Source organism: Paraglaciecola hydrolytica, from assembly GCF_001565895.1.
GTDB classification, from domain to species: domain Bacteria; phylum Pseudomonadota; class Gammaproteobacteria; order Enterobacterales; family Alteromonadaceae; genus Paraglaciecola; species Paraglaciecola hydrolytica.
The window spans coordinates 846,051-903,721 of sequence record NZ_LSNE01000003.1; the positions used below are offsets into that span (position 1 = coordinate 846,051).

The 57,671-nt window shown below is 42.5% G+C and carries 49 protein-coding genes (2 of these 49 cut by a window edge); 22 read left to right on the forward strand and 27 right to left on the reverse strand.

From position 1 onward, the window contains the following. Positions 1–759 carry the 3' portion of a Tex family protein gene (locus tag AX660_RS06215; RefSeq protein ID WP_068374055.1) on the forward strand. The gene continues 1,572 nt to the left of window position 1, outside the view, so the window shows 759 of its 2,331 coding nt (coding positions 1,573–2,331); its start codon lies beyond the left edge, outside the window; its stop codon occupies positions 757–759. A 343-nt stretch (positions 760–1,102) separates the two neighbouring features. Here AX660_RS06215 and AX660_RS06220 read toward each other — a convergent pair whose 3' ends face one another. The 3 genes from AX660_RS06220 to bioH form a co-directional block, all read right to left on the reverse strand. Continuing rightward, positions 1,103–2,083 (reverse strand): putative metalloprotease CJM1_0395 family protein, encoded by a 981-nt coding sequence (locus AX660_RS06220; RefSeq protein ID WP_068374057.1) that lies wholly within the window; start codon positions 2,081–2,083, stop codon positions 1,103–1,105. An 18-nt stretch (positions 2,084–2,101) separates the two neighbouring features. After that, positions 2,102–2,434, reverse strand: a complete 333-nt coding sequence (locus tag AX660_RS06225) for a hypothetical protein (RefSeq protein ID WP_235594667.1) — start codon at positions 2,432–2,434, stop codon at positions 2,102–2,104. A 119-nt stretch (positions 2,435–2,553) separates the two neighbouring features. Continuing rightward, positions 2,554–3,321 carry a pimeloyl-ACP methyl ester esterase BioH gene (gene bioH / locus AX660_RS06230; RefSeq protein ID WP_068374062.1) on the reverse strand — a complete coding sequence of 256 codons (768 nt, stop codon included), beginning with the start codon at positions 3,319–3,321 and terminating at the stop codon, positions 2,554–2,556. 192 nt (positions 3,322–3,513) lie between these two features. Between bioH and AX660_RS06235 the strand changes: the two genes are divergently transcribed. Continuing rightward, the gene (locus tag AX660_RS06235) at positions 3,514–4,071 is read left to right on the forward strand and encodes a ComF family protein (protein ID WP_235594668.1); all 558 of its coding nucleotides are present in this window, start codon (positions 3,514–3,516) and stop codon (positions 4,069–4,071) included. On the opposite strand, the gene AX660_RS06240 is transcribed toward AX660_RS06235, so the two are convergent. Then, positions 4,068–6,626, reverse strand: a complete 2,559-nt coding sequence (locus AX660_RS06240; RefSeq protein WP_068374066.1) for a M14 metallopeptidase family protein — start codon at positions 6,624–6,626, stop codon at positions 4,068–4,070. The two genes, AX660_RS06235 and AX660_RS06240, sit on opposite strands and share 4 nt — an antisense overlap. A 155-nt stretch (positions 6,627–6,781) precedes the next feature. On the opposite strand from AX660_RS06240, the gene nfuA reads away from it, so the two are divergent. Beyond that, positions 6,782–7,360, forward strand: coding sequence for a Fe-S biogenesis protein NfuA (gene nfuA / locus AX660_RS06245; protein ID WP_068374068.1), 579 nt, complete (start codon positions 6,782–6,784; stop codon positions 7,358–7,360). A 15-nt stretch (positions 7,361–7,375) separates the two neighbouring features. After that, positions 7,376–7,636 carry a hypothetical protein gene (locus AX660_RS06250; RefSeq protein WP_068374069.1) on the forward strand — a complete coding sequence of 87 codons (261 nt, stop codon included), beginning with the start codon at positions 7,376–7,378 and terminating at the stop codon, positions 7,634–7,636. Here the strand turns inward: AX660_RS06250 and AX660_RS06255 are convergent. Then, a complete protein-coding gene (locus AX660_RS06255) occupies positions 7,602–8,927 on the reverse strand; it encodes an MATE family efflux transporter (protein ID WP_068374070.1) in 1,326 nt (441 codons plus the stop codon). The genes AX660_RS06250 and AX660_RS06255 overlap by 35 nt on opposite strands. 34 nt (positions 8,928–8,961) lie before the next feature. Here AX660_RS06255 and AX660_RS06260 point away from each other — a divergent pair, with 34 nt between their 5' ends. Continuing rightward, a complete protein-coding gene (locus AX660_RS06260; RefSeq protein WP_068374072.1) occupies positions 8,962–10,017 on the forward strand; it encodes a polysaccharide deacetylase family protein in 1,056 nt (351 codons plus the stop codon). Here the strand turns inward: AX660_RS06260 and AX660_RS06265 are convergent. From AX660_RS06265 to AX660_RS06290, 6 genes are read right to left on the reverse strand one after another with little or no spacing between them, the layout of a single operon-like run. After that, entirely contained in the window at positions 10,009–10,626 is a 618-nt protein-coding gene (locus AX660_RS06265; protein ID WP_068374073.1) for a GNAT family N-acetyltransferase, read from the reverse strand. The genes AX660_RS06260 and AX660_RS06265 overlap by 9 nt on opposite strands. A 10-nt stretch (positions 10,627–10,636) precedes the next feature. Further along, positions 10,637–11,272: an SCO family protein gene (locus tag AX660_RS06270; RefSeq protein WP_068374074.1), complete on the reverse strand. Its 636-nt coding sequence runs from the start codon at positions 11,270–11,272 to the stop codon at positions 10,637–10,639. Between the two features lie 2 nt (positions 11,273–11,274). Beyond that, positions 11,275–12,186 carry a heme o synthase gene (gene cyoE, locus AX660_RS06275; RefSeq protein ID WP_068374080.1) on the reverse strand — a complete coding sequence of 304 codons (912 nt, stop codon included), beginning with the start codon at positions 12,184–12,186 and terminating at the stop codon, positions 11,275–11,277. A 9-nt stretch (positions 12,187–12,195) separates the two neighbouring features. Continuing rightward, on the reverse strand, positions 12,196–13,173 hold the full coding sequence (locus AX660_RS06280) for a COX15/CtaA family protein (RefSeq protein ID WP_068374081.1): 978 nt from the start codon (positions 13,171–13,173) through the stop codon (positions 12,196–12,198). Between the two features lie 11 nt (positions 13,174–13,184). Then, complete coding sequence (locus tag AX660_RS06285; protein ID WP_068374082.1) at positions 13,185–13,751, reverse strand: hypothetical protein; 567 nt, start codon at positions 13,749–13,751, stop codon at positions 13,185–13,187. Continuing rightward, positions 13,748–14,464 carry an SURF1 family protein gene (locus AX660_RS06290; RefSeq protein WP_235594669.1) on the reverse strand — a complete coding sequence of 239 codons (717 nt, stop codon included), beginning with the start codon at positions 14,462–14,464 and terminating at the stop codon, positions 13,748–13,750. The genes AX660_RS06285 and AX660_RS06290 overlap by 4 nt, the downstream gene beginning before the upstream one ends. Before the next feature lie 56 nt (positions 14,465–14,520). On the opposite strand from AX660_RS06290, the gene AX660_RS06295 reads away from it, so the two are divergent. After that, a complete protein-coding gene (locus AX660_RS06295) occupies positions 14,521–14,733 on the forward strand; it encodes a DUF2909 domain-containing protein (protein WP_068374084.1) in 213 nt (70 codons plus the stop codon). Positions 14,734–14,777: 44 nt separating this feature from the next. Here the strand turns inward: AX660_RS06295 and AX660_RS06300 are convergent, their stop codons facing one another. The 5 genes from AX660_RS06300 to lexA form a co-directional block, all read right to left on the reverse strand. Beyond that, complete coding sequence (locus AX660_RS06300) at positions 14,778–15,659, reverse strand: cytochrome c oxidase subunit 3 (protein ID WP_068374086.1); 882 nt, start codon at positions 15,657–15,659, stop codon at positions 14,778–14,780. A 12-nt stretch (positions 15,660–15,671) separates the two neighbouring features. Beyond that, positions 15,672–16,220 (reverse strand): cytochrome c oxidase assembly protein, encoded by a 549-nt coding sequence (locus AX660_RS06305; RefSeq protein ID WP_201027421.1) that lies wholly within the window; start codon positions 16,218–16,220, stop codon positions 15,672–15,674. A 31-nt stretch (positions 16,221–16,251) separates the two neighbouring features. Then, a complete protein-coding gene (ctaD, locus tag AX660_RS06310; protein ID WP_106404030.1) occupies positions 16,252–17,862 on the reverse strand; it encodes a cytochrome c oxidase subunit I in 1,611 nt (536 codons plus the stop codon). A gap of 12 nt (positions 17,863–17,874) precedes the next feature. Beyond that, complete coding sequence (gene coxB / locus AX660_RS06315) at positions 17,875–19,020, reverse strand: cytochrome c oxidase subunit II (protein WP_068374089.1); 1,146 nt, start codon at positions 19,018–19,020, stop codon at positions 17,875–17,877. Between the two features lie 553 nt (positions 19,021–19,573). Next, positions 19,574–20,197 carry a transcriptional repressor LexA gene (gene lexA / locus AX660_RS06320; RefSeq protein ID WP_068374095.1) on the reverse strand — a complete coding sequence of 208 codons (624 nt, stop codon included), beginning with the start codon at positions 20,195–20,197 and terminating at the stop codon, positions 19,574–19,576. Positions 20,198–20,791: 594 nt separating this feature from the next. On the opposite strand from lexA, the gene AX660_RS06325 reads away from it, so the two are divergent. Both AX660_RS06325 and AX660_RS06330 read left to right on the forward strand, forming a co-directional pair. Then, entirely contained in the window at positions 20,792–23,764 is a 2,973-nt protein-coding gene (locus AX660_RS06325) for a TonB-dependent receptor (RefSeq protein WP_068374098.1), read from the forward strand. A 192-nt stretch (positions 23,765–23,956) separates the two neighbouring features. Next, complete coding sequence (locus AX660_RS06330) at positions 23,957–24,937, forward strand: leucine-rich repeat domain-containing protein (RefSeq protein ID WP_068374101.1); 981 nt, start codon at positions 23,957–23,959, stop codon at positions 24,935–24,937. A gap of 221 nt (positions 24,938–25,158) precedes the next feature. Here the strand turns inward: AX660_RS06330 and AX660_RS06335 are convergent, their stop codons facing one another. Further along, positions 25,159–26,163 (reverse strand): LacI family DNA-binding transcriptional regulator, encoded by a 1,005-nt coding sequence (locus AX660_RS06335; protein WP_068374102.1) that lies wholly within the window; start codon positions 26,161–26,163, stop codon positions 25,159–25,161. A gap of 122 nt (positions 26,164–26,285) precedes the next feature. On the opposite strand from AX660_RS06335, the gene manD reads away from it, so the two are divergent. From manD to AX660_RS06375, 8 genes are all read left to right on the forward strand, one after another. Next, on the forward strand, positions 26,286–27,503 hold the full coding sequence (manD, locus tag AX660_RS06340; protein WP_068374103.1) for a D-mannonate dehydratase ManD: 1,218 nt from the start codon (positions 26,286–26,288) through the stop codon (positions 27,501–27,503). A 71-nt stretch (positions 27,504–27,574) separates the two neighbouring features. Continuing rightward, positions 27,575–28,717, forward strand: a complete 1,143-nt coding sequence (locus AX660_RS06345) for a Gfo/Idh/MocA family protein (protein ID WP_068374104.1) — start codon at positions 27,575–27,577, stop codon at positions 28,715–28,717. A gap of 8 nt (positions 28,718–28,725) precedes the next feature. Next, positions 28,726–30,489: a sodium:solute symporter family transporter gene (locus tag AX660_RS06350; protein ID WP_068374111.1), complete on the forward strand. Its 1,764-nt coding sequence runs from the start codon at positions 28,726–28,728 to the stop codon at positions 30,487–30,489. Positions 30,490–30,535: 46 nt separating this feature from the next. Next, positions 30,536–31,369 carry a hypothetical protein gene (locus tag AX660_RS06355; RefSeq protein WP_068374114.1) on the forward strand — a complete coding sequence of 278 codons (834 nt, stop codon included), beginning with the start codon at positions 30,536–30,538 and terminating at the stop codon, positions 31,367–31,369. A 146-nt stretch (positions 31,370–31,515) separates the two neighbouring features. Further along, a complete protein-coding gene (locus tag AX660_RS06360; RefSeq protein WP_068375285.1) occupies positions 31,516–33,441 on the forward strand; it encodes a sialate O-acetylesterase in 1,926 nt (641 codons plus the stop codon). Positions 33,442–33,602: 161 nt separating this feature from the next. After that, on the forward strand, positions 33,603–36,038 hold the full coding sequence (gene plsB / locus AX660_RS06365) for a glycerol-3-phosphate 1-O-acyltransferase PlsB (RefSeq protein WP_068374117.1): 2,436 nt from the start codon (positions 33,603–33,605) through the stop codon (positions 36,036–36,038). 10 nt (positions 36,039–36,048) lie between these two features. Then, positions 36,049–37,494: a molybdate ABC transporter ATP-binding protein ModF gene (modF, locus tag AX660_RS06370; protein ID WP_068374119.1), complete on the forward strand. Its 1,446-nt coding sequence runs from the start codon at positions 36,049–36,051 to the stop codon at positions 37,492–37,494. A gap of 18 nt (positions 37,495–37,512) precedes the next feature. Then, positions 37,513–39,201 (forward strand): RluA family pseudouridine synthase, encoded by a 1,689-nt coding sequence (locus tag AX660_RS06375; RefSeq protein WP_068374122.1) that lies wholly within the window; start codon positions 37,513–37,515, stop codon positions 39,199–39,201. An 88-nt stretch (positions 39,202–39,289) separates the two neighbouring features. On the opposite strand, the gene AX660_RS06380 is transcribed toward AX660_RS06375, so the two are convergent. Next, the gene (locus AX660_RS06380) at positions 39,290–40,753 is read right to left on the reverse strand and encodes an alpha/beta fold hydrolase (protein ID WP_068374125.1); all 1,464 of its coding nucleotides are present in this window, start codon (positions 40,751–40,753) and stop codon (positions 39,290–39,292) included. Between AX660_RS06380 and AX660_RS06385 the strand changes: the two genes are divergently transcribed. The 3 genes from AX660_RS06385 to AX660_RS06395 all read left to right on the forward strand — a co-directional run bounded on the left by AX660_RS06385 (position 40,725) and on the right by AX660_RS06395 (position 46,342). Then, positions 40,725–42,437 (forward strand): LytR/AlgR family response regulator transcription factor, encoded by a 1,713-nt coding sequence (locus tag AX660_RS06385; protein WP_068374126.1) that lies wholly within the window; start codon positions 40,725–40,727, stop codon positions 42,435–42,437. The genes AX660_RS06380 and AX660_RS06385 overlap by 29 nt on opposite strands. Before the next feature lie 67 nt (positions 42,438–42,504). Continuing rightward, entirely contained in the window at positions 42,505–44,373 is a 1,869-nt protein-coding gene (locus tag AX660_RS06390; RefSeq protein ID WP_068374129.1) for a hypothetical protein, read from the forward strand. A 46-nt stretch (positions 44,374–44,419) separates the two neighbouring features. Then, on the forward strand, positions 44,420–46,342 hold the full coding sequence (locus AX660_RS06395; RefSeq protein WP_068374132.1) for a putative bifunctional diguanylate cyclase/phosphodiesterase: 1,923 nt from the start codon (positions 44,420–44,422) through the stop codon (positions 46,340–46,342). Positions 46,343–46,405: 63 nt separating this feature from the next. Here the strand turns inward: AX660_RS06395 and AX660_RS06400 are convergent, their stop codons facing one another. The 5 genes from AX660_RS06400 to AX660_RS23440 all read right to left on the reverse strand — a co-directional run bounded on the left by AX660_RS06400 (position 46,406) and on the right by AX660_RS23440 (position 51,221). Then, complete coding sequence (locus AX660_RS06400; protein WP_082768758.1) at positions 46,406–47,245, reverse strand: family 43 glycosylhydrolase; 840 nt, start codon at positions 47,243–47,245, stop codon at positions 46,406–46,408. Positions 47,246–47,292: 47 nt separating this feature from the next. Further along, positions 47,293–47,727: a hypothetical protein gene (locus tag AX660_RS06405; protein WP_068374137.1), complete on the reverse strand. Its 435-nt coding sequence runs from the start codon at positions 47,725–47,727 to the stop codon at positions 47,293–47,295. A 68-nt stretch (positions 47,728–47,795) separates the two neighbouring features. After that, a complete protein-coding gene (locus AX660_RS06410; protein ID WP_201027409.1) occupies positions 47,796–49,073 on the reverse strand; it encodes a glycoside hydrolase family 5 protein in 1,278 nt (425 codons plus the stop codon). Positions 49,074–49,284: 211 nt separating this feature from the next. Then, the gene (locus AX660_RS06415) at positions 49,285–50,430 is read right to left on the reverse strand and encodes an AraC family transcriptional regulator (protein ID WP_068374139.1); all 1,146 of its coding nucleotides are present in this window, start codon (positions 50,428–50,430) and stop codon (positions 49,285–49,287) included. A 119-nt stretch (positions 50,431–50,549) separates the two neighbouring features. Continuing rightward, the gene (locus AX660_RS23440) at positions 50,550–51,221 is read right to left on the reverse strand and encodes a hypothetical protein (RefSeq protein ID WP_201027410.1); all 672 of its coding nucleotides are present in this window, start codon (positions 51,219–51,221) and stop codon (positions 50,550–50,552) included. A gap of 340 nt (positions 51,222–51,561) precedes the next feature. Here AX660_RS23440 and AX660_RS06425 point away from each other — a divergent pair, with 340 nt between their 5' ends. The 3 genes from AX660_RS06425 (at position 51,562) to AX660_RS06435 (ending at position 54,000) form a co-directional block, all read left to right on the forward strand. Continuing rightward, positions 51,562–52,542, forward strand: coding sequence for an HPP family protein (locus AX660_RS06425; RefSeq protein WP_068374142.1), 981 nt, complete (start codon positions 51,562–51,564; stop codon positions 52,540–52,542). Positions 52,543–52,611: 69 nt separating this feature from the next. Beyond that, a complete protein-coding gene (locus tag AX660_RS06430; protein ID WP_068375294.1) occupies positions 52,612–53,229 on the forward strand; it encodes a YigZ family protein in 618 nt (205 codons plus the stop codon). A gap of 81 nt (positions 53,230–53,310) precedes the next feature. Next, the gene (locus tag AX660_RS06435) at positions 53,311–54,000 is read left to right on the forward strand and encodes a VIT1/CCC1 transporter family protein (RefSeq protein WP_068374145.1); all 690 of its coding nucleotides are present in this window, start codon (positions 53,311–53,313) and stop codon (positions 53,998–54,000) included. A gap of 128 nt (positions 54,001–54,128) precedes the next feature. On the opposite strand, the gene AX660_RS06440 is transcribed toward AX660_RS06435, so the two are convergent. From AX660_RS06440 to AX660_RS06455, 4 genes are all read right to left on the reverse strand, one after another. Further along, positions 54,129–55,112, reverse strand: a complete 984-nt coding sequence (locus AX660_RS06440) for a GGDEF domain-containing protein (protein WP_068374148.1) — start codon at positions 55,110–55,112, stop codon at positions 54,129–54,131. 32 nt (positions 55,113–55,144) lie between these two features. Next, positions 55,145–55,327 carry a hypothetical protein gene (locus AX660_RS06445; RefSeq protein WP_131811762.1) on the reverse strand — a complete coding sequence of 61 codons (183 nt, stop codon included), beginning with the start codon at positions 55,325–55,327 and terminating at the stop codon, positions 55,145–55,147. Between the two features lie 329 nt (positions 55,328–55,656). Beyond that, positions 55,657–55,998: a DP-EP family protein gene (locus AX660_RS06450; RefSeq protein ID WP_068374153.1), complete on the reverse strand. Its 342-nt coding sequence runs from the start codon at positions 55,996–55,998 to the stop codon at positions 55,657–55,659. 13 nt (positions 55,999–56,011) lie between these two features. Next, a protein-coding gene (locus tag AX660_RS06455) for an nSTAND1 domain-containing NTPase (RefSeq protein ID WP_068374156.1) crosses the window boundary here: on the reverse strand, positions 56,012–57,671 show its 3' portion. It continues 1,631 nt past the right edge of the window; 1,660 of the gene's 3,291 nt are visible here — the last part of the coding sequence; the start codon falls outside the window, past its right edge; its stop codon occupies positions 56,012–56,014.

Below are 57,671 nucleotides of genomic sequence, written 5' to 3' on the forward strand. Positions count from 1 at the left end.
AACGGAGCTTTTAAAAGCCGTAAAAACCTACTCGAAGTGGAACGTTTGGGGCCTAAGGCTTATGAACAAGCCGCCGGGTTTTTACGTATTATGAATGGCCTTGATCCGCTTGATGCCTCTGCTGTGCATCCCGAGGCCTATCCTGTAGTACAAACTATAGTTAAACAAACGGCCGTTGCCGTGAATGACATAGTCGGTAATACCGAATTACTGAAAGCCCTTAAACCACAAGACTTTGTGACTACTCAGTTTGGTTTACCCACAGTGACCGACATTATCAATGAGCTGACTAAACCCGGGCGCGATCCTCGCCCTGAGTTTAAAACCGCTAACTTCAATGAAAATGTGCACTCCCTAAGTGATCTAAAGCCCGGCATGATCCTAGAAGGTGTAGTGAGCAATGTGGCTAATTTTGGCGCTTTTGTTGATGTAGGTGTGCATCAAGATGGTTTGGTACATATTAGTGCTATGACTGACAAATTTATCGCTGACCCCCGTGAAGTGGTAAAAGCCGGAGATATCGTTAAAGTCAAAGTGATGGAAATTGATGTGGCGCGCAAACGTGTGTCGTTTACTATGCGTATGAACGATACTCCAAGTCAGCCTTCCACAACTAAAGATCAAAGCAAAGCACCGGCTAAAAAAGATTTTCAAGCCCAAAAATCACCTAAAAAAGAGTTTTCACAGCAGAATAATCAATCTAACCCTTTGATGGGTAACGCTTTTGCGGATGCTTTTGCGAAAGCCAAAAAACGTTGATGTCTAATACCAATTCCATTAAATAAATAGGCACTTAGAACGCGTCCAGCGGTTAAGGAACAAGGCGTCGCTATGCAGGAATGGCCTTACCCTTTCAAATAGCGAGAACGCAGTGCCATATCCGCTGGGGTGTTCCCTTTGGGCGAGTTTTAAAAGCACATACTCAGCGTTGCTCGAACTCGAAAGAGCGCCACTATTACTTCATTCAAGCGCCTTGATTATGTGCTTTTAAATTCTCGCTGAGTGTACATTTATTTAATGGAGTTGGTATAAAGCACTCAAGTAAAATCAAAAACGCCCACATCAGTGGGCGTTGTTTTGTTTATGCAGTGAGAAATTGAATTTAGGCAGTTTGCTTAAAACCCTCAGTATGTGGGGCAGTCACTTGTTGATAGTAGTTTTCAATGACTGCCAAACGCCTAACAATATTTTGGTCACGATTGGCATTAAACAATTCTATTTGCTCTTTTAATAATACTTCGTCTGTTTGACTATCAGCAATTTCCAGTGTGCTTTTTTCTAAAGTACGAGTAGGAATACTGACCTCAATATTATCGGTTATTTCTGACAATGAGGGGATTTCAGCACGTGTTGATGACGGGTCTTGACTAGGCTCGGCTAAACTTGGGGGTAAGGCTCGCTCAAAAGCCTCTCCGGCTTTGTCAGCTGCGGTCTGAGCAATCTCATTTCGCGCTTCTACTGACTTTTGACTGGCTTCAGCGGCTACCCGTAAATCTTGCGGTGAAGGTTCGGCTGGCGCCAAGGCTGCGGCCTTGACCTGCTGCATTTTTCGGATTGTCTCTTCAGGTGTTGAGCCCTCTGAAATATCAATAGATACTTCACCATCCGTTGCATATTGACGCCCGTCTGGACCCGCAGTTAACTCAAATTGTGGCGCTGATGCGTATTGACCACCTAGTGATGCATGTGCTTTTTCGTGGGTCCGTACTTCCAGATCCCGTTGTTTTAGCTCGTTTAATTGTTTTTCATTAGCTTGTTGCTGTTGATCTTGCTGGCGACCTTCAGCATCTTCACGGCCAGCACTTTGTTCACTTCCGTTATCTTTTTGTGCCGTTTGCCCATCAGCTAACTGACTTTGATTAGGCTGAGCTTGAGGGCGTTCATAGGTAAGTGGTGGTGGTGCTTGTCCCGGTGTTTTAGCCCGATCAAATTCAGAGCCAAGACCTTTTTCTGCCGCGCTTTTTTCACCCTGAGTAGGCGCTGGTACCGTTTCTTTAACGGTATTTTCACGACGCGCGGCCTCATTATTAACAACGCCGTTGTTAAAGGTGATAGCACTTGGAATGGGTGGGATAATATTCATCGTTTAATGACTTTGCACTTAGGCCAAAATATCGAGAATAGTGCCAATGGTACCATTAGCAGTGTCAATCACTTTGGTTGAAGCTTGGGCGTTAATGCTGTTGACCGACAATCCCACTAGTTCAGTAGTTATGCTCCCACTAGCGGCTTGGGGTAAGGTTTGCTTAATCGCATTGAGTTGAGTAGTCACTGCGTTAGCGAGAAATTCTTGGGGGCTTTGTGATGATCTAGAAGCGACTGACAAACTGGCGATATTGTTAGTATGTTGGCTAATATTATCCGAGGCACGCGACAAACCGAGCTGACCGCTCACAATCGCAGAATTGAGATTATTATTCACATTTATCGACATATCAGCCCCCCAGCCTCAAGTGTCTAATTATTAACCATTTTTGTGTTTTTTTAAAGTCCTTATGATTTTTGTTAGCTATAAACCCAAATCATTCTTCAACTCAATGACACAAGGTGTAGTTAATTCCACACTATATTGGTTAAGACCTCGATAAAACGTTGAGGTTCCGAAATAAAAGGCGCATGGGATGAATTGTCAAAAACAGTAATGTTAGCCTTGTGATGTAAAGCGCTTAAATTTTCTTGTAGTTTAAGCGGTACCAAACTGTCTAACCTGCCCAAGATAAAATCCACTGGGCATTGAATATTCGCAAACTCAGAACGTAAGTCGCTATCTTCAAGTAACTGCAATCCCGCACTTAAGGCCAGTGGGTTAGCCGCTGGATAATGATCCATCTGCTCTTTTATCACTTTAATATCTTGTTTTGCTGTTGGGCTACCCATTGCCTGTATCGCCATAAAACGATTTACAGTCGCTGCTAAATTGAGTTCAAGCTGGGCATTAAAATTACTCAGTACATTTGACTGCACACCTGGCCAATTGCCATCAGCAATGAATCTTGGGCTACTCGACACTAACACTAAGTGCTTAATTTTTTGCGCGGCTATTAGTGCAATTTTTTGAGCGAGCAAGCCACCTAAAGACCAACCCAATAGAATACACGGATTGGGCAAAATTTCACTGATAAGCTCAGCAACGGCCTCTAAAGTATAGGGAGCGGGCAGTTTTTGATGATTTAGCCCAAAGCCTGGTAAATCAATGGTTGTGACGGTGAAAGAGGTGTTTAGTTGTGTAATACAACTTTGCCATACACCACTGTTTAAACCCCAGCCATGTAATAATACGAGCTGAGGTCCTTGACCCGAGGTGGTGGAAATTAAGTTCAAATTAAAATTTCTTCTATGCTTAAAATAACAGTACTACCAGCTTAAACTCTCTCACATAGGGATATGAAAGGCATGATGAGCCATATAATACAGGATTGTTTGATCTGTCGGCAGACAAGTCGCGAATTAATTTGTCGCTACTGCAAACAAGACTTAAGGTTTTTGGTTTGCCCTACTGGGGACAAAAACTTGATGTTATGGCCGCGAGTTGGCAAGGGTTTAGAAAAAGTAGATTTCACTCAGCTGTATGCACTTGCGGATTATCAGTGGCCGCTTGCTCGATTACTCACTGGCCTTAAGTTTTCAGCTAAATTGCCCCACGCCAAAGCCCTCGCCCAGTTGTTTGTTGAGCACAACTTAGCACCAGACGTTGAACGCCCTCAGGCACTTATTCCTATTCCGTTGCATAACAATCGTTATTTATGGCGTAAATACAATCAAAGTTATGAAATTTGTCGGCACCTGAGCCTACTAACTAAGATACCTAGTGAACATAAAATTTTACGCAGAATACAAGCAACAAAAGCCCAGACCGCGCTAAGTGCCAACCAACGAAAAGTTAATATGCGCGGTGCTTTTAGCATTGCGCCAAGTGCATTAACGCAACTAGGGCAATATCAGCATATTGCCCTGTTTGATGATGTTATTACTACTGGCGCTACCACCAATGCTGCGTTTTTATGTTTGAAAAAAGCCCATCCACAATTGCGTGTTGATATTTGGAGTATCTGTATTACGTTAAAGTATTAACCACCAGCATTAATAAAAGCAGCCATAAAAATAGCGTTATCCATCAAGCGACTTGTTCCTTGCCATACCCCGCGAAAATTCACATCGGTATTGAAGGCAATAATTTTGCCTTTGCCTTTCGTATGGGCAATAACGGTCGCACTGTTGCCAATCAATTCTTGTAATTCAGCAGCGGTGTAACCTGCTATCAGTGGCTTTGCGGTATAACTCGCGACGGTGATAAATGGTTTTTCAGGTTTAAGCATAATCTGATTGTTGTTACGAAATACCGCTAAATCTGACTTATGAAAACCAAAGGCTAAGGGATGACTCAAATCAAGTTGGGTGGCAAATACGGCACCGGCTATGCGCTGTTTGGCTTTAAAGGCTTCCATATCACTGTATTGCAGCCCCTTGATTTCAAAGGCCAGCGCAATGTCTTTATCGGACTTAAACTGAGTTTTGAGCCACTTATTATCGGCAAACCATTTAATGGCCGACTGCTGGCCAATTAACACACCACCTTGTTTGAGCCATTTTTCAATACTCTCTACCGTTTTGGTGGCGACACTTTTATAGTTACCTTCTACCCATATTATATGACTGTAATTCTCCAGCTTTACACTCGATAAACTATCCAAATCTACAATAGTAAGTGGCATTTCTAATTCTTTATCAAAATGATGCCACACTTCTCCTGCTTCATACTGCGAAGTGCCTTCACCACCCACCAACAATACTTTAGGTAGCTCAATATTCACCATTTGGTTGCTTCCCAAATCTATACCCTGACGGGTCAAGCCTGAGGTAAGTGAATGTATGGCTATAGGTAGATCGCGACTTTGCTGATGTAATATTTCGAGCAGTTTGGTCGGCTGCTTAAGGGCTGTAGGTATCATCACGCTACCTGCGCCAAAGCTAGTACTACCTTGAGTTGTTTGGGCTACCAAGGCATCGCCGGCAAGCTGCACTTTTACACCAGCTCGTAACAAGCGGCTGAGTAAAGTGGGTGCTTTTGAGTCATCCCATGTAAATGCATAAGCGTAGGCATTTTCAATTAGTTGAGGTTTTACATCTGCACGACTTGTTGAGGATTGTTTTTCTGGGGCGACTTTACGCCATAACTTTTTTTCTACTGGCGCATAATCAAGATTAAAAGCCAGCGGCAGGTTCCAGTTAGATACGTCGTAAAAGGTATTGTCATCAAAACTTTGACGAGTCGAAAACAAGGACTTAATTAAACGATAACGTTCTTGCTCCAAGGGTACAAAAATACTGTTGCTTGCTACAAAGTTTTTATCATCAACCTTAATATCTTTTGCTGGTGCAAAAAACTCAATTTTATGAGCCTGCAAAATTGCCTGAAAACGAGCAAACCGAGAGTCGTCCAATGCCTCTTGCACTAGGTAGCCACTTAAGTCATCTTTTTTAACTAACTGTTCGGTTTGTTGGGCAAACTCTTGTTGATAGTTAAGTAAGGCGGATTTATTGGCTAAAGCACCGGCAAAGGTTGAAAGCGAAGTAGTAACTTGATTTTGAATCGTTTGTTGAAAGCTTAACAAACCATTGGCGGTATCGCGCAAATGACCACGACTACTGGCTTGTTCAAAGAGAATACCTATGCTGCCAAAGGCGTCTGGATAGGTAGAACCTTTACCATAATAAAAGTCATCGTATCCTTCTTGAGTGAAATATAGCTGCTTAGTGTCATCTAAGGCTTTGGCATGAAAATCCCCAAGTGCCGCGGTTAATTCAACATTTTTAAGTGGCGTCCAAGGATTTTTACGTTCAGGCACACCTGGTTGAAAAAAGAATGTTGAGTCAGAACCCATTTCATGAAAATCAGTTAATACATGGGGTCGCCATTTTTGGTATTGGGCAATACGTGCACGGGATTCTGGATGCGTTAACAATAACCAATCGCGGTTTAGATCAAACCAATAATGATTCGTACGTCCTGATGGCCACGCTTCTTGATGTTCTCTGTTCATCGGATCGGCCACTAAAGTCTGGCCTTTGTGCATGTTGGCCCATTGAGCAAAACGCGACAAACCATCGGGATTAATGCTGGGATCAAGCAATACGATATTGTCTTTTAATAAGGCGTCGATTTGTGCGTTTTGGCCTGCCGCCAAATAATAAGCAACTAATAGAGCCGCGTTGCTACCTGATGATTCGTTACCATGCACACTGTAACCCATCCACAGCACCAAGGGATCGTTGTCATTAGCAGGTTTACCAAGGTTTGCTACATGCTGTGCCTGCAACTCTGACAACTTATTTTGATTAGCTGGCGAGGTAAAAGCTAACAATAATAAAGGGCGGTTTTCATGACTGCGGCCGGTTTCTAGCAAACTCACACGATCCGACTGTGCAGCGAGAGTACGCATATAATTTACAATTTGATCATGACGAACATGCCAATCACCCACTTCAGCCCCCAAAGATTGGGTAGGACTAGTAATAGTGGGATTATATTGGGTATTGGCAGGTAAGTAGTCGTTATCGGTCACTGCGAACAGTGTTTGGCTGGTTAAGAGCAAACTAAGGGCAAAAGTAAAAAATAATCGTGACATATCAGCGCGTCCAAAAATCAAATAAACAATGAGCTAAACGCCAAGACTCGCATGTTTTAAACCAAATTAACATAAGGAAAAACCATTACTTGAGTGTTTTAGTCAAGTAATATTTGTTATGCTATAGCCATAGAGTAAAGCTAGTAGGGTTAAACATGATTTCTATTTCTGAAGCCGCGCAAGCGCATTTTTGTAAGTTGCTCGATAAACAAGAAGATGGCACAAATATTCGGGTTTTTGTGGTCAACCCCGGTACGCCAAGTGCAGAGTGTGGCGTGTCTTATTGTCCACCCGATGCAGTTGAGGCCAGCGATACCACCCTTGAGTTTAACGGTTTTGATGCCGTAGTCGATTTAGAAAGCGCGCCCTTTTTAGAAGGCGCTGAAATTGACTTCACTACCGATCAAATGGGTTCGCAATTGACCCTTAAAGCACCGAATGCCAAAGCTCGTAAAGTAGAAGAAGATGCGCCGCTAATTGAGCGTATTAACTATATGATTGAATCAGAGGTTAACCCGCAGTTAGCCAGTCATGGTGGTAAAGTCTCTTTAGTTGAAATTACCCCAGACAAAATTGCCTTGTTGCAGTTTGGTGGCGGCTGTAATGGTTGTTCAATGGTCGACGTTACCCTTAAAGACGGTATCGAAAAACAAATGTTAGCTAAGTTTTCTGGTGAATTGGTTGGTGTTAAAGATGCTACCGAACACAAAGCGGGCGAACATTCTTATTATTAGTAATGTGTAGTACACATGAAGTGGCTGCAAAATTTTGCTAATCAGACTGATAAACGCTGGGCCGAATTTAAGTTCGGCCTTGGCATTTTTGTTATTGGCGCTTTACTGATTTTAGCTGGCGCACGTTGGTGGATGTATCTGCAAATTCCCGCTGTTATATTGTTATTGATTGGCGGCGGGTATGCAGCCAAAGGCTATTTTGGGATCTTGCTATATCGTCTAACGAGTAACTTTCAGAAAGCTAAACCACCTGCCGAGTTTGATAAAGATAAATAAAATAGCCGCCTAAGCTCAGCCCTCGAGCGAATAAAAAGGCCAATAATGCAATCCACAAGCCTTGATTACCCATATCGTTAAATAGCCACCACAAAGGCAAATAGGCCAACAAGGCACTCGCTAACATGGAGTTTTGCATGGCTTTGGCGCGTGTCAGTCCAACAAATACGCCGTCTAATAAAAAACACCAATGAGCAACTAGGGGCAGCACAGCGACAATGGCTAAATAGTCAGTAGTTGCCTTTTGTAAGTTTTGGTGGCTAGTTAGCAGAGCTACTATGCCATCGCCAAAAAACCAAAACACCGCGCTATAAGTGATGGCCAGTCCTGTTGACCACACTAAACTTTGCATCACCACCGCAGCCAAAGCCACAGGATTTTTTTTGCCTTTTTGTTCACCTACTAAGGCTTCTGCGCTAAAGGCAATGCCATCCAAACCTAGAGCGATTAGACTGAAAAACTGTAGGAGTATGGCGTTTACAGCCGCGCTGGTTTGACCAAAACGCATACCCTGAAACACCAAAAACGCCAGACACAATTGCAAAGTAATATTACGTACAAAAGAGTGGCCATTAAGCCCTAATAAACCGCGCATTTGGCTCAGAGTAAACCACGCAACTTGGATGTTAAGCGCTGGCAGCCTGCGCCCAACCGCCCATAAACTCAGACCACAAATAGTATATTCAGCAACTACGGTAGCTAAGGCAACACCACTCACATCCAGTTTAAAATACACTACTAATATGATACTTAAAATTGCATTTAAGACATTGCCGATGATCTGGATCCACATAACCTGTTTGGCTTGTTGCTGACCTATCAGCCAGCCGACTAATACCAGATTAGCTAAGGCGGCCGGTGCGCCCCAAATTCGGCTGGCAAAGTAGTCTTGAATGACCTGAGCAACTTCTAACTGGGCATTGGCTAAAAACAAAACTGCCTCTAACCACCATCCTTGTGTCAGGAGTAAAAAACAACTTAATACTAGACTCAAAAGTAATCCTTGAGCTAAACATTGTGCTGCTTTGTCACTATCACCTTGACCTAAAGCTTGGGCGCTAAGGCCAGTACTGGTCATACGTAAAAAGCCGCAAAGCCAATATAACTGGGTGATAAATAAACCTGCTACTGATGCGCCCGCCAAATAATGAGCAGAATCTAAATGACCGAGCACGGCGGTATCCACTAAACCCATGAGTGGCGTGGTGAGATTGCTGAGGATCATCGGCGCGGCGATAAAAAGAATGGGCCGATGTAAACTTGGCTTTAAAAATTTTGATAAGCTATGCACAGACTGAAGTACCTACAAATAAACGGACAGTTAAATGCCAAGAAGCTTAGCAAAAATAGTTTTTACCCTGATTTTGGCTGGTTGTGCTCACTTAAGCTGGGCAAAAGATAACGCAGTGATCTTACTTTATCATCATGTTTCTGAGCAAACCCCTGCGGTAACCTCGGTTTCACCTAAGGTATTTCGTGAGCATTTAAGCTATTTGGCCAAACATCATAACGTGCTACCACTGAAAACAATCGTTGAAGCTATTGTCCAACATAAGCCGTTACCAGACAAAACAGTCGCCATTACCTTTGATGATGGTTACGATAATATCTTCGAAAACGCCCATCCTCTGCTCAAAGAATTTGGCTTTCCTTACACTGTGTTTGTTAACCCTCCTTTAATTGATTCTGTGGCTTATCAATTGACGTGGCAACAAATCAAGACCATGGCCAGCGAAGGAGCTAGTTTTGCCAATCACGGCAATTATCACGATCATTTATTGGGCAGAAAAGAGCAAGAATCAGAACAACTGTGGTTAAAGCGGGTAGTCTCAGAGGTTGAAGAGGCGGAGCATACTCTCAAACAACAGTTAGGTTACAGTTTAAAATATTTTGCTTATCCCTATGGCGAGTTTAATGTCGTATTAAAAAATGCCCTACGGGAACGAGGTTATGTAGGCTTTGCCCAAATATCCGGAGCCGTAGCGAGCTACAGTGATATGGGAGCTTTGCCGCGCTTTCCTGCCGCGGGGATTTACAGTAATTTAACTAGCCTAAGTACTAAACTTAATACCTTGGCCATGCCAGTCAGTGAATTGTCACCACAAAATCCAATATTGAGTTTACCAACTAGGCCATTCGATTTCGAATTTAGCGTGGAGACCAGCGATATCAACTTGCGCCAACTTAGCTGTTTTGTAGCAGATAAACAGGTAACAACAACTATTCAAAATAATAGAGTCACCGTGCCTTTTACACCTGTTTCTAAAGCGGGAAGGCAGCGAATTAACTGCACCAGTCCAAGCATTGACGACAAAGGCCGCTATTATTGGTTTTCACAGCCTTGGTTTCTTCCAACTACCGATGGGCAGTGGTTAGACTAAGGATTTGCTCATATGCAGATGACGAGAGAAACCCAAATTCTGCATCTCAGCAGTCAGTGCTGAGGTGCTGAGAATACTAAAGCCTCGTTGTAGGTAAAACTGAATGGCGTTGTGATTGTCTTGTGAAACATCAAGGCTTAACTGTGACTTACCGTTTTGTAAGGCAAGCTCAGTCATAAAGTTAAGTAGTTGGCTAGCGACTCCCTGCTTTTGATATTCTAGATTTACACTCAGATGTCCAATACACCACTCATGAGGCTGTGGCCCAGGAATAATCTGTTGCGTGATCTGACTGCGAGCGAGCACTTCGAGACTTAGTTCGACTCCAAAATACGCGACTACACTGTGCAATGTAGCCTGATGAAAGTGAGTTTTAAGCTCAGAGTGCCAGCCACATACCGCCGCTAAAATTTTATCATCTTCAATGGCTACATAATGATTAGCAAAGCCATATTGACCATCTTTATGTTGCAAAGCACTGAGCAGAAAGTCTCGCGGGTTATATGGCTTGGAGGTGCCAAAAACAGATTCGAGGATTTGTGGACCGGAAGCATAGATCAGCTCGGCCAATTGGGATGCATCTTGTTGGCAAGCTGGTCTGATGTTCATTTAGTGTCTGTTAATTAGCACTCAGAATTTTTAGATCGGCGAGGATCTGCTGAGCATCACTTAAAGCGATTTTACCGGGTACCATTTGTGCTTTAAAGCGCCCAATTACTTGAGCTTGTGGATTGACCAAGATTACCGATGAACTGTGATCCACCAAATAATCCGGATTGTCGGTACTTTCACTCATGGAGTACATCATGCCCATGGCGCGTACTAGCGGAAACAATTCTTTGTGTTCACCGGTCACACCTGCAAACTCAGGCTCAAAAAAGTTTACATATTCATTTAAGCGTTCGGGTGTATCACGCTGGGGATCAACCGATATAAACACCACTTGTATCGGATATTTACTAGGTAAGGCTTTAAGCTGTGGATAGATGGATTTGAGCTCAGCTAAGGTGGTGGGACATACATCAGGGCAAAAGGTATAACCTACAAAAACTAAACTCCACTGCCCTAACAATTGCTCAGTGGTAAAAGCTTGTTGGTGATTATCCACCAACTGAAAATCAGGTAGTGCTCTAGGTTGAGGATATAAACTTATATAACTTGGCTCGTCACTTTTGGGTGGAGAGAGAGTTAACGCCGCTACAATACCAATGATTAAGGCAACTAAAGCTACGAGTCCAGCTTGGAATTTAGTCATGTTTAAAATCTAAAATAATGATCAAGTAACAACACCACAAACAGCACCATTAAATGAATAATTGAAAATTTAAATGTTTGCATGGCCGTATCTTCAGTACTGGCAAATTTTAGTTTCCAGGCGTAGTACAAAAAACCAATGTTAAGCAGCGTTGAGCCAACTAGATAAATCAAACCTGCCATACCGATTAAATACGGCAATAAACACACTACCAATAACAATATGGTGTAGAGCAAAATCGAGGTTTTAGTAAAGTCTATACCATGAGTAACGGGTAACATGGGCACTTGAGCGCGCGCATAATCTTTTTCACGGTGGATTGCCAACGCCCAAAAGTGAGGAGGTGTCCAAACAAATATAATCAACACTAATAACAAAGCTTGTGCGTTAATTTCGCCCGTCACGCTGGTCCAACCCAGCAATGGTGGTGCTGCGCCAGCTAAACCACCTATGACGATATTTTGTGGTGTGGCACGTTTGAGATACATAGTATAAATCACGGCGTAACCGACTAAACTTGCCAAGGTTAGTAAGGCTGTCAGGCGATTAACCCATAGCTCTAAAATGATGTAACCCAAAACACTTAGTAGAGCTGCAAAAATTAAGGCTTTTTGTGGGGTGATTTTACCCTTCGGCACTGGGCGATTAAAGGTACGCGCCATTTGACTGTCGATGCGCCTATCAACTACATGATTAATCACGGCAGCAGCAGATGATAAAAAACCAATACCGGTTAAACCAGCCACTAGTATCTGCCAACTTATCCAAGTGTCACTAGCCAAACACATGCCCACCAAAGCCGTGAGTAACAATAACATCACTACTTTGGGTTTAGTCATTTCATAGTAGTCTTGGCAGACAGCAATGAGCTTAGCGGAATTTTTTTGTTGCCCAGTGGCTACGGCCTTATTCACCAATTTCTCCTAAGTTTTACGGTACAGTGTGTAACTTAAGGTTATCAACACTAATAATAAACAAGCAGCAACAAAGTTATGCATTACCGCAACTGCAATGGGCAAACTAAATACCACATTACTCACCCCTAATATAATCTGCGCACCGAGTACCAACATCATCAGCACACACAGGCGTTTGATTAAATTAGCTGTGGCGGCTTTGTATAAACCTAAGGCTAACCAACTTAGGTAGATAAAGGTTACGAGTGCCCCGAGGCGATGCAGAATGTGCATGGTCATACGCTGGGCATAATCATGAGTACCATATTCGTAAGTTTCAGCGGCGGTAACACTAAATGCCCCTATAAAATCTAAATTTTCGTACCAAGAACCTTCACAAATGGGCAGTTCCGTGCACGCTAGCGAAGCATAGTTTGCTGATGTCCAGCCACCAAGTGCGATCTGACAGGTCAGAATAAGCAGACCCAATAAAGCATATTTACCATAAATACGCATACGGTGATCACCACCAGGTATGCGGTAGGGTGTTAAACGTAAATAAAGTAAAAACAAACAACTCAGTACGCTAAATCCGCCAAGCAAATGCCCCATTACCACAACGGGTAACAGGTTGAGGGTAACTGTCCACATGCCCAAAGCACCTTGAAAGCATACTAGGCAAACCAGAAAAAATGGCAGTTTAAGAGGGCGGTGATAGCTACGCTGGATAAAGCTTAATAGAAAAATAAAAACAATAACTAAACCCAAAGTACTGGCAAAGTAGCGATGGATCATCTCATTCCAAGCTTTGTGCTCTTCAAAAGGCCTATCGGGAAAATGTTGTTGCGAGGTTTCTATGTGTTTAGTGGTATCGGCAAAACTTAAATGGCCATAACAGCCAGGCCAATCAGGACAACCCAAACCAGCGTCGGTCAACCTAGTATAAGCACCTAATATGATGACGATCATAGCCAGTAAAATACTTAACAGTACTAGCTTTTTCATGCCTGATTCCCCTAGCCAATACGCGATAATTTAAGCACTTTTCGCATATCAGATAAAATATCTCGACTATGGAGTACTGCTTGTTGTTGGTCATGCTGCGTTGGATAACGCAAAATGATGTTATTTAATGTATCAGCGATGAAAATACCATTTGTTGTAACTTGTTTAAACACTTGATTAACACTTTGTTGATCAGAAGCAAGTACACTGAGATGTTTGTTGCTCGCCATTGCTGTGATGGCTGTTGCATCACTGTCTGGCAAGACGATGACAAGGGCTTCGACTCTGTCTTGTTCTTTACCTAGGGCGCTGTGTAATTGCGTTAAGCTATAAATGGCATTTTCGCAGCTTGCGTCACATTGGGCTGGCAAAACGTAAAGCATGCGCCATTTTTTTGTATGATCTTCGGCCAACAAGTTTGTCATATCTAAGGCGGGTTGTAACAATTCACCATTGTTAGTCGCGGCTTGCGTAAACCAATTATATTCTAAGGCGAATTTGGCTAAAATTACCGGCAGGGTAAACACCGCGATGAAAATCAAAATCAGGCCTTTATTGCTTTTTTTAGTTGTGGTCATTCAAGCTCTCTCTTCAATTTTTTGCGTTGAGCAATAATAAAAATAATCAGCGCTGCAGCGCCTAATAAAAACCATTGTATTGCATACGCCAGATGTTTTTCTGGTGGCATCACTACGGCTTGCCACTTGCGGATATAAGCAGAATCTTGCTCTTCATCCAGTAAAATAACAAAGGGTAACAGGGGCTCGGCGTAGTGTTTTGCCATAATAGTTAAATCTGCCTGCTGTAATACTTTGGGCCATTGTTGATCAAAAACAGCGGTTTCGGTAATCAAACTATTATGTTTTGGTAAAGCGTACATACCACGAAAATCTTGCGGCTCAGCGGGCAGATTAATAATAGGTAATTCACTGCGCAGTGCTGGTGCAGGCAACCAACCTAGATTTATGACAAGTTTACCTTGAATGGTATCGACCAGAGCCAACACCTCATAACCAACACGGCCTTGTTGGATCCTATTATCCAATAGAAAATAACGCTGTACGTCGATTGTGCCTTTAAAGCTCACCGACATATCAAGGGCACTTACACCTAAATTGCTGGCCTGGTCCAAGCTTAGTTCGCTTGATTGAGCAGCATGTTGCAAACCGTCTAGACGTTGTATTTTTTCATCAGCGCGCTGTAGTTGCCAAAAGCCCAAGGCAAACATAATGACAACTGCGACAAAAGTCACTAAGGTAGCCGCAATGGGCAAACGTGACCAAAACCTCACGATACTAGCTCAACTCGCAAAAATAGTAGGTCGTCGAAAATCTCGGAGTAATCAAGATGTTATTAGTAAAAATACTGATTGGTGGGTTAATCGTGTTCATGGTGTTTAACTTATTTAAAGCGATGATGGTAATGCTAAAAGATGATCCCAATCGTCCTCCTATGAGCCAATATATCGGTCGACGGGTAATTGTTTCAGCCATCATTATAGGCTTGATAGTACTTGCCATGGCGACTGGCCTAATTACGCCTAATCCACGACCTTATTAACAAAAAAGAGGAAAGGCTAAGCCTTTCCTCTTGCTGTGCTGACCTTACAGTATGTAAACAAAGAAAAACAGGATAACCCACACTACATCAACAAAATGCCAGTACCAACTGCCAGCTTGAAAAGCAAAATGGTTTTCTGGGGTGAAATGTCCTTTAAGTACTCTGAACAACATAATCAACAAAATAAGCGTACCCAGTGTCACGTGGAATCCATGGAAACCAGTTAACATAAAAAAGGTATTGCCATAAATGCCTGATTGTAGGGTCAGACCCATCTCGGTATAAGCATGCACATATTCTTCAACTTGGAAAAACAAAAATACTGCACCTAGTAATACCGTTAAGGCTAACCAACCTTTTAAGGCCTTACGTTTGTTGGCTTCAAGCGCCACGTGAGCCATATGACAGGTCACCGAAGACACTAAAAGAATCACGGTATTTAATAATGGTAAACCATACCAACCCATAGCTTCAGTTTTTCCGCCTGCGGGAGTTTCAATTAAAGGCCATATTGCTTGAAAGGTAGGCCACAGGACTTCATTGGTCATTTGGTTGTTGGATGAACCACCTAACCATGGAACTGATATCACCCGAGCGTAAAATAGTGCACCAAAAAACGCCGCAAAAAACATCACTTCAGAAAAAATAAACCAAGCCATACCTTGACGATAAGAGCGCCCCAACTGAGCGCTATACATACCAGACATGGATTCATGGATTTGATTTCTGAACCAACCAAATAGCATAATTACCAAAGTGACAAGCCCAAGCAGCAAGATCATGCCGCCATAACCTTCTTTACCACGGGTAATTTCAACCACAAAATTGCCCGCGCCAAATGCAATTAAAAATAATGCACAGGCGCCCATAAACGGCCAGGGGCTTTGCGCGGGAACATAGTATTTTTCATATTCTTTTTGTGACATTTAGTTCTCCTTTTACCCGCGGTTGAGTGCAACTTGCTGCTCTGCAGAAGTGACATCATAGAGGGTATATTGCACGGTAAAATACGTAATATCTTTGGGTAATTGCGGGTCAACATAAAAGCGCATTGGCATGGTGACATGTTCACCAGCTTGCAAAATTTGTTGTTCAAAACAAAAACATTCGGTTTTGTTCAGATACAAAGCCGCGGGGCCTGGTGAAACAGAAGGTACAGCCTGTCCGACTATCATTCTATTAGTGGGGTTAACCGCCGTAAAATTTATCTGACTCATTTGTCCAGGATGAACCTTCACTACTTGTGTCTCAGCAGCAAACTGCCAAGCCATACCAGTATTGGTTCTAGTAATAAACGACACGGTTATTAAACGGCTTTCGTCGATTTCTATAGACTCATAAACAGCCGCAGTATTAGAGGTTTTGCCATTGAGACCGGTTAGGTCACAAAAAACGTCATACAAGGGCACCAACGCAAAACCAAAACCAAACATTGCCACAACAATAGCGACCAATTTGATCACCATTTTTTTGTTTTGTTGTGGCATTTGAGACATGGCTGTTGGCTTCCGTTTCTGCTTATTTCACAACAGGCGGTGTTTCAAAGGTATGGTAAGGAGCAGGTGAAGGAATTTCCCACTCTAAACCTTCAGCACCTTCCCACACTTGTGCACTAACGGGCTCACCTTTTTTACGACAAGCTTTAATTAACAGGGCTAAAAAGATTAACTGAGACAAACCAAAGGCAAAACCACCCAAGCTTATCCATTTGTTAAAATCAGCAAACTGTAGGGCGTAATCAGGGATACGTCTTGGCATACCGGCTAGTCCTACAAAGTGCATAGGGAAAAACAGCACGTTGACGGACACTAATGAACACCAGAAGTGCCATTTAGCCAAGGTGATATCAAACATTTTACCTGTCCACTTAGGCAACCAGTAATACACCGCGGCCATAATGGAAAAGATGGCACCCGTTACTAATACATAGTGGAAATGCGCTACGACAAAATAGGTATCATGGTATTGGAAATCCACTGGCACTATGGCCAACATCAAACCTGACAAACCACCAATGGTAAACAATACGATAAAGGCTAGCGCAAACAACATCGGCACTTCATAAGAGATTGAACCGCGCCACATCGTCGCTACCCAGTTAAATACTTTTACGCCAGTGGGTACGGAAATGAGCATGGTTGCTAACATGAAAAACATTTCTGCGGCCACGGGCATACCTGTCGTAAACATATGGTGAGCCCATACGATAAACGACAACAAAGCGATAGATGTAGTGGCGTAAACCATCGACGCATAACCAAATAGTGGTTTGCGTGAAAAGGTTGGAACGATCTGCGAAATGATACCAAAGGCTGGTAAAATCATAATGTAAACTTCAGGGTGCCCAAAGAACCAGAAAATATGTTGGAACATGACAGGGTCACCGCCACCCGCAGCATCAAAAAAGCTGGTACCAAAAAACTTATCGGTTAACACCATAGTCACCGCGCCCGCTAATACCGGCATTACTGCTATTAATAAAAATGCGGTTATCAACCAAGTCCATACAAACAATGGCATTTTCATCCATGTCATACCTGGTGCACGCATGTTAAAGATAGTGACGATAACGTTGATCGCACCCATGATGGATGAAGCACCCATAATGTGTACCGAGAAAACAAACAATGCGGTAGTGTCGTTACTGTATGTTGTAGAAAGTGGGGCGTAAAAAGTCCAACCAAAAGCTGGGCCGCCGCCTTCCATAAACAATGAAGATAACAAGATCAAAAACGCAAAAGGTAGGATCCAAAAACTCCAGTTGTTCATACGTGGTAAAGCCATATCTGGCGCACCAATCATCATAGGAACTAACCAGTTTGCTAAGCCAGTAAAGGCTGGCATAACTGCACCAAATACCATGATCAAACCATGAACCGTAGTCATCTGGTTAAAAAAGTTTGGATCAACTATTTGTAAACCGGGTTGAAATAACTCTGCGCGGATCACCATAGCCATGGCGCCGCCAATTAAAAACATAATGAAGGCAAACCAAAGGTATAAAGTACCGATATCTTTATGGTTAGTGGTGTACAACCAACGTTTTATGCCTTTAGGAATATGATGTTCATGATGTCCGTCATCATGACTATGATCGTCATGTTGATGTTCACTTGTCGTGGTAGTCATGTTCATCTCCTCCTATTTACCGTTTATGGCTGAATTAATGTCTTTGGCTTGTACCAGATCACCTGTGTTATTACCCCAAGCATTACGCTCATAGGTAACAACGGCAGCAATATCTGTCATAGATAATTGTTTGGCATAAGCCTGCATTGCCGTGCCCGCTACGCCATTTAGCAGTACATCAATATGTTTAGGTTGATCTTTAGTGGCAATTTGGCTGCCCTTTAATGCAGGGAATACACCGGGTAAACCTTGACCATTGGGCATATGACAGGCCGCACAGTTGGCTAAGTAAACTTTTTCACCTGTCGCCATTGCTTCATCCATTGTCATATTCATGGCTAACAATCGTTGTTCTTCTTCTTTGGCTTTAGCAAGAATGTCTTTTTGCTCAGTTATCCACTTATCGTAATCAGCTTGCTCTTTGGCAATAACCACAATCGGCATGAAGCCATGATCTTTACCGCATAATTCGGCGCATTGTCCACGGTATATACCTGGCTCTTTAGCATTCGCCCATGCGTCATTGATAAAACCTGGGTTAGCATCTTGTTTAACCGCAAAATCAGGTACCCACCAAGCATGGATAACATCATCAGAGGTAATCAAAAAACGTACTTTTTTATTAATTGGAATAACGAGTGGACGGTCAACTTCAAGTAGGTAGTTTTCACCTTTTTCAAGCTTGCCATGAATTTCGTCTTGCTGAGTTGCCATTTTGGAATAGTACTCAACACCGTCATCCATGTATTTGTAATGCCATTTCCATTGAGAACCCGTCACGATAATAGTGAGATCAGGCTCGCTGGCATCTTCCATAGCAATTAGCGTTTTAGCAGCAGGAATGGCCATAAAAATAAGGATGATAAAAGGGATGACGGTCCAAGCTATTTCTACTTTAACACTTTCATGAAAGTGGGCTGGTTTGGCTCCCTTTGACTTGCGATGAAACCACATAGCCCAAAACATCACACCAAATACCACAACAGCGATAGCCACACAGATCTTAAACATCAACATATGCAGATCATAAACATCTGCGCTGATATCTGTGACCCCTTTGGTCATATTCAATTGGTATTGTGAAGCTTTAGCGCTCGATTCTGCAAAGACGGGACTCGCTACTAAACCAGCTAGGACTAACCCAAATTTGGATAACATTCTTTTCACTCGACACCCCTCGCTGTCAAACCCATTGTTTTTATTCCATTTATTGAATAACCCAAAAATCAATTCATACTAACATCTTTAGGTAAGAATAAGACAAGCCGTTGTTATGCACTTGTTAAATGAATGATAAGAATTACTTATTTTATAGGCGATAGTCTAGCTTTTTTGTTTATTACTTGCGCGATTGGGCGATTTTTAAGCAGAAAGTTGTTAATAAATCAAGTTTGCCAATTCTAAGACAAATTAACCTTGATAATTTGAGTTGAATATTTAAGGTCCTAACGTACGGAATAATCGAAATATCAGTTACCTACCGTTTTAATTTGGCACACAAAAAACAATATTTATGTGTTCCAACTGAAAAAAAGCAGGATTCTTTTAATAAGCAATACAGGGTTTATTGGCTGCTTAAATATAGGATAACTAAAAAACGGTTTGATAGGTAAGACGATAAAATAAACACGTCTTTGTCACTCAAGCCAATCGAGATAACTGCACATCAAGTGAGGTGCAGTTTATCCAAAATTACATGAGCTTAAACGTATTACATCCAGTCAGAACTGCGGATAACGCCAACGGCAATGCCTTCTATAGCAAATGCCTGAGTAGCAAGGTCAACTTTAATGGGCGAAAAGGCATCATTTTCAGCATGCAATAACACCTGTCTGCCTTTCTTTTCAATTCTTTTTACCGTGACATCATCTTCAACTCTGGCCACCACCACTTGACCGTTGTGCACGTCAGAGGTGCGATGCACGGCTAATAAGTCTCCATCTAGTATGCCAATATCTTTCATACTCATGCCGCTTACTCGTAATAAAAAATCAGCGCTGGGTTTAAACAGGTTGGGGTCAACCTTATAATGCCCCTCGACATGCTCAGCGGCAAGTATGGGTTCACCCGCTGCAACTCGCCCAATTAAGGGTAGGCCCAACTCTTCTAACTGGTCATCCATCGACACATTGACTTTAATGCCACGAGACGTGCCAGGCAGTATGTCAATGACGCCCTTACGTGCCAGCGCTTTGAGATGTTCTTCAGCAGCATTGGCTGATTTAAAACCTAACCTTAGGGCAATTTCAGCACGGGTTGGCGGCATGCCAGTCTCTTGCATGGTGTCTTTGATGAGTTGCAATACTTCTTCTTGGCGCGATGTTAGTGGACGCATAAACAGCCTGTTTTTCTATACAGTGAACTGTGAGTATATACAGTTACTTATAAATCTCAAGGGTGATTTTGTGAGATCCGGTTTAGTTTGGAAAAAATCCAGCCTGATCAAACTGCGTAAAAAACGATGTGATTTAGTTTTCAAACTAATAAAAAATATCAGTTCCACTTGTCATAAACCCAAGCGCAAGCACTTACAGTCAGACTTACCGCTAAAAACGACGCTATCGAGCAACTGCCACCAAGGTATGTTGCTACATCTCAGATAGAATTGTCTGACGCTCACCAGCCATTTTACTTCTCCGGCTGAACTACTAGGCATTCTTTAAAACGCTAAATATTTGAATGTTGACATTCTGTAATGATATGTTAATTTAATTAAATAAACCGGTTTAGTAAATCGGTTTTGTTGCCTAGGATACGCAATCGGATTGGTAACTAAATAGAAGGCCAAAATTGGTATTTATAACGAATACACAGTGTTTATTCAGCTATAGAGACTACAAAGCGGTTGGCCCCACAGTTGAAACAATTTATTTACAAGATCCCGAAACATAAACAATAAATCTGACACTACCAAGTGAGTGGAGACCCCATGAAAACTAAACTTAATAAAGTAAGTTCTGTCCTGAAGAGTCGTAGAACAAATACTGTAATTTACAGTGCAGCCATAGTCGCGATGCTGACAGCTCCAATTATTTCGGCGCAAGAAGCTCAAGCTGATGGAGATATTGAAGTTATACAGGTAAGTGGAATACGTAGTGCGCTGACAAGTGCACTTTTAGAAAAGCGCGATTCAACTAACTTAGTAGAGATTATTCAAGCAGAAGATATTGGTAAATTGCCTGACCAAAACCTTGCTGAGGTGTTAGAGAATGTAACAGGCGTGCAAATTACTCGTTCTGCAGGTGTGGGTACGGGCGTGCAGATCCGTGGTACTAACGCCAACCGCACGGAAATTAATGGTGTTTCTACTGTTGGGTCTGGAGCTGGTCGTAGCGGTATTAATTTTGAAGATGTTTCAGCTTCAATTATTGCCGCTGTTGAAGTTACCAAAGCTTCTGAAGCAAAAACTATCGAAGGTTCGGTAGGTGGTACTATTAACTTACGTACTATTCGTCCTCTGCAATTAAGCGAAACCTTAGCGTCTGTCAGAGTACAGGGTGAATCCAGTAGTCTTTCAACTGACGGTGTTAAGCCTCGATTATCTGGCACCTACGGTGACAATTGGGATACTGACAAAGGCAGATTTGGTGTTGTTTTCAGCGCTAGTTATGCAGAGCAAGACGTAACCGCTTTCCGTCCTCGTGTTGACCGCGATAACGTTGTTACCTCAGATGGCGGTACGCCCAACGCGCAAGATTTTGATTTTCTTGGAATACAATTTCTTAACCAAGATTACGATAACGATGAATATGAAACAGTGAATTTTGCTGGTTCATTAGAATGGGCGCCCAATTCCGAGTTGAAGTTTTATTTTGATGCCACTATCAATGATCAACAGCGTTATGCAGAAAGTTCATCAATCCAAGCTTCAGGCGTAAGTGATGTAATTGGTGTTGGCGTTCCTAGTGCCTTTGAAACTGTTAACTTTGGTATTTTAGATGGTTTGGATCTTGGTAGTATCCAAGCAGCAACTAAAGGCGTTATTCCTGTTGAAGTGGGTGGTGCCGATCCAAATTTGCGTGTTGCGGCCGATACCAGCTCGCGGGTAACCAAGAGCGAAATATTTAGATTGGGTGGCGAATGGCAAGGTGAAAATCTTAAAGTAGTCGTTGAAGCGTCATCGTCAAGTTCTAACTCGACTAACCCTCGAATTAACACCACGCTTAACTTTATTAACCCCAATGCGGCAATTAATTCATCCAATGAAAACGGGACACCGTTCATTTATGATTTAACGGGTGGCTCATTAGCATTTGGCATCGCTTTTGGTGAAGCAAACGCGCCAACGGCTGCAGATATGATGGATCCAGCAAATTACATTTTACGTGACGTACAAACGGCGCGAGATCGCACTGAAAACACTGAAGAGGCCTTGCGTACTGATTTTACTTATAGCTTAGATTGGTCTGCGTTAACTAGTGTCGACTTTGGTTTGCGTTATAGTAAATCAACAAGTATGACGGATCAGATCCGTGCTAACGTTGGTTTAAGAACTTATGCAGACAGCCCTAGAGGTGACTTATTCACTGAGCTTCTTACTGCAGGCCCAGATAACTTTGGCGACGCAGATGGTCGAGAGTTATTTGTTAAAGATTTCCTGATGATAAATCCTGATATGGTTACTGCCGACCAAGATAATGTGTTACGTATTCTAAATGATGCCGTTACTGCACATGGTGGATCAACTCCTATTACTGCACCTACGTCAGAAGTTAGCGCATTTTTTGATATCGAAGAAACGACTAGCGCTCTTTATGCGCAAGCAAATTTTGCTACCGATTATATACGCGGTAACTTTGGTGTTCGTTATCTAAAGACCGAAGTGGCTTCAACAGGTAATTCAATCACTACAGATGTAAATGGCAACCCTACAGTGTCACAAGTAACAACAGTGGGTGATTACGACTTTTTACTACCTAGGATCAACATTGTTGCTGATGTAACAGACGATATCGTAGTGCGTGCCGGTTGGGGCAAAGATATTCGTCGTCCTGACTTTGACGACCTTTCAACTTCAGTTACCTATAGCACTAGTCCTAACCCACCTGTTTCAGTTGGTAACCCAAATTTAGTGCCTGAAGAAGTTACCTCATTTGACCTGACGGCTGAGTGGTATTTCACGCAAGCAAGTGTATTAAGCATTGGATATTTCCATAAAACACGTAGCGACCTATTTGCTGGGCAGCAAGTAGACCCCTATCAAGATCCAGTGACTGGCTTCCGTGATACGGTTGGGCCGGTTTGTGAGCAAGGTGGTATTTGGAACCCTATTGCTGACATAAACGTATTTGGTCCTGTTGGTGTGGGCGTTTGTGTACCTTGGTCAACGACGATCAATGACACAGGTGAAACCACACAAGAAGGGCTTGAAATGGCAGTCCAATTTGACCTATCTAGTTTTGAAGATGACTTAGGCTGGGCATCTGGTTTTGGTGTTTTAGCCAACTATACGATCCAGAAGTTTGATGGTGGTGAAGCAGTTGATAATGCCGCAAGTCGTCCTAATGAAATATTTGCAGCCTCTACAGGTATTGAGGGGATTGAAGTTTCCGCTCTACATGGTTTGCCCGATCTTTCTGAAAATGCTTATAACTTTACCTTGTACTACGAGAAGTTCGGACTTTCAGCCAGAATGCGTTATACATGGCGTGAAGCTCACCGCTCAGAAGATTTTGGCAGTACATCTAGTTACCCCTGGGGATTCATGGTTGTACAAGAAGACAGAGGACAGCTTAATGCCAGCATTAGTTATGATGTGACTGAGCAATTAAATATTGGACTTGAAGGCGTCAACTTAACTGAGTCTGAAGTATCACAATCATGTGTTAACGGTGGGGCTTTATTATGTTTCCAAGGTCTTACCGACCGTCGAGTTACACTTGGTGCTAGCTATCGCTGGTAAAATGTTAACTGAATATATCTAACCAATTGATATACCGATAAAAATGTCGGGTCATATGAAAATATGCCCCGACTCATATTGGACATATTGTGGTGTTTAAATTCAACATGATGCCGTCAAATAAATTGATATGTGACTAAGCGCGTTACATTCCATACACCTCGAATACCGCATACCCAGAGAGCATAGAATATGAAGATCAGTCGAATTATATTGAATACAATCGCTTTGTTTGCATTCACGTTTTCAGTCCAGTCGAAAACACCTTATACCCTTACTGCTAATGATGTAAAGGTAGTCAATGGGATAATTACTTCCTCGACTCTTACCAACGTTAGTGGGGATAATTATCAAGCCGATATTGTTATCCCCGAGATGCTTGACGGCCAAGTAATAAAAGCGATTGGGCAGCATGCTTTTCAAAATAAGGGCCTAAGCAGTGTGGATTTGCCCGCTAGGCTTACGTCTATTGGAGATAAGGCTTTTCAGAATAACCGCCTAACTAGAGTCGATTTACCTGCTGGGCTGACATCTATTGGCGATGCTGCTTTTGAGTTCAATACCTTAAGTAGAGTAGATTTGCCTACTGGCCTTACGACTATCAGTAATAGTGCTTTTGCAACTAACAGCATAAGCCATGTGACTTGGCCTGCAGGACTTACGTCAGTTCAAAGTAGCGCATTTCGAGATAACAGCCTAATCGTTGTGGATTTGCCGGCTGGGGTTAAGTCAATTGGGGATTTTGCGTTTCAGAATAACCGCATAACCACTTTGACCTTGCCTGCAGGGATCACGACCATTGAGGATAGTGCTTTTAATGTTAACTTCTTAATCAGTGTGGATTTGCCTGCTGGGCTTACGACCATTGAGGATAGTGCGTTTCGAGACAACCGCCTCACCAGTGTGGACTTACCTGCTGGGCTTAAGTCCATTGGCCATAAAGCGTTTCTTGCTAACCGCTTAAGCTATGTTGATTTGCCTGATGGACTTACCTTTATTGGGGAAGATACATTTAAAATTAATAGCGATTTTAAAAGCTTTGTTTTACCAAAGGGCTCTACTGTTGGCAAGTCGCTAAAATGGCAAGCAAGCGATGGAGCTGTTTTAGATGCTCAACATGTTGTTTTACCTGCAAATTTTGCTCTTAGTTATAAAGCTATTATTAAAGATTAGGGCAAACTAAAAATTACTTAAAAGCCAGTTGATCTCAAAATTTTTGCCGACCTAAAGTCGGCAAAAAAACTGCTGTACTTATTACTTTGTTTGTTGGCTCACAATAGCGACATAGAAAAACGTGTTTAATCGTTTTAACTTAATCAGCCTAGTTATATTTTATAAACCGATTTAGTTCCCTGCTAAATTTATAATGTATATAACTCGCTTTGTTGCTGAGACTATATTTTTTTACATGATTGCCTTGTCACCAAAGAGCATGAAATCATTATTTTTTGCGCAGGTTTATTAACATCATTAATGCTACCGAGTAATATTTTAGCGGCTTCTAGGCCAATGATATAAGGCTCTTGTTTAATGACTGTGATAGGGACTTTAAAAAACTCTGCCATAGGCAGATCATCAAAACCTATTAACGAAACATCATCAGGTATTGATATGTGCTCTTGGTTTAAGGCCGTTAAAAGATCGGTCGTTATTGCTAAATGCTGGGTGAAAAAGGCGCTGGGAGCCGCAGACTGCATGATGTGTTGAATGGATTGTTGGAATCCTGTTTCACGTTGCCAATATTGAATTAAGGTTGGCTCAAGTGGAATGTCATATTTACTTAAGGCGTCGGCATAACCTTGATAACGTTCGTTTCTGGATTTCACTTTTTTAAAGTCTTGTGACATAAAACAGATGCGTTTATGGCCAAGTTTAATGAGGTATTCAGTGGCATCAAAAGCCGCCTGTTTATAGTCTGACAAGATGATATTTTTTTCACTACCATCGTGTTCCAACTGAAACTGCACTATGGGCATGCCTTTTTTCACGTACTCGGCGATGAGCTTAGTATTTTTACCTGAAGATGCGATGATGATGCCGTCGACCCGCAGTTGATATAAGGCCTCCAGCGACTTTGCTTCAATGGCAGAGTCAAAATCGGTATTGTAGATTAAGGCGTTATAATCATTTTGTTTACACCAATCATCAACCCCACGAATAGCCTTACTGGTATAAAAACCTGTGATATCCCTAACGATGACACCTATGGTTTTAGTTTTAGTCGCCTTTAGGTTTCTGGCAATGGGATTAGGCACATAATCCAATTCACTCACTGCCGCTCTAATACGCTCTTGAGTATCCTTCGACATAAACTCAAAACGACCATTAAGGTATTGGGATGCGGTGCTTTTAGAGACGCCAGCAAGTAGAGCAACATCAATTAATTTTACTTTGGCCATGGGTATTTATTATCTGTGGACTAATTTTTTGGTGAGATGTTGACATATTGCAATATTATGATAATTTGTTCAACTAAACCGGTTTAGTAACTTTTAAAACAACTACAAAGAGAGGCTATAAGTTGAAAATTACCGAAGTTAAAGTATTTGTTTGTAGCCCTGGCAGAAACTTTGTCACCGTAAAAATTTTTACTGATGCAGGGCTGTATGGCGTAGGTGATGCCACCCTTAATGGTCGAGAAATGGCCGTTGTAGCTTATTTGCAAGAGCATGTAGCTCCCTGCTTGATTGGGCGAAATGCCCATGACATTGAAGATATCTGGCAGTATTTATACAAAGGCGTTTATTGGCGTAAAGGGCCGGTCAATATGGCAGCCATCGCAGCGATAGACATGGCACTTTGGGATATCAAAGGTAAAGCCGCGGGTTTACCGGTTTACCAATTACTGGGTGGAAAAAGCAGAAAAGGCGTGACCTTGTATGCCCACGCGAGTGGCGAAACCATAGAAGACACTTTGGATAAAGCTGAACAGCATATCAAACAAGGCTTTAAAGCCGTACGTTTGCAGTGTGCTGTGCCAGGTTTGAATGTCACTTACGGCGTGCTTGGCGATAAAGCGGACTATTTTGAGTTGCAAGGCAGTCGACCTTTACCTCCAGAAGAAGAATGGTGCACGCAAAAGTATTTCAATATGATTGTTGAGCTATTTCAGCAAGCGCGAGCTCGCTTAGGTAACAACGTTCATTTACTACACGATGTGCATAGCCGTTTGACGCCTATCGAGTCAGCTAGATTGGGCAAATTATTAGAGCCCTTTGGTTTATTCTTTTTAGAAGACGCCTCCATGGCTGAAAATCAAGATAATTATAAGGTGATTAGACAACACACCACTGTCCCTCTGGCGATAGGTGAAACCTATAATACGATTTGGGATTGTAAAGATCTGATCCAAAATCAGTTAATTGATTATATCCGCGTTGCAGCTACCCATGCTGGTGGCATTACCGCATTAAGACGCATTGCTGATTTTGCCAGTATTTATAACGTAAAAATCGCCCCCCACGGTGCGCCTGACCTTTCACCCATTTGTTTTGCTGCCCATATGCATTTGAATATTTGGGCGCCTAACTTTGGTATTCAAGAATTTGTTGGTTTTGGGAATGCCCACTCAGCTCGGATTTTTAAACACGGTTTCGAAGTTAAAGATGGCATGGCCTATCTTAACGATGCTCCGGGTTTAGGCATTGAGTTTGATGAAGAAGCGGCTCAAGAATACCCCTATAAACGTTCTTACCTTCCGGTCAGCCGTTTGGAAGACGGAACGGTATGGAACTGGTAATTCATCTATTGTGAATTTAATCGTTCTTAGCTTGAAATGATAATTTGAGATTATAAGTCGAGATAAATAACATGAGTAAAAATATACGAGTATTGATACAGGGAACCGGCTTTGCCGGACAAGGACATGCACAAGCTTTTAGGTTCGCAGGTGCTGAAGTTGTCGGCATAGTTGGCCGTACACCAAAAGTAGTACAACAAGTTGCCTCAGACATGAATATTCCTTATGCAGGCACCGACTGGCAACAAGCCCTTATTGACTGTAAACCTGATGTGGTTTCGATTGCCACTCCGGGCGGCGCCCATGAAGAAGCGATTCAGCAAGCCATAGAATTTGGTTGCCATGTATTCAGTGACAAACCCCTTACCACCTGTGGTGAATCAGCCAAAAAACTACATGACTTAGCCCAAGCAAAAAAAGTGAAAACTGCCTTTGCTGCTAGTTTCAGATACATGCCCGATGTTATTCATGCTAAACGTTTAGTCGAAGCAGGTGTTATTGGCGAGCCCTTAGAAGTTGAGTGTATTTCGCACTTTAACTTAGAGCGCAGTATTCCCTTTGGCTGGTCACATCGCAAAGAAGATGGTGGTGGTCGTCTGAGCAATAATTTCACTCATAAGTTATCCATTGTTACGTCAATCATAGGTGAAAAAATCCTATCTATTATGGGCGAAGTACGTGATGACTTAGGCAAGGCACCTATTGTTGAAGGTGTGCATAACTTCAAAAACCGTCGCGACTATATTCCTGATGACTTAAATGATCCCTCGCTTAAGTGGGGCGAATCTAATGTGGAGTGGTCGTATACCGTATTAGCCCAGTTAGAAAGCAAACTGGCGACTAAACCGGTGTCTGTGTTGTTTAAACACGGTGGTTTACACCCTCGTTTTAATGAAGACCATATCGTGATTTATGGCAGTAAAGGCGCGATCTACATCAAAGGGCACTATGCCAGTGGCCCCTTGTATGTATATGACGACAATAAGCAGTGGGTTGAAGTGGCCTTACCTGAGGATATTGTTAAAAACATACCGGATGTTGAAGGTGATACGGAAAGAAATTGGCGCTACCTGATTAGAGAATTAGTCAAAGATATTAAAGGTGAGTCGGTGGCTCCTTATCAAACCTTTAAAGAGGGAGCTCAATATCAACAACTTATTGATCTTATTCGCAAAAATGATAATTGGGTTGACGTTAGTCACCTGCAATATTAGGTAAGCCCATGTTATATGAATATTTAGTCATTGCAGGTTACTTTTTACTGATAGTTGGTATTGGTTTTGCGTTTAAAAATATGGCCAAAAACTCTACCAGTGATTACTTTCGTGGCGGCGGTCGAATGTTATGGTGGATGGTCGGATCGACTGCCTTTATGGCGCAGTTTTCGGCCTGGACCTTTACCGGTGCGGCAGGTAAAGCTTTCACCGATGGTTTTGCTATTAGCCTCGTCTTTTTTGCCAATACCTTTGCCTATTTTTGTGGTTGGGCTTATTTTTCCGCCCGTTTTCGCCAGATGCGGGTGGATACACCCACCGAGGGTATTAAACGGCGTTTTGGTCATCAAAATGAGCAGTTTTTCTCTTGGGCCTTGATCGTATTTAGTTTTATTAATGCTGGTGTGTGGCTTAACGCCTTAGGTGTCTTTACCAGCGCCGTGTTTGATGCTGATATTACCCTAACCATCATTGCTACGGGTTTAACCGTGGTCTTTGTTTCTGTGCTTTCTGGTGCATGGGGTGTGGTTGCCTCTGACTTTGTCCAAACCTTAGTGGTCGCGGTTATCTCCATTGCCTGTGCCATAGTTGCCTTGTTTATGGTGGGCGGTCCGCTTGAGTTGGTGAACAATTTCCCAGTGGATTTTGTTATGGGTCCAGACATGAACTACGGAGTCATTTTAGTTGGCACTTTTGTATTCTTTTTAGCCAAGCAAATGATCACCATCATGAATTTACATGATTCATTTCGTTTTCTAAATGCGAAAGATTCTGTCAATGCACGTAAAGCATCTTTATTAGCTATGGGCTTGATGGGCGTGGGCAGTATTGTGTGGTTTATTCCCCCTTGGGCTGCAGCCATATTATATCCAGACGCAGCTGCTGCTTACCCCGAATTAGGCAATAAAGCCGCTGACGCTGTGTATTTGGTATTTACCCGTAATGCCATGCCAGTGGGTACGGTTGGTTTACTCTTGGCAGGTTTGTTTGCCGCGACTATGTCTTCTATGGATTCAGCGCTGAATAAAAATGCCGGTATCTTTGTTAGGAGTATCTATCAGCCCTTCCTTCTCAAGAAAAAATCCGAGGTCGATGATAAACATCTACTGAAGGTTAGTCGTTTCATCAGTTTTGTTAGTGGGATCTTAGTTATTGCCGTTGCCTTGTTTTTTAAGTCGCTGACCGAGCTCAGCCTATTTGAATTAATGATGAATGTTTCAACCATGATCCAAGTGCCCTTACTTATCCCTCTTATCTTTGGTTTGTTTATCAAGCGTATCCCCCAGTGGGCCCCTTGGGTCACAGTGGGAGTCGGCCTCTTTGTTTCTTGGTTTTCGGTGAATATTTTGACGCCAGAACTGTTAGCTAATTGGCTAGGTCTAGCGCAGGAATTCACTCGTCGTGAAGCGGTAGACATCAACTTAATGATCACCATAGGTGCCCACTTAGTTTTCACCGCTGGATTTTTCTGTGCCACTACGTTTTTCTATAAAGAACAAGATGATCAACATAAACAAGAAACCGAGCGCTTTTTTGCCGATTTTGAAACGCCCTTTATCGCTGACGCCGAGCAAGATGATTACGACAGACAGCAGCGTGATAAATTAGGCTCTATGGTGATGTATATGGGTTATGGCGTACTGGCCATGATGTTAATTCCTAATCCAATGTGGGGAAGAATGGTGTTTGTACTCTGTGCGTTGACCATATTACTGATGGGCTTTTTACTCAAAAGAAGTGCCAATACTAAAGATCTTAAAGCAAAACAATAAGGGCTTAACCGCCCTGTTTGTTTAAGTTTTAACAGGAGACGAACACATGTTTACCAACATAAAACGCCCCTTGGTGGTACTAAGCCTTGTGCTGTGGATAGTGGGTTGTAATGCCCTAGATAACGACAAAAAAGTGAGCTTACGCCATGGTATTGATGAGTCAGCAGGTGGACTGCCTGCTTACATCGTAAGTATTGCCAACGCCACTTTTTATCTTGAAAAAGACGGTGGCGGTTTATCCAGTATGTTGGATGCAGATGGCATAGATTGGCTGGGTTTTAATGACAGCAAAGGCTCTGGCCATCAAGGTGAGTATCGTGGATTCCCTAATGCCATTCATAAACAAGATGGTGACTACTTTCATGCCCTGAATGCTAGCACAGATAAATCAAGCTCAAAGGTTGAAATTGACTCACCCCAGCACGTGCGCATTGTTTTTACCTCAGGCAATGGCAAATGGCAGGGGCAGTGGGACTTTTACCCACAGCGCTTAGATTTTACTATGTTACAAGTCAGCGAAGGCTATCAATACTGGGTGCAATATGAAGGTGTACCCGGTGGGGAAATGGATGACAGTGACTTTTGGTATGCCTCGGCTGACAGCAAGTTACATGTTATCAATGAACCCTTCGAGGGCGATTTACCTGCGCCTGAATGGTTTGCCTTTGGCGATATAAAAAGCTCGCGCATGTTATATCTGCTGCATCATGAAGATGATGAACATCCAGATGATTATGTTAGTCGCCCTCACATGACAGTGTTAGGTTTTGGTCGTAGCGAAAAAAACAAATTTCTGAGCACGCCTCAGACGTTCTCAATTGGATTTGTTGAGTCTTCTGACTATCAAGAGGTAGAGCAGTTTATTAAAAAACTACTTTAAGCTACAAAATCCGCCGTACAGTGATTTCTCGTTTAAGGGGGCTTGGCAATTTACGATTTTTGCCAATCCACTAATCATTATTAAGACTTTAGTCGGACCATTCGCCTATGGTGCTAGACTGGCAAAAATCACAAAATAAGACAGCCATGTTTAAATACCTCTACTTACTCTTGCTACTTTGCAGCCAAAACGTATTGGCTGAACTTCGACTACCTAAACTCATCAACGACCACATGGTATTGCAGCGCGATATTGAAGTGCCTATTTGGGGTTATGCCGATACGGGCGAAGCCGTTACCGTTAAGTTAGACGGTAAAATTGTCGGTAAGACTATTAGCAATAATGGCAAGTGGCGACTCAAACTAGCGCCACAATCTGCCAGCGGCCCTCATCAAATCAGCATAAGCGCGAGCAAGACTATAGTCGTAAAGGATGTCTATTTTGGTGATGTATGGCTTGCCTCAGGCCAATCCAACATGGAACTACAAATGTACCGAGTGGCAGAAGACTTTCCTGCCGATCTAAAGGACGCTGATTACCCCTTAATTCGTTATTTTATGGTGCCACAAAAATACAATTTCCAAGCACCGCAAGACGATCTGGTCAGTGGACATTGGGAGTCTGTATCCTCACAAAATATTAGCCGTACACCTGCTGTTTCGTTTTATTTTGCTAAACAATTGTTTAAACATAATGGTGTGGCCATAGGCATTATCAACAATGCGTTAGGCGGTTCGCCCATTGAGTCTTGGTTAAGTGCAGAGGTCTTACAGACTTTTCCTGAAGCCTTAGCTGAAGCCAAACAATTCAGTAATGAAGAGTATGTAGAATCGGTGATTGCGGCCGACAAGGCGAAAAACGCCAAGTGGTACGGCGATATAAATAACAATGACTTGGGTTTAAATGCCGATATGCCATGGTATTCAACTAACCTTGATGACAGTGGTTGGGATAGTTTTACTCTTCCAGGTAAACGCCCTGTGGCTGAGGGTGAAAGCTTTAACGGTGTGTGGTGGTTGCGTAAAACGGTCAAGCTCAGTGCTGAACAAGCGGCACAGGCGCGTATTATTCGTCTGGGAAACATCGTTGATGCCGACGAAGTGTATATAAACGGCACAAAAGTGGGCAATACCACTTATCAATATCCACCAAGACGTTATACCTTGCCGGAGGGCTTGCTTAAACAAGGCGACAACCAGATCACCGTGCGTGTCACAGCCAACAATGGACGCAGTAGTTTTGTCGCAGAAAAACCCTATTGGTTAGGCACTGATGAACACCATGTTTCACTGGCTGGAGAGTGGAAGGCCAAAACCGGTACTTTAGCTCCTCCATTAGCGGGAGATACCTTTGTTCGATGGAAAGCCGGTGGTTTATATAACGGCCTAACCGCACCATTAACCACTTATCCCATTAAGGGGGTGATTTGGTATCAAGGTGAATCTAATGCCGGCAGATGGCAGGATTACCATGCTAAATTCAGTGCCATGATCCAAGATTGGCGAGCAAAGTGGGGGCAAGGCGACTTCCCCTTTATCTTCGCCCAGCTAACTAACTTTATGGAGGCTAAACCTCAGCCAAGTGATAGTGATTGGGCAAAGTTAAGGCAAGCACAAACTCAAACACTGACCGAGCCCAATACCGCTATGGCGGTGGCAATAGATATTGGCGAGTGGAATGATATTCATCCCACTAATAAAAAAACCTTAGGCCAACGTATGGCTCTGGCTGCACGGGCTCTCGCTTTAAAAGAAAATGTCGTTTTTCAAGGCCCGCAAATTGATGGGGTCACAGTCGAAAAAAACCAACTTCTCTTAAGTTTCAAACATATCGCCGATGGCTTGGTATTAAAAAACCTTAATGATCATAGTTTTGCCATAGCTGGTGCAGATGGCACATTTCAATGGGCTGAAGTCAAACTAGTAGATAACCAAATCATGCTGTCACATCCAGATATTAAGCTACCAACTAAGGTGCGTTACGCTTGGGCCGACAACCCCGATGCGGCTTTGTATAACAGTGCAGGTTTGCCGGCCGTGCCATTTTCAGTCAGTTTGGATCCCAAACCTTAATTACGAAAAATATTTTGGCTGTCTTAATTGCCCTAATTTGCTTAGTGTTTGAACGTTCGATCTTTAAACACTGAGCGAAGCAGGGCAAAAACCAATCTGCCGTGGTAATATTCGCTTTTTGACAAAGCGTCTTTTCAGCGCAAAAGCGAGGCTTGGTTTACATGGCATGGCTACATAATCTGTTGCTAGCTCTGATTTCATTTCCAGTAAAATGGTTGGTCAAAGCCAACAATATTCCAACAGACATCAATAAAGAATTAGGCATAGATACCACTAAGCCTATTTTGTATTTGTTGCGTACCCATTCTGTTACCGATCAAATAGCCCTTAATATGTCGGCAGAGGCCTTAGGTTTACCCAACTCCAGCAGCCGCATTACCATTGCAGGAGAGTCACACCGAGCTTGTTTGTTTTTACAAGAACCAAAATCGGTACTTACCCGCAAAGTCAAGGTAACCAATGTTGCTGAAAAGTTTACCCATATGTTTGAACTGCATAGACGTGATCCCAGTTTAGATATTCAGATAGTGCCGGTATCCATCTTTTGGGGCAGGGCACCAGGTAAAAAGATTTCAGGTTGGTCTGACGTACTGGCAAACCAAGTCTCGCCTAGTTGGTTACGTAAATTTTTTATCGTATTGTTTTTAGGCCGCGATAATTTTGTCTGTTACAGCAAAGCAGTTTCATCGCGGATGATGGCCGATCTGTCTGGCAGCGACGAAGAACTCGCCCATAAACTTATTCGTTTGGCGGGCACCCATTTTCATCGCCGCCGTCAGGGCATTGTTGGCCCTAATTTGTTGGAACGTTACGAATTATATAATGTGGTATTGGGTTCGCAGTCGGTGCGCAAAGCCATTGCTGACGAAGCAAGCAGTACCAATATTTCTCATCAACAAGCTAAGCTTAAAGCACAAAAATACATTAACGAAATTGCTGCTGACTACCGTGAAGGCCTTATTAGGCTTGGTACCCGCATACTCACGCGCATCTGGCATAAAGTATATAACGGCATTGAAATCAACCACGCCGAGAAAGTACGCACATTGGCACAAAATGGTCATGAAATCATTTATGTACCTTGCCATCGTAGTCACATGGATTATTTGCTGCTGACCTATGTGATCTACCATCAAGGGCTAGTTACCCCGCATATCGCCGCCGGTATTAACCTTAACTTCTGGCCGATAGGTGGCATATTACGTAAGGGTGGGGCGTTTTTTCTGCGCCGCAGTTTTGCCGGTAACAAGCTTTATACTGCGGTGTTTCGTGAATATTTAGAGCTGCTGTTTAATAAAGGTTACTCAGTTAAATATTACCCTGAGGGTGGGCGCAGCCGCACAGGGCGTTTATTACCACCTAAAACCGGTATGTTAGCCATGACCTTGCAAGGACTGATTAAAGGTATCAATCGCCCCGTTAGCATAGTGCCTGTGTATATTGGCTACGAACACGTGATGGAAGTATCCAGTTATTTGCAAGAGCTCACTGGCTCAGCTAAAAAGAAAGAATCTATATTTCATATCTTCTCTGCTATTCGGCGTTTAAAAAACTATGGTTATGGTTTTTTAAACTTTGGTGAGCCAATCAATCTCGCCAATTATTTGGATAAAAGTGTGCCTGACTGGCGCGAATTGCAACAGGCCGAACCGGATAAAAAACCTCAATGGCTCAATCCGGTAGTGAATGACTTAGCTACTAATGTAATGGAAAGGATCAATCAGGCCGCGGCTGTCAGTGGCATGTCTTTGTGTGCCATTTGTTTATTGTCAGCCAAAAAACACGCGATGACAGAAGATGAATTAATCTTAGCCATCGAGCATTTTTTGGCACTGTTAGCTCAATCTCCCTATAGCGACGTGGCAACCTACCCGACTATTAGTGCCAGAAAACTACTGACCAATACCCTCAAATTAAATAAGTTTGAAGTACGTGAAGATAGCTTTGGCCGCATCATCAGTCTCAAAGACAAAAATGCAGTGCCATTGACCTACTACCGCAACAATATTCTGCATTTGTTTGCCTTGCCGGGTTTGATCGCGGCAATTGTATTTGCCCGTGGTGGCATTGAACGTAGCAAAATCAAGCAAATGCTCATCAAACTATATCCCTTATTACAAAGGGAGTTATTTATTTATATGAGTCTTGAAAAGGCTTTAGATTACAGTGAGTCATTACTAACTAATATGTTGGACATGACTTTGCTAAGAGCTGAGGGGGAACGTATTTTGCCACCCGATCCTAGTTCGAGTACCTATTATTCTGCGTGGTTGCTTAATCGCAGTATTCAAGAAACCTTACACCGTTATGCTGTGGTACTTACCTTGTTATACCGCGAAAATAGCATGAGCCGCGATGCTCTTGAGCAAAAAAGCCGCCAGTTTGCCCAGCGTTTATCCTCGTTACATGGCATCAGTTCACCTGAGTTTTTTGATAAAAATGTATTGGGTACCTTTATTAGCGCCTTAAAAGAAAATCAATTGGTGGAAAGCGATAGTGAAGGCCAGTTACAGTACTGTGACCTTAGCGAAGCATTAAGATTAGAAGTCATTGCCTTAATTTCGCCCGACATCGCCCAGCGCATTCAACAAATTTAAGTAGATTTTTATGTCTTTAGTGGTACTACAAGATTGTCGTGGTTTGTTGGGTGAGCACTTTCACCTGACCATTGACAAACTAAACATCTCTGCATTGCAACACACGGTTATTTTAGGCCCCAATGGTAGTGGTAAATCAGCCTTAGCAGCCTATATAGCAGGCGCTGGTGAACACATAAACGGCCTGCGTCACGTCACTGAGCAACTTGCTTGGGTGTCAGTGGAGCAACAACAAGCCTTGATCGAAGCTGAAAAACAAAAAGACTGTGCCGACATACTCGACATTATTCCCGTACCCACCACAGTGCGTGAAATCCTCTTTGCTGACCTGCCAGAGCAAGACCTTGACCAAGACCTACTTCAGCGACTGCTGAGGATTTTTAGTTTATCACCTTTGTTAGACAAGCCATTTCAAGGCCTGTCTACCGGTGAAACCCGCAAGTTACTCTTAAGCAGAGCTATTTTAAGTCAGCCGCAATTGTTGATCCTAGACGAACCTTGGGATGGCCTAGATCAACACTCCTGTCAGGAATTAAATCTCCTGTTAGAGGCGTTAGCCAAGCAGTTTACTCTGCTGTTGGTGGTCAATCGTTTAAGCGAAGTGCCCACTTATTGTCGTCAGTTAGTCTTGCTGCAAACGGGGGCTATTCAATGGCAGAGCCCAGTGACAAACAATCTAGCAGACTTGCTCAGTCACATCGCCCAACTCCAACATATGCAACAACAAGAGTTGGTGCTACCACTTAAAGATGACGACAGATTTGCGCCCCATCCCTTAGATAAAAATGCCCCCTTGGTTAAGCTTACTCAGGCTAAAGTAAGTTATGGTGAGCAAGTGGTATTTAGTGGCCTTGATTGGACTATTATGCCCAACCAACATTGGCAGGTAAGTGGCCCCAATGGTTCAGGCAAAACCTGTTTGCTCAACCTGATTAATGGCGACCATCCCCAGTGTTATGTGAATGATATTCAGGTTTTTGGCTTTCAGCGCGGCAGCGGCGAAAGCATCTGGCAAATCAAACAATACATAGGTTATATGTCTAACGGCTTGCATCTTGACTATCGGGTGAACTGCTCAGTTTTACATGTGATCTTGTCAGGTTTTTACGACAGTATTGGTTTGTATCAAAATCCCACTAACAAACAAAAACAGCTAGCCCAGCAGTGGCTGGCGCTAATGGCCTTGGACAAACAGCACAATACTCCCTTTCAACAACTGTCGTTTGGTGATCAACGATTGGTGCTGATTGCCCGTGCTATGGTGAAACATCCGGCCTTGTTAGTATTGGATGAGCCTTGTAATGGTCTTGATGATATTAATCGTTTAAAAGTGCTAGCCTTAATTGAGTTATTGGCTCGTGAAGGCAATACCACCTTGTTGTATGTTAATCACCACCAAGAAGATGTGATCCCCAGTATTACCCAGTACTTGTCGATGACAGATTATCGAGTCTAAGTGAATGAGCCTAGATTGATGCCACAAACACCCCCTTGTTTCACCGCTTTTAGTCAGGCTATCGATGGATATAGCCTGCCCGAGTCTTTTACTTTTCCGTTTTATTATCAGCCCCATGCCTTGTGTATATTAGCGGCTGAAGAACTACAACAAACTTTACTCAAACCTCAACAATGGCAGCATAACTTTGGTTTAGGTGACGATCCTCACCTGATCATTGGCAAGATGTTTGGTGTGCTTTTGGTGCAAAAGGTCAGTGGTGAAGTGGGTTATCTCGCGGCGTTTTCCGGTAAATTGGCTGAGCAAAACCATCTGGCAGGTTTTGTACCGCCAGTATTTGATTTATTGGCTGAAGAGTGTTTTTTCTTAGCAGACCAAGCCGAGATTGTTGAACTGACGGATAAAATCGTCGAACTAGAGCAATGCCCGCAATTTGTGATGTTGCAAACCCAGTTAAATGCCGACATACAGCAACGAGGCAGTGAAATCGCTGACTACCGTGCAGTGATGATTGAACAGCGTAAGGCACGTAAAACCCAGCGTATCGCAGGGCAAAGTCAGCTCGACAGCGCCAAACAAGCCTTGTTAGAGGCTCAACTTGATCAACAAAGTATTGCCGATAAATTGCACTTAAAAGCCTTGACTGAGCACTGGCAAGGCAAGGTTGAGCAAGCGCAAAGCGCTTTTAATTTGCTTAACGATAAAATCATCAGCTTAAAAACTCAGCGGAAAAACTTGTCGGCAGCGTTACAGCAAAAAATATTTGAACAATATCGTTTTTTAAATAGCCAAGGTGCAGAGCAAAGTTTGCAGGCTATTTTTAGCCAAACGTCCCTGCGTACTCCACCTGCCGGTGCCGGAGAATGTGCCGCGCCTAAGTTATTGCAATATGCCTTTAAACATCAGCTCAAACCTTTAGCCATGGCGGAGTTTTGGTGGGGGGCTTCGCCTAAGTCTGAAGTACGCCAGCATCAGCATTATTATCCAGCGTGTATGGGTAAGTGCCAGCCCATCCTGGCCCATATGTTAACTGGCATGCAAGTCGATGCTAATCCTTTATTGGTGAATCAAGCTGCAGGCAAAACCCTTGAGATCATTTACCAAGACCAAGATATGTTAGTGGTAAACAAGCCCGCAGAGTTTTTGTCTGTGCCAGGTAAGGATATTCAAGACTCGGTGTATCAGCGGATTAAAACTCAATTTCCTCAGGCCACAGGCTCACTCATTGTGCATCGTTTGGATATGTCGACCTCGGGCTTGATGGTGATTGCTTTAAATCCAGCAGCCCATAAAAATCTGCAAGGCCAGTTTGTGCAACGTGTGGTGAAAAAATCCTATGTCGCGATAGTGGCAGGATTAGTGTCAGAAGACTCAGGCACTATTGAACTACCCTTACGCGGTAATTTGTACGATCGCCCCCGTCAGGTGGTATGTCATGAACATGGCAAACCTGCCACCACTCATTGGCAGGTAGTGGCACGGGATGAGGCCAAACAACAAACCAAACTGATGTTGCAACCTTATACCGGACGTACCCACCAATTACGGGTGCACTGCGCCCATTATTCAGGTTTAAACATGGCCATAGTAGGTGATGATCTTTATGGCACAACTGATAAACGTTTGCATTTGCACGCCCAGTGTTTGGCTCTATTTCATCCTGTTAGTCAGCAGTGGCTGGAGTTTGAGGCAAAAGCGGAATTTTAGAATTTTGCGCAAAAGCTAATGACTTAACACCAACCAACACAGAGGCCACCTCAATGGGGGGCCTTGGTTGGAAATCAAAACAACTTTGTTACTGGCTTAATTCAGCAATAATTTTTTTGTTTGTCACCGGTTTATTGGCAAGAAATTGCTGCATAACCTTAAGCACCTCTGGAGACGACATAAAAAGATTATGCCCAGCATTGACCACCATAACTTGAGTTAATTGACTTAAATGTTGAGTGGCTGCTTGCTGCTCTTCAATATAGGTTCTGCCGTCTAAGGTCCCGGTTAATAAGAGTGTTGGTACTGAGTTAACAACAGGCTGGCGAAATCTTTCACCTAAATCTAATCCATCCACCACATTATTGAGTTGTGGCATAGGAAAATTAAGAAACTCACCCAGTAAAGACGTACTTGCCTGAGTTGTTACTAATGTCAGTCGTTTATCACTAATGCCGGATGCCACGTCCATGGCAAAGGGCATTAAGTCAAAACTAATAGCCTCATTATTGAACATGCCACGTTTTAAGAGTTCGATAGCCACATCGGTATTATCACTATCGAGACTGCTATAGAGATCAAGCAAAACAAATAGATTCTGATTAGGATCAGCAATCATCATGGATGCCAGCATTTGCAAATGGGTTTTTTGTAATAAAAAATCGATTACCTGCCCATCTCGCTGAGGGATTGCCAATTTTATAGGCTTGACATCCAATTTGCTGTGCACACGTTTAATAAGCGCAATGATATCGGGGTATTGAGTGTGCATCTCAGGATTATGATCGATCACGGCCTGCACGCGGCTAAAATAGCTGTCTGTTTGTGCTGGCAGTTTAACTGTTTGATCAAGCCCTTCTGCACTGGCGATAATCACTTTATCAATCCGTTCAGGTATCAGGTCAATGGCGGCCAAGGCTAAATGGCTACCATAGGAAATACCCCACAATGTCATTTTTTGCGCTTTAAGATGTAAACGTAAGGCGTCAAGGTCTAAGGCGTTTTGCACTGTTGTATAGCCTAAAACATCTATGTTTTTGCCCTGCCAGAACACAACACACTCTTTAGCGGCTAAGCGATAACGCCTAGTCATTTCTTGGTTAGTGAGTGCTTCATCCACAGGAAGATACTGTGCTGAGCTGCATTTGGATTGTATTTCAGAGATACCAGTGCCACGTTGATCTAGCGCAATCACATCGCCAAACTGCCTGAGTGCCATAAATAATGGAAAACGTCGCCACTTTGCTGTGCCTATGCCCGAGCCTCCTGGTCCCCCTGCGAGGTAAATAATGGGCGAACCAACTACACCAGCGGCGGCAGGAAAGCGAACATAGCCTAGTTTGATAGTTCGACTGTTGGTTTTATTACGATTTTCTGGCACCTCAAAAAAACCTTGATATGCCTCTGTCGTTTGACCATCATTGGCGACAAATTCGATGGCTGTTTCGTTGGCGTAACTTTCATCATGGCCTTGCTTAAATTCACTTTGAGCATAAAGCCAAGAAGTTTGTAGCAGAAACAAGATGGAGCAGATTGAAATAATTTTTTGCATAGTTGATATCTCCGAATTAAACACAGCCTATTACATCCCTAATTACATCAACGCGGGGAGTGACTTTCGTTGTATGGGAGGTAATTTTCCTAACAAATCCATAAGCGGTTGTATAAATCAGGTGAACGGTATCTTGTTGTCAGTAGCAAAAAACAAAGTGCAAACTATCCTTAGCCAGTTTTGTTTAACTGTCTTTATGTTAGTGATAATCACTGTGCTTAGTTATGCCAAGGCAGAAACGATACGCTCGCTGACTTCTATGCCCATGCAAGTTTGTAACGCAGCCCATGTTGCTAGTGAGGACAGGGTGAACTTAACCCACTGTCAGCCAATTCACTTTTATGACATTGATCCCCAAGGTAAAGAGCTATGGATACAAGTCGCTCTTAGCCTTGAGCCCGAATTTTTACAGAACAATCAACCATTAGGTTTATATCTTTCTGCTAAAACAGCGAGTCGTGTGTATTTCAATGGTGTGTTGGTCGGTGAAAACGGCAAGCCAGCTGCAACAGCTCGTGACGAAATAGCAGGCAAAATGGATAGCGTGTTTTATTTGCCTACCTCCTTATTCCAAGCAACAGATAATCAACTTAGTATTCATATGTCTTCCCACCATGGTTACTTATCACTCAAGCACCCATTACACTTTATAGGTCTGGCACCTTACGGTGCTGCTAATCGATTTTTCCAGCAATACAGCCAGTTTAGCTTAATGTTGCTGGGTATGTTTATCCTCAGTGTTATTTATTATTTAGCCTTATGTGTTAACCCTCAGCTTCGCAAAAATGCCTTTATCTTTTTATTAATGTCGCTCTTTGCTGGATGCCAGCTGTTGGCTGAGATAAGCCGAAAACTAACCCTCTATAGCTATCCGGATCAAGACCTCAGATTATTAGCTATTAGCGGATTTTCCCTTGGTTTTGGTTTGTGTTTATTAATTTTTATCTGCCGTAAATTTGCCAGCCAACAAGCCTTGCATTGGGTTTATAGCGGCATCTTACTCACCCTTATCGCCCTTTTTATGGTGCCTGGCTTTGATGCAAAAACGGCAGTGGCTACCCTTGTACCTGTGTTGGTTTGTATTATTTTGCTTGGCCTACGTTTAAAGCAGCAATACGAGTCTAGGATTGCAGGTTATCTTGTGGTTTTTATTTTATTTTTATTAACCATTGTCGCAACGTTCAGTTATTTCCATGAGCTACCTTTTTATTGTCTGGTGGCTGGATTATTAAGTTACTTGTTTGTGCAGCAAGCTCGTGAATATTCAAGGGAGCAACAAAACAATCAGCGAGAGCAGCTATTGCGCACAAAATTAGAATACAAAATAGCGCAAAGTCAGCAACAAACTTCGCCCAGCACTCTCTCTATTAGTAATGCAGGTGCAATTGAGCGGATATCTACGGCAGATATTTTGTATTGTCAGGCTGCCGGAGATTATGTTGAGTTACATTGTGCTAACCGCCGTATGATTCTTTTCACCGGCAGTCTTAAAATACTGGAAGAACAGTTACCTGCGACCTTCATTCGGGTGCACCGTTCTTACTTGGTTAATCTAGATCAGGTTAAATCCCTTAAAAATGATGCAGGGAAAGGCAAACTTATTTTGCAAAATGGTGGTGATGTACCTGTCAGTCGACGTATGCTGCCTTCCGTCAGAGAGTCATTGACTCAGGACTCACAATAAAACGGCTGTTTTGCGTGAAAAAGCGTTGTAGTATTGGTGCAGATTAGGCAGCGTAAAAGGAAGCATTATGGCTTACGATTTTGGCTCACAGACGCTAGGAATTAAAAATCCCTTTAAGTTCGACGGTACCATTAAAACCCTAGCCGGGATTTTAATTTGTTTATTAGCTCTGATTCCTTTATTGCATGTGTCAGGTGCTTTGCAAACCAGCAAGATCCTCGGTTGGGGTAATGCCATCGTTGGTTTAATTTTGTTGGTTAGTGGGGTGCGGCATACTGCTCAAGGTTTGTTTCAGCTCTTCCGCTTTTTTGTCGGCCGCTCGGTACCTACGTCTTTAGCCTTTAATCTGTCGAGTAGTGAAAACGAAAACGCCAGACTAGAACAGCAAAACAATGCGCTAATGTATGACTCCGCCGGTTTGCACTCCATGTTAATGGGTCGCAAAAACACCACCTTTTTAGAGCCCAAAGGCTGGTTGGCACGTCTGATCCATTCGGTATTTCCAAAACTCACTTTTTTACCTTATCCCTTTCGTCACCTAGCGCAAGAATTGGCATCAATGGTAGTTAATGTGCTGGCAGCTTTAGTGGCCTATATCATTGCTTATTTTGTCGTGGCAACGGGCTTAGCAGGTAAAATGGCGCAAGAGCTGGCTATGCCGGTGCTGTCTGTTTGTTTGTTATTTTATTTGTTGTTGGCGTGGCGCAGTGCTACTGCCGCAATGCGAAGCAATACCAGTTCGTTACAAAGTGAAAAAGGCATTTCGTTTGCGGTATTAATTGGTGCGGCGATTATAATACCTGTGATTGCCGGTTTGTATCTGGATGAATGGTTAGATTTGTCTGCTTCACAATTAGAATCTGTGTCTAAGATTATCGACGTTTTTGGCGCATGGACTAACTTGGCTATTTTGTTGCTAACTATCTTGGTTATTGTGTTTGCCACAGTGCCTTTGTTAATCAAACGCATGCAAAAAGTCACTCCGCAGACTGAGGTCAGCGAATTTCGTGAAAACCTGCAAGAGTCAGTACATCCGGATGAGTTGTTTATCAATATCGAAAATATCGTCTTGGCTAATCGCCGCGTACGTGAAGTGCCCAATCGTATTTATCGCGCTTTAGAGCCTAAACTCAAAGAGCAGGTGGATGGAAAGGGCAGTTTTAACGGAGAGTTTATTATTGAAACTCAACCTGAATTAGCCGACGAGAGTTTTGCCACCCCCCTGCCCCTTAAAAAAACCTTAAGTTTATTAAGCCAAGCCGCGTTTGTTGTTGGCGCCGTATTGTTTTACTTTTTTGCTAGCCAAGTGGTGGATTTTATTATTCATTATTCAGCCTTGCCTGAGGGCTTTTCAATGGCCTCTTTTGAAGGGGTAACGGATAAATTGAGCACGGTACTCACCCTGTTTTTTGCTTGGGTGACAGTGGCCATTGGCGCCAATGTAATGCAAGTTGCTGCCCGTTATTTTTGGGGTGAAATCCACTTTTCATCTTTATTAATGTTTATGAAAGCCGAAGGTACATTTACCGAATCCAAATTTTCTACCGGCATGTCAATTCACGACAGCACGCGATCTGAAAACGTCTTGGTGCGCAGCAGTATCACTCCTTGGATCATTACCACTCGCTTGAATACCTCTATTTTTGCAGACAGCGGTATGAATAATCTTGAGTCGCCACGGTTTATTATGGGCATGAACAAAAATGACAGTGAACTTGCTGGCATTGTTGGTGAGATCAAAGCTTTCTTAAAAGGTCGCGAATCCATTGCCTCACTCACCAATGAAAAAGACTTAGAAAATGCTGCGCAGATTTATCAGGTTAACGAACAAACTCGCTCGCAGCCAAAACCCGTTGACAGCGAAGAGCAGAAAAAATTGAGTCAGGATGACCAAGCTGCGGGTTTTTTAAGGCAAAATCCACCTGAACCAGACTAGGTCTGTTGTACACTTCTTATCGATGGATTATTAAATTGATCTACACATGAGACATGGAGAAATTGACATTAATTTAATTGGCGAACAACAACCACTTGAACGAAATACTAGTTATTTTCGTGCAAAAAGGTTAATTCAAATCTTTTTTGCTGTTGAGATTGTGCTGATTATTGCCTCAATTCAGCGATTTTTTGTGGGCAGTGCCACTTTAAGTTTAATTTTACTAACCGTTGCCCTATTTCTGTCACCCATTTATTTTTTAGCCAAAAAGAACCACGCGGTATTGGGCGGCAATTTACTCGCTACAACCTTAACCATCACCTGCCTCTTTTTTATGTGGGTATCAGAAGGTCCGCGGGATGAAGTTGTTTTAGCTCTGCCATTAATACTGACTTTTTCAATTCTACTCGGTAGTTTAAGGGTTTTTGTAACGCTGTTAGTTTTCATCATTATCAACCTACTAACATTGAGTTATCTAAATGAAGTTGGTTATATAACCAATATTGTACGTAGCAATACGGTTAATTCAGCGCTGTTAATCGTCATTTTACTGCTACTAACCTCTTTTACCGTTTGGTTAATTTCCAAAGACTTGTTACAAACCTTATTGAGCTTAGATAAGGAGAATAAACGTGTTCTTCAATCACAACGCGAAATCGAAAAATTAGTACATTATGACTCACTGACGGGTTTACCCAATCGAGTGCTGGCCAAACTACGTTTTGAGTACGCTATTAAATTAATGCAACGCAACAACAAAAAGATCTGCTTGATGTTTGTCGATTTAGATGATTTTAAAAACATCAATGACACCTTAGGCCATCAAATCGGTGATAAATATCTTGTTGAATTAGCTAAAAATATGACTAAAACAGGCCGCCAATCCGATGTGGTTTGTCGATTGGGGGGAGATGAGTTTTTATTAATATTACCTGAAGTCGAAGATCATCCTAGTGCCGTCAGTGTCGCGCAAAAAATACTGAGCTGTGTAAACCAAACACTTAATATTAACGGTGATGATATTTCGAGTACTTGTTCAATTGGTTTAGCCTTCGCTCCAGAACATGGCGTGACCTTTGACGAATTATGTCAAAAAGCCGATATGGCCATGTACCAAAGTAAACGCAAAGGTAAAAATGAATTTAGTGTTTTTAATGAAGAACTCAAAGCATCTCATACAGAGTCTCTAGCCCTGATTGCCGATATGCGCCAAGCCATCACTTTAGGCCAATTAGAGATCTATTATCAGCCACAAATAAACATACAAACTAACACCCTAGTTGCTGCTGAAGCGCTATTAAGATGGAATCACCCCACACTCGGCCAAGTCTCGCCCGTCACCTTTATTCCCTTGGCAGAAAGTAGTGGGCAGATTATTAATATTGGCGAATGGGTTATTAACAATGTGGTGAAACAAATAGCAAGCTGGCGCCATTCTTTAGCGCAAGATTTTCGAGTGGCGATTAATATTTCTCCCTTGCAAGTAAGGCGCGGAACCCTATGTTCTTTTTTGACTCGTGCTCTGGCTGAATCAAATTTAACGGGTGACTGCCTTGAACTTGAGTTTACTGAGTCCTTGTTGATTGATAATCCTAAAGCGGTAATGGAGGAACTAACAACTATCAAAGCCGCGGGCACTTCTTTATCTATTGATGATTTTGGCACAGGTTATTCGAGTCTGAGTTATTTGCAAAATTTGGATATTGAGTCCTTAAAGATCGATCGCTCTTTTGTAAGTCACATGACAACTAACGATAAAAACCTCGGGATCGTGAAGGCTATCATTCAAATGTCGAAGGAACTCAAGCTGGTTACTGTCGCCGAAGGGGTAGAAGATTTGGCCACACTACAATTGTTAGCTCAACTCGGTTGTGATTTTGGCCAAGGATACTTTTGGTCTAAACCTTTACCCGCCAATGACTTTGAAGTTTATGTCTTGGACTACGCCAAAAATGCCAAGCTCAATTAACAAGATATATACCCAAGCAACCTGAAGATGCAGGATTCAGTGGGTTTGGGTATATACCCATCCTTAGATCGCGCGGTAGCTAAAATTACTGAGTATTACCTTACCTTTGCCTGCGCAGTAAATAGCAATCTTAAGACTCAAAAAGCCACCAAATACATTGTGATTCATGCCCGACACTTCCATTCGAGTTGGGTGGCGTTGCCAGCTTTTGCCCTTATCCACTGAATATTCATAAGTAACTACGTGATTATCATTGATAAGACGCAAACGGATGTCACGTACCGGCATGCCCATACGCGCCCATTGTTGTTCTTCGGCATATTGAAAAGATTTAAGTACCTTGCCATCAGCCCCAAAACCCACAAAGGCTTTGTGATTATAAAAAAGCAATAAACCGGCTTCGGCCTCAGCGCTTAAACTCAGACTGATTTCAACTTGATAAGATCTATCGACAGCCACACAAGTGATGGGTGAGGAATCTGCCGGAGATTGACCGCTTGCCTCTAAGATTAATTGTGTGTTTGCGAAGCTGACCCGCGCCATGTCAATGGGGCCGGGATTATGAAAACACCACTGATTGCCAAAGCGGTTGTGGGAAAAATCGTCTGACAAGGCCATGCCAGACTGATTTCCCACAGATGACGTAGGTTTAGCTATAGGAGTCGATAATTTGCCACCCATGGCTTTAAACCAACCGTCTTGTGTCCATTCTATCGGTTCGAGCAGGGTTTGCCGACCGAGTGTGCGAAAGCCATTTTCATAGGCATGATAGATCATCCACCAATCCCCTTGTGGCCCCTCAACTAATGTTGCATGACCTCTTGACCACCAAGGTTCATCTGCCGATTGTGTTCTTACTAAGGGGTGGTGCAGCGAGTAGCGACAGTGGAGAGATCGCCACACCTGCCATGCAAGCCTTAAATATAGAACGTCTGGTGGTGTTCATGTGTTTAACTAACTTTGTCTAGCCCAAGTAAAAATCCGTTTTTTGGACAGGTTATGAGGGTGCCGTGTGAGCTTGCTAGCAGTTCTTGTGTATGATTTTGTGTCGCATATACCTGACAATTAAACAGGGCATGGCCGTGGCGAGCGAGTTCAATGTTGGCGATGACTTTAAGTTGTTTAGGCCAAATATCGCCATGTACCAACAGTTCCAGTTCAACGGGCATGCATTCCCCTAAAGATTTTTTCCCTACTAACGTAGCAATATGATCAACAATTAATCCCAACATGCTGATTGGTCTACTCTGACACGCTGTTAATTTTGGTAAAAAAGTAAGTTCTAGCATGACTTTTTCAGGTGTATCAATACTTGTACGCACACTAAAAAAGCTTGCAATGGGATGAGAATCAGTACTTTTTGTAATAGATTTAACGGGGTTCATTATCGTATTCCTAGTCGGTTAAGATATTGCCAGACGCCACAACTAAGCTAACTAAAGTCACAGTCAGCTTAGTTTCCGCTACCATCAAGCAGTGCTTGTAAGTTTTGTTGATCAAAAACGGTATTTTGCTGGCGGTCGAAAATGCCAGAGCTCAAATTGTCGAGTGCGCCATTATCCCAATAAAAAGGGAGCAGACCGCGAGCGAGCGCCTGCTGCACCACATATTGGTGGTAATAAGCGCGTGATTTTAAATGCAGTGTTAAAGCATCGCCTGTCAAATGAGTGCGGCGTGTGGCTGAAAACTCGCCTAATACTACTGGGATCCCTACATCCACAAATTGCACTTTCATTAAGTCGAAGAGGTCATTGATAGTGTCTTCCTCGCCCCACGTTGGGTTGCGCTCGGGATCTGTAGCAGAATGATTCCCTTGGCCCCAGTAATAGAATTGCTTACCCCAGCTTTGGTCTTCTGTCATTAATGCAAAGTTGTAAGGTGTATAAAAATGCACTTCTGCCATTAGTTTGTCAGGTACGCTATCAACTGGCATTTGCCCCCAAAGTTGATAGGTTTTTTCAATATCAGTGGCTGGGCCTTGCACTACTAATACGCGATTAGCATTTTTACCGCCAGTAGCACGCACTGCATCAACAAAGGTTTGATGATAGGAATGCAATACAGCCATTTGCTCAGCATTTTCTACATTGGGTTCGTTGGCGCTGGCAAACAATAGATGTTGGTCAAACTCACGCAGATGGCTGGCGATTTGCTGCCAAAATGCTTTTTGTTTGGCGTTATTGGCCTCTTGTTTGTCTGGTGTGACATTGTTTTCTAACCAACCGCCGTCCCAGTGAATATTGATCAGTACATACAAGTTATTATCGATACAAAGTTGCACCACATCTTTGACTCGATTTAACCATTCATCACTGATTTTGGCGGTGCTTTGATCAGCGTACTGATCCCACGCTATGGGCAGCCTCACCGCATCAAATCCGCTGCTTTTAACTAATTGCAGCAGTTCATTAGAAACCTGTGGATTGCCCCAAGCAGTTTCGCCGCCAATGGCTTCCATGGTATTACCGATATTCCAGCCTAATTTAATCTTTTGCGCAATTTCACTCGCAGTACTTGCCATTCCAGTGTTGTCGGGTGCCAGGGGATCGCTGTTGTAATCTGGATAAGGACTATCTGGTGCTGGCACTTCTGGAGCAGGATCGACAGGTACAGGCACAACGGGCGGAGGTGTAACTGGTTTGGCAGTGGGCTCAGAGCCACCGCCGCCACACGCACTGAGTTGACAAAGCAACAGAGTGCAGACCGTTAATATCATCATTATATGTTTCATAATATTCTCAGACATCTTAGCAAGTTAGTGACCCCGTAACATTTTAAGAACGGGAGACAGGTTTCTGAGCAAAAGATTATATAAATCAGGGTAATAAGGGTAATTGGCGAATAAAAATTATTAACATAATGTTAAAAGTTGTAGTTTTTTTAACAATAGTTGAAGTGAGTCAGCACAAATAGGCTTGAAAAATGGTGAGATTTTTTGTCTTTCACAAATAGGATTTAAAGGTTTTAGGTGTGCAACCATATTCTTCTTTAAACAACTTGTTGAAGTAAGAAACATTTTTGTAGCCCACCGAATAAGCGATTTCGGCAATATTGGCTTCGTCTACATCCGCTAACAATCGCGCGGCCTCAGTCAAACGTAACTTGTTTAAATAGCCAGTAAAGGTAAAACCCAGTTCAGCTTTAAGAATATCGTTGATTTTGGTGCGGCTTACCCCTGTTTCTGCCATTGCTATATCGAGGCTAAGTTCAGGGTTGGCGTAGTTCGTAGCCATAAACTGCAACAAGGCTTTTTGACTTTTATCGCGCTGAGGTTCCATGCTCAGTTGTCGATAAGCGACCAAGGGACGTTCCCGTAAAAATTTGTCTTTTAGCTCAGCCGTTAATGCCTGTGCATGTTGTTTAAAGCACCACACCAGATAGGCCGCCCAAAATACAAACAAAGTGGCTGCTAATAAATATATGTACAACCAGTCGTTACCTTTTAAGTTCATTTCGCTGATTTGCACCCGGGTTGCTATTTCTTTAGGGCTTTGGCGAGTTGAGCCAATTTGAAATTTAGCCACCTTATCCAGTTGGTAATCATTCATTGAAAATTTAAGGTGGAACATTTCCAGCCACCATTGGGGCAGTTCAAGACGGGTAAGATCCAGCTCCACCTGACTCCAGTTGTCATTACAAGAAAAAAACGCGATGGGCGTACGATAGGTTAAAAAGTCCTGCTCTTGAGTGATTTGTTCGTCTAAGGTAAAAACCATAAACGTTAACTCATTGGGCACTGAGCATTTAATCATAAAACTTAAGCGGTTAAAGTTGGAAAAATCTTTAAATTCAGGCTGCCCAAGATGGTCTTCAAATACCAGAGCAATGGAAGCAGAAGGATAGTTAATAATATTGTGAATAGTAAATTCATAATCGAGGCTGTAATGAGCATCGTTAAGCTTAGAGATTGAGGTACCACCGTCATGCACATCCGTAAGACTCTCAGGATGCCAGCGAATTTCGCTTTTTTCACTAGGTAACAGTGCTACATTCAAAAAGGTGTGTTGAACACACAGATAAGTCACCACAGCGCTAAACAGCAGCGTAACAACTAATCCTGTCAGTGCCTTTTTGTAAAAATCCAACATGGTTTAGTTTGTTTTCCAATTAAGTTGTTGGTGGGCCAGTTATCACCACCTAAATGACCTGTTTGAAGTTTGAGAATATCACTATTCACCCAGAGTAAAAATGCCTAAGAAGCAAGAGGCTACCTTTGTTGTAATCGTAAAAATAACCAAGGTAAAACCAAACAAAATAAAGCAATGCTCGGGGGAGTATGAACAAAATTGACTGTTATGCTACTCACTACCGGTTTAGCAATAGAATCAGACTTAACTAAAAAGGAGCTATACAGCCTATCACCGACGGAACTAAAAACATTGTAGTTAGAGTTAAATTCTGAGCCGTAACGGTTTGCACTACCCGAACCGTTAACAAAGGCTCCGCCCATGCGAATGATATTGTTCGCGTCTGAATATAAACCATAGGAATAGTGCTGATAATATTGAGCGCCTGTAACTGCACCAAACAACGCCTGCCACTGTATTGCACTTTGATAACACAAGCTGGTATTGGCACAATTTTGTTCAAATTGATAAACAGTGCCTAATGCACCAGTAAAATTTATATTGGAAAAAATGCCATCCAATAAAGATTCAACCATGGTCGATGTTGCATATTCCCAACCTTCAAAACTAGCAGCCGCTTGTTGATAAACTAAGCCAGCTGATAAATCTAAATCTAACCATACTAAACCTGTATTTTCGTCTTTCACTGCCTTACCGTCACCGGCTAAAAAAGCATCCCATTGTTGTAAGTTGGCTTGAGCTAATGGGCTTAACAACATTAAACATAAAAACACTAATCTCTGTAAATTCACTGCGGCACTTCCGTATAGACCATAATTTACGCAGGATGATAAAGTAAATGAAAGTCAGTTTAAATGATTAAATGTCTCAATCTGAAATATAACGTATTGTTTTTATTAAATTTTATCTAAAATTGCAGAAATAAATTAAACAAACAGCTAAGTTATCAGAAGTACAGCTTGATGCTTAGCCTCCTGTAAGCCGATTAAAATTCTATAACTAAGATGCAACGTTACAACGGCACGTTATATTTTTTGCAAAAACTAGGCAAAACCAACAGATAATAGCTTGCACAGTAATCAACTTATCTTTTAGCATCGGGCACCTCTTTGGTGCACTTCGCTGACGTAAATGAAATTAAAGCATTTTTTCAATGAGTTAAGACTGATGATTGGCTATACAGTCAACTCTACCAGCCATGCAGAAAAGTTAATCTCTGCTTTGGGTGGTTTTCTCGGCATAGCCTGTGTTTTTTGGCTCACTTCATTAGTGGTTAACGCGGGTATTTTGGATCAACCAAGTAGTATTTTGGTCATTGCTTCTATGGGAGCCAGTGCAGTATTGCTGTTTGCTGTGCCACATGGGGCTTTATCGCAGCCCTGGGCGCTAGTGGGTGGTCATCTTATTTCTGGCTTGATTGGCATCAGCTGTTTTAAGTTGTTTGGCGATACCTTTGTGATCGCTGGTTTAGCCGTTGGTTTGGCCATTGCCGCCATGTATTATTTACATTGCATTCATCCACCGGGAGGAGCGACAGCACTAACTGTGGTGATGGGTGGTGCAACGATTAACGAGTTGGGATATCACTACTTATTGATCCCTGTGGCAATTAATGTAGCCGTTATTTTATTGTTCAGTGTGCTATTTAATGCATTTTTCGCCTGGCGCCGTTATCCCGCGCATTTTGCCCATAAATTCAAAAAATCTGTCTCCGTTAAACCTAGCGACAGACAATTTGAATTAACCCATGAAGACTTTGCCGCAGCGATGCAAGAGCTTGATTCTTACGTCGATATTACCCCTGAAGGGTTAAGTGATTTATTGGAGTTAGCCAAACAACACGCTGAAAAAAACATTACTCACCCCAGCGAAATTATTGCAGGGCACATGTACAGCAACGGCAAACTGGGTAGTTTGTGGAGTATTCGTCAAATCGTTGATGCCTCTCCTACCGACAGTCAGCCACATAGAGATAAGGTCATCTACAAAGTGTTAGCGGGTGACGGCGGTTATCAAACCGGTATATGTTTACGTAGCGAGTTTCATCAATGGGCTAGATTTGAAGTGATCAAACACAATCAACAGTGGATTAAAGTCGAAGCGGATGAATAATACGTTTGTCACTATGTACCGCACTAAGCATAAAATATTGTGCATGGCAAAGTGAGAGATCAATCTATCGTGAGTTCTACAAGTTACCCTGTTCCTGCCCTCTCGCGGCAAATTGAGCTTGAGGTCAAACGCAGCAAGTTTATTACCTTTGTGGCTAACACTGCAAACCGTGATGAAGCTGAAGCCTTCATTCGTTCATTACGTATCTTACACCCGCAAGCGAGTCACGTATGTTGGGCTTATATCGCTGGAGGGCCTGATACTACAGTGCGCTCGATGAGTGATGATGGCGAGCCTAGTGGTACGGCGGGCATGCCCATGCTTAAAGTCTTACAACACAGTGGCTTAGGCGATATAGTGGTAGCAGTAGTACGTTATTTTGGAGGTACTAAGCTTGGCACGGGCGGATTACAGCGCGCTTATTCTGATGCGGTTGCTGCGGTATTAAAAGATTTACCACTGAGCGTAAAAGTCAGTCGAACTAAGCTCAACATGGTATATGACTACCCATACGAAGGTACTGTAGCACGTATATTGGCCCGTTTTGATGTGGCAGAAACGCACTCAGATTACGGACAACAAATAGCAACTCAAGTGGCGGTAGCCAGTGCAGAGTTGCAGGTTTTACGAACGGAATTAGTCAATAACACAGCCGGTCAAATTGATATTCAAGTGGCTAACGACTGATACTAATATTTAATTCCCACTGAATTCGGCATCTTCAGGTTGTTTGGGTATAAAGCCCATGTGTTACTACTAGGATTTCAATTGACTTTTAATCACGAACATAAAGCCCAGAGCATTGGTTGGATAAGAGCCGCAGTTTTAGGTGCTAACGATGGCATAGTATCTACTGCAAGTTTAATTGTGGGCATTGCGGCATCTGGAGTGGCAGCTGATCATTTGTTTTTGGTGGGATTGGCTGCTTTAGTTGCAGGAGCCATGTCTATGGCTGCTGGTGAATATGTCTCTGTCAGTTCACAAAGCGATATTGAGCAGGCTGAATTGGCCCTTGAACAACAACATATTGACGAGAATTGGACAGCAGAAGTCCATGAGCTGGCCGCTATTTATCGCCAACGAGGTTTAGATGCGGAGTTAGCCTTAACGGTGGCAAAAAAATTAATGGCTGTTGATCCTCTAGGTAGTCATGCAAGAGATGAACTTGGCATTACTGAGCTAACTCAAAGTAAGCCCTTACAAGCGGCATTTTCGTCTGCAACATCCTTTGCGGTGGGGGCATTTTTCCCACTATTAACGGTGCTACTATTTGATGATTCACTGCTCATTCCCATGGTTATTGTTATCTCGCTGTTCTCTTTGTGTATGTTAGGTTGTGTGTCGGCGCAAGTAGGTGGCGCACCAAAAAGGAAAGCTGCTTTACGCGTAATATTTTGGGGCGCATTAGCGATGTTGGTGTCGGTGGGTGTTGGTCAATGGTTTGAAGTGCCAGTGTAGCTGTTGTTAAAAAAGACCAAGGTATATACCCAAACAACTTGAAGATACGAATTCTGCATCTTCAAGTGGCTTGGGTATAGACTTTCGCCTATCCTTGGCCAAGATGTTGATTGGTACTGTGTCGGATTTTACAAACTCACGTTAATTCTGTTTCTACCTTCTGCTTTAGCGCGATAAAGTGCGGTATCTGCTGCACAAATCAGCGCTTCGGGCGTGCGATATTGACCACCTTGTTCGCAGGCTATGCCTTGACTAACACTCACTCTAAAGGTCGAGGGTAAGCCTAGTTCGCTAAAGTTAATGATGTTGATTTGCTGCTGAATAAGTCTAGCTACTGCCGTAGCACTTGTGGCATGACTACGAGGTAAAATGACTGCAAATTCTTCACCGCCATAACGGGCAGCTAGGCTGTCGCTAGAGGGCAAACAGGCCTCAATAGTCCTGGCGATTTTTTGCAAACATTTATCGCCATTTACATGGCCAAATTGGTCGTTGAAGTGTTTAAAATAATCCACATCGATTAAAATCAAACTAATGGGCTGCGCGTTGACTATGCTGTCATTCCAGCTTTTATTCAGGGTTTTTTCTAAATTAAATCGATTAGCTAGGCCTGTTAGATGATCGGTGCTGGCCTGCCGACGTAATTCACTGTATTCCGCTTTATGTTGAGTTAAATTGTGCAATACCCCAACAAACAAAACACTCCCTTCTGTCAGTGACTCGGGTAGGCACGAAATAGACAGGTCTGCTTCCAACCACGAGTTATCTGCTCTAGTTAACAAGACTTCTTTGGGGCCATGATTGAGGGGGAGTTTTTTATTATCCTTCCAATTCAAAAAGATATATTCGTAGTGCTCACGATGTCTGTCATGTAAAAAATTAAACCAGCGTTGCCCCACTAAAGCATCTTGCGAACTGCCAAAAAACTTGGCGGCAATTGGGTTTATGACTTCAATCACACCATCAGCATTGACGACAAAAATACCTTCAGCAATCACATTGATCATATTAATAAAGGAACTCATTTTTTGGTTAGCAAGTGAAGTGCAAAATTTCTCAATCACTGAGCTGTCTTCGCTATTAATTCGGCTGATTTTATTGGTCTGAGTCATTCATCATTCCTTGGCGAATATAGGGCAGCAAGTTACTTGGCTCGAACAGAAAAATTAAAATATAACTTGAGTAAAAACGCCATGATGACGGGAACGCATACAACATTGAGTACGATGAATGCGATGGTCAGGGTTGAAGTGGAAAAGCCCATTTGGGTGACATAACCCAATAAAGTAAGTAAGCCAATATAGATAATTAGTATGAGTTTCATCATTATTCTCCAACACTTCTTTCAAATAAATCTAACGATTAAGGTGAAAAGTTGCCTTAAGTGTTAGTGCTAATCTAAGCCACTACGTTGTAGTGCTCAGTTCGATGATGAGAAGTCTAGAGAAATAATGTGTTTATAACCTTCCGGTAATCTTCTGATTTTATGTCTTTGTTTTTATTGATTTAATTTCTATTTTAATGTGTTCGGAAGGTTAGGTAATTGGAGATGTAGCAACAAAAAAGCTGGCTTTACGGCCAGCGTTTTAGTGTTTGACGTGTCTATTTGGTCAGGCTTAATGGTGGTTAGTATTGGAAACCGTTTAAAACTAAGATCTATTTTGGGCCTTTGTTAATAATTTTGGGATCAGGGCTAGCATAGGTATTGCCGTATGTGTCTTGCACAACAAGCTGCACACCGATGGTTTCACTATCTGCATCGGTATCACTTAGAGTAAGAGTTTGGTTTCCATGAGAAAGAACGGGAGTTATGTCTCTAGATGCATCTACCGGTACATAAGAGATCAATGGATCTTTAAACGTTAAATCTGGAACACATCCACTTAATGTAAAAACTAAATCAGTCGTTTCTGTGACGTTATAAGGGCCATCTGGGGCATAACTAAACGACGCTTCGCCATTGCTTATATTGACTGTCACACTGACATTGATACTCATTTTTATTTTCCTTTTAGTGGGTAAAATTGAAATTGGTCACCTGCATTGATAATAAAGCTGCAATTTCTTCGGGTATGAATTCTAGTTTATTTAGGCAACTATGCGCTCTTGCATAAGGAAGCAAATATTCTACATTTCGGCTGACTTTAACTAAGGGGCTAAGGAGCTTAATTGCCTCTTCGCAGACTTGGCTGCTTTGTTCAACTTGATTATTTTTAGCAAACTGTTTGGCTTTTAAAAGTGTTAATTCAGCTAAACCTAGTTGGTATTCCGCATCCATTTTGTTTATTGAGGAGTAGTTAGATAAATAACGTGATGTTTTATCAATCAGTTCGCTACTTTTATTCCATGCATTATTACTTTGGTAATATTCGATTAAATACGCAAAATTCATAAGCCCAATGCTCGTTTCATTGAAAATCTCAGTAGTATATTGTTCAACTAAAGTAGGGCTGACACCATTGTCTACACTGTCTTTTCCAATCAATATTTTAATTTTGAATATTTCGATCTTTAAAAGAGCGTTTTTCCAATCCTGATTTTCTGAATCTTGCTGCAAAATGGTTTTTAGAGTTTCTGTGGACAGTACGGCCTTATTGTAGGCATTATCGTATTTCCCTAGGTAATTAAGTAACCTTGCCTGATGCCAATGAGAATAAGCCAATATTTCAAGAGAAGCGGCGTTATCAGGATCATATTGCAGCCCTAACTCGATTTCCTGCTGAGCTTCTTGGTGTAATTTCAACGCCAGTGAAAGATGCCCTAAAGCTTGTTCGGTGGTCGCTAGCCAAGATAAAGTATCTGATTTATCCAAACGTAAAACAGGATCTTGCGGTTGTTTAGCTATGGTTCGTTCGATAATAGTGAGCGAAGAGGTAAAAGCATCATAGGATTCAGTGTATTTCAACTGTTTCAAAAATAAAGAGCCTAAAGTGCTATAGGCATAATAGAGCTCAGTCCAAGTCTCGATGTTGTCTGGGGCAATCTGATTCATCTTTTCACTGTATTGTTGATACAACTCAAATAAAGGCTGTGCAGTTGAATAATCATTTCGGTCATAGGCCAGTTGACCTAACCAAAAGGCATTCGCGCCTAGTGTTTTTAATAGTTCTAGTTTATCTGGCTGTTGTGCATACAATTTATCGAGAATGATTTTAGTCGCGACAAAAGCTTGCTGTGCTTCATCATTTTTACCCCGTGAATAAGCCACTTCGCCCATAGCACTCAAAGTTTGTGCATGTTGATAACGGGCTTTGAAGTTTTGCTCCGTATTGGCAAAAGGTAGCAGTGAGGCGTCTTCAGTGATTTCATCTTGCTGGCTAAAATACTCCAAGGCTTTATTGCTAATGCCATCCAGTAAGTCCATGCGTTTTACGCTACGTAGTTTGTCGGCAAACTCACCTACCATAAAACCCAGTAAGCTTTCTGCCTCTAGCCTTTTTTGTTGAGCCACACTTTGGGATTCTTGGCTTTTGATGCTCATTAAAACCGAGGTAAAAGACAAAATACACAGTAATACGATGGCTGCGCCCGTTGACCAGCGTTTAGTTTTCGCGCGTTTCACTGAGCTTTTAATTAGCGTCTGCTCGTGGTTATCAAGGATAAAGGTACCGCTGTGTTGTAGGCTTAAGGCCTCTTGTAAGGGTTTACCTTCGGCCAATAAAAACGCTGTG

Coding starts and splice junctions, on each gene's coding strand:
- AX660_RS06285 (WP_068374082.1), bottom strand. CDS start 13,751: ATGACCACAACTAAAAAAAGCAATAAAGGCCTGATTTTGATTTTCATC.
- AX660_RS06395 (WP_068374132.1), top strand. CDS start 44,420: ATGAGACATGGAGAAATTGACATTAATTTAATTGGCGAACAACAACCA.
- AX660_RS06425 (WP_068374142.1), top strand. CDS start 51,562: ATGAAATTAAAGCATTTTTTCAATGAGTTAAGACTGATGATTGGCTAT.
- ctaD (WP_106404030.1), bottom strand. CDS start 17,862: ATGACTACCACGACAAGTGAACATCAACATGACGATCATAGTCATGAT.
- coxB (WP_068374089.1), bottom strand. CDS start 19,020: ATGTTATCCAAATTTGGGTTAGTCCTAGCTGGTTTAGTAGCGAGTCCC.
- AX660_RS06385 (WP_068374126.1), top strand. CDS start 40,725: ATGGAGCAGATTGAAATAATTTTTTGCATAGTTGATATCTCCGAATTA.
- AX660_RS06410 (WP_201027409.1), bottom strand. CDS start 49,073: ATGAAACATATAATGATGATATTAACGGTCTGCACTCTGTTGCTTTGT.
- lexA (WP_068374095.1), bottom strand. CDS start 20,197: ATGCGTCCACTAACATCGCGCCAAGAAGAAGTATTGCAACTCATCAAA.
- AX660_RS06250 (WP_068374069.1), top strand. CDS start 7,376: ATGAAGTGGCTGCAAAATTTTGCTAATCAGACTGATAAACGCTGGGCC.
- AX660_RS06280 (WP_068374081.1), bottom strand. CDS start 13,173: ATGAAAAAGCTAGTACTGTTAAGTATTTTACTGGCTATGATCGTCATC.
- AX660_RS06390 (WP_068374129.1), top strand. CDS start 42,505: ATGGCTTACGATTTTGGCTCACAGACGCTAGGAATTAAAAATCCCTTT.
- modF (WP_068374119.1), top strand. CDS start 36,049: ATGTCTTTAGTGGTACTACAAGATTGTCGTGGTTTGTTGGGTGAGCAC.
- AX660_RS06450 (WP_068374153.1), bottom strand. CDS start 55,998: ATGAGTATCAATGTCAGTGTGACAGTCAATATAAGCAATGGCGAAGCG.
- AX660_RS06260 (WP_068374072.1), top strand. CDS start 8,962: ATGCCAAGAAGCTTAGCAAAAATAGTTTTTACCCTGATTTTGGCTGGT.
- plsB (WP_068374117.1), top strand. CDS start 33,603: ATGGCATGGCTACATAATCTGTTGCTAGCTCTGATTTCATTTCCAGTA.
- AX660_RS06265 (WP_068374073.1), bottom strand. CDS start 10,626: ATGAACATCAGACCAGCTTGCCAACAAGATGCATCCCAATTGGCCGAG.
- AX660_RS06240 (WP_068374066.1), bottom strand. CDS start 6,626: ATGTCACGATTATTTTTTACTTTTGCCCTTAGTTTGCTCTTAACCAGC.
- AX660_RS06225 (WP_235594667.1), bottom strand. CDS start 2,434: ATGTCGATAAATGTGAATAATAATCTCAATTCTGCGATTGTGAGCGGT.
- AX660_RS06305 (WP_201027421.1), bottom strand. CDS start 16,220: ATGCCACAACAAAACAAAAAAATGGTGATCAAATTGGTCGCTATTGTT.
- AX660_RS06440 (WP_068374148.1), bottom strand. CDS start 55,112: ATGACTCAGACCAATAAAATCAGCCGAATTAATAGCGAAGACAGCTCA.
- AX660_RS06335 (WP_068374102.1), bottom strand. CDS start 26,163: ATGGCCAAAGTAAAATTAATTGATGTTGCTCTACTTGCTGGCGTCTCT.
- AX660_RS06415 (WP_068374139.1), bottom strand. CDS start 50,430: ATGTTGGATTTTTACAAAAAGGCACTGACAGGATTAGTTGTTACGCTG.
- AX660_RS06405 (WP_068374137.1), bottom strand. CDS start 47,727: ATGAACCCCGTTAAATCTATTACAAAAAGTACTGATTCTCATCCCATT.
- AX660_RS06350 (WP_068374111.1), top strand. CDS start 28,726: ATGTTATATGAATATTTAGTCATTGCAGGTTACTTTTTACTGATAGTT.
- AX660_RS06380 (WP_068374125.1), bottom strand. CDS start 40,753: ATGCAAAAAATTATTTCAATCTGCTCCATCTTGTTTCTGCTACAAACT.
- AX660_RS06220 (WP_068374057.1), bottom strand. CDS start 2,083: ATGAATATTATCCCACCCATTCCAAGTGCTATCACCTTTAACAACGGC.
- AX660_RS06375 (WP_068374122.1), top strand. CDS start 37,513: ATGCCACAAACACCCCCTTGTTTCACCGCTTTTAGTCAGGCTATCGAT.
- AX660_RS06270 (WP_068374074.1), bottom strand. CDS start 11,272: ATGACTAAATTCCAAGCTGGACTCGTAGCTTTAGTTGCCTTAATCATT.
- AX660_RS06300 (WP_068374086.1), bottom strand. CDS start 15,659: ATGTCACAAAAAGAATATGAAAAATACTATGTTCCCGCGCAAAGCCCC.
- nfuA (WP_068374068.1), top strand. CDS start 6,782: ATGATTTCTATTTCTGAAGCCGCGCAAGCGCATTTTTGTAAGTTGCTC.
- AX660_RS06295 (WP_068374084.1), top strand. CDS start 14,521: ATGTTATTAGTAAAAATACTGATTGGTGGGTTAATCGTGTTCATGGTG.
- AX660_RS06355 (WP_068374114.1), top strand. CDS start 30,536: ATGTTTACCAACATAAAACGCCCCTTGGTGGTACTAAGCCTTGTGCTG.
- AX660_RS06345 (WP_068374104.1), top strand. CDS start 27,575: ATGAGTAAAAATATACGAGTATTGATACAGGGAACCGGCTTTGCCGGA.
- AX660_RS06330 (WP_068374101.1), top strand. CDS start 23,957: ATGAAGATCAGTCGAATTATATTGAATACAATCGCTTTGTTTGCATTC.
- AX660_RS06360 (WP_068375285.1), top strand. CDS start 31,516: ATGTTTAAATACCTCTACTTACTCTTGCTACTTTGCAGCCAAAACGTA.
- AX660_RS06445 (WP_131811762.1), bottom strand. CDS start 55,327: ATGATGAAACTCATACTAATTATCTATATTGGCTTACTTACTTTATTG.
- AX660_RS06235 (WP_235594668.1), top strand. CDS start 3,514: ATGTTATGGCCGCGAGTTGGCAAGGGTTTAGAAAAAGTAGATTTCACT.
- AX660_RS06325 (WP_068374098.1), top strand. CDS start 20,792: ATGAAAACTAAACTTAATAAAGTAAGTTCTGTCCTGAAGAGTCGTAGA.